52 protein-coding genes and 1 pseudogene (1 of these 53 only partly in view) are annotated in these 56,691 nt (G+C 70.9%); 28 read left to right on the plus strand and 25 right to left on the minus strand.

Going from position 1 to position 56,691, the window contains the following annotated elements:
- From ACIRP2_RS28500 to ACIRP2_RS28510, 3 genes and pseudogenes are all read right to left on the minus strand, one after another.
- Positions 1-81, minus strand: a pseudogene (locus ACIRP2_RS28500) (electron transfer flavoprotein subunit beta); the annotation flags it as partial.
- Positions 82-282: 201 nt separating this feature from the next.
- Positions 283-789: a flavin reductase family protein gene (locus ACIRP2_RS28505; protein ID WP_404255134.1), complete on the minus strand. Its 507-nt coding sequence runs from the start codon at positions 787-789 to the stop codon at positions 283-285.
- Between the two features lie 196 nt (positions 790-985).
- Positions 986-1,312 carry a TlpA family protein disulfide reductase gene (locus tag ACIRP2_RS28510; RefSeq protein WP_404255136.1) on the minus strand — a complete coding sequence of 109 codons (327 nt, stop codon included), beginning with the start codon at positions 1,310-1,312 and terminating at the stop codon, positions 986-988.
- A 218-nt stretch (positions 1,313-1,530) separates the two neighbouring features.
- On the opposite strand from ACIRP2_RS28510, the gene ACIRP2_RS28515 reads away from it, so the two are divergent.
- The gene (locus ACIRP2_RS28515; protein ID WP_404255138.1) at positions 1,531-2,253 is read left to right on the plus strand and encodes a lysophospholipid acyltransferase family protein; all 723 of its coding nucleotides are present in this window, start codon (positions 1,531-1,533) and stop codon (positions 2,251-2,253) included.
- Between the two features lie 232 nt (positions 2,254-2,485).
- Here the strand turns inward: ACIRP2_RS28515 and ACIRP2_RS28520 are convergent, their stop codons facing one another.
- The 4 genes from ACIRP2_RS28520 to ACIRP2_RS28535 all read right to left on the minus strand — a co-directional run bounded on the left by ACIRP2_RS28520 (position 2,486) and on the right by ACIRP2_RS28535 (position 6,408).
- Positions 2,486-3,085 (minus strand): transglutaminase domain-containing protein, encoded by a 600-nt coding sequence (locus ACIRP2_RS28520; RefSeq protein ID WP_404255140.1) that lies wholly within the window; start codon positions 3,083-3,085, stop codon positions 2,486-2,488.
- A gap of 73 nt (positions 3,086-3,158) precedes the next feature.
- Positions 3,159-4,238 carry a threonine aldolase family protein gene (locus tag ACIRP2_RS28525; protein ID WP_404255142.1) on the minus strand — a complete coding sequence of 360 codons (1,080 nt, stop codon included), beginning with the start codon at positions 4,236-4,238 and terminating at the stop codon, positions 3,159-3,161.
- On the minus strand, positions 4,217-4,984 hold the full coding sequence (locus ACIRP2_RS28530; RefSeq protein ID WP_404255144.1) for an SDR family NAD(P)-dependent oxidoreductase: 768 nt from the start codon (positions 4,982-4,984) through the stop codon (positions 4,217-4,219). Before ACIRP2_RS28530 ends, ACIRP2_RS28525 begins: the two co-directional genes overlap by 22 nt.
- A gap of 26 nt (positions 4,985-5,010) precedes the next feature.
- Positions 5,011-6,408, minus strand: coding sequence for a DUF6421 family protein (locus ACIRP2_RS28535; RefSeq protein ID WP_404255146.1), 1,398 nt, complete (start codon positions 6,406-6,408; stop codon positions 5,011-5,013).
- 524 nt (positions 6,409-6,932) lie between these two features.
- Here ACIRP2_RS28535 and ACIRP2_RS28540 point away from each other — a divergent pair.
- Positions 6,933-7,616 carry a glycerophosphodiester phosphodiesterase gene (locus ACIRP2_RS28540; RefSeq protein ID WP_404255148.1) on the plus strand — a complete coding sequence of 228 codons (684 nt, stop codon included), beginning with the start codon at positions 6,933-6,935 and terminating at the stop codon, positions 7,614-7,616.
- Positions 7,617-7,628: 12 nt separating this feature from the next.
- Here ACIRP2_RS28540 and ACIRP2_RS28545 read toward each other — a convergent pair whose 3' ends face one another.
- Positions 7,629-8,177, minus strand: coding sequence for a GNAT family N-acetyltransferase (locus ACIRP2_RS28545; protein ID WP_404255150.1), 549 nt, complete (start codon positions 8,175-8,177; stop codon positions 7,629-7,631).
- Between the two features lie 331 nt (positions 8,178-8,508).
- Here ACIRP2_RS28545 and ACIRP2_RS28550 point away from each other — a divergent pair, with 331 nt between their 5' ends.
- Positions 8,509-8,895, plus strand: coding sequence for a VOC family protein (locus ACIRP2_RS28550; RefSeq protein WP_404255152.1), 387 nt, complete (start codon positions 8,509-8,511; stop codon positions 8,893-8,895).
- Positions 8,896-8,919: 24 nt separating this feature from the next.
- On the opposite strand, the gene ACIRP2_RS28555 is transcribed toward ACIRP2_RS28550, so the two are convergent.
- Positions 8,920-10,338 carry a PLP-dependent aminotransferase family protein gene (locus tag ACIRP2_RS28555; protein WP_404255154.1) on the minus strand — a complete coding sequence of 473 codons (1,419 nt, stop codon included), beginning with the start codon at positions 10,336-10,338 and terminating at the stop codon, positions 8,920-8,922.
- Between the two features lie 104 nt (positions 10,339-10,442).
- Here ACIRP2_RS28555 and ACIRP2_RS28560 point away from each other — a divergent pair, with 104 nt between their 5' ends.
- The 7 genes from ACIRP2_RS28560 (at position 10,443) to ACIRP2_RS28590 (ending at position 16,008) form a co-directional block, all read left to right on the plus strand.
- Complete coding sequence (locus ACIRP2_RS28560) at positions 10,443-11,696, plus strand: Tm-1-like ATP-binding domain-containing protein (protein ID WP_404255156.1); 1,254 nt, start codon at positions 10,443-10,445, stop codon at positions 11,694-11,696.
- Positions 11,697-11,726: 30 nt separating this feature from the next.
- Positions 11,727-12,551, plus strand: coding sequence for a phosphoenolpyruvate hydrolase family protein (locus tag ACIRP2_RS28565; protein WP_404255158.1), 825 nt, complete (start codon positions 11,727-11,729; stop codon positions 12,549-12,551).
- 140 nt (positions 12,552-12,691) lie between these two features.
- Positions 12,692-13,285: a DUF5134 domain-containing protein gene (locus tag ACIRP2_RS28570; protein WP_404255160.1), complete on the plus strand. Its 594-nt coding sequence runs from the start codon at positions 12,692-12,694 to the stop codon at positions 13,283-13,285.
- A gap of 85 nt (positions 13,286-13,370) precedes the next feature.
- Positions 13,371-14,306 carry a M56 family metallopeptidase gene (locus ACIRP2_RS28575; protein ID WP_404255162.1) on the plus strand — a complete coding sequence of 312 codons (936 nt, stop codon included), beginning with the start codon at positions 13,371-13,373 and terminating at the stop codon, positions 14,304-14,306.
- Positions 14,307-14,339: 33 nt separating this feature from the next.
- Positions 14,340-15,038 carry a phosphatase PAP2 family protein gene (locus ACIRP2_RS28580; RefSeq protein WP_404255164.1) on the plus strand — a complete coding sequence of 233 codons (699 nt, stop codon included), beginning with the start codon at positions 14,340-14,342 and terminating at the stop codon, positions 15,036-15,038.
- 19 nt (positions 15,039-15,057) lie between these two features.
- Entirely contained in the window at positions 15,058-15,759 is a 702-nt protein-coding gene (locus ACIRP2_RS28585) for an HAD family hydrolase (RefSeq protein ID WP_404255166.1), read from the plus strand.
- A 69-nt stretch (positions 15,760-15,828) separates the two neighbouring features.
- Positions 15,829-16,008 (plus strand): hypothetical protein, encoded by a 180-nt coding sequence (locus ACIRP2_RS28590; protein ID WP_404255168.1) that lies wholly within the window; start codon positions 15,829-15,831, stop codon positions 16,006-16,008.
- Positions 16,009-16,135: 127 nt separating this feature from the next.
- Here the strand turns inward: ACIRP2_RS28590 and ACIRP2_RS28595 are convergent, their stop codons facing one another.
- Complete coding sequence (locus ACIRP2_RS28595; RefSeq protein ID WP_404255170.1) at positions 16,136-17,626, minus strand: LVIVD repeat-containing protein; 1,491 nt, start codon at positions 17,624-17,626, stop codon at positions 16,136-16,138.
- 158 nt (positions 17,627-17,784) lie between these two features.
- On the opposite strand from ACIRP2_RS28595, the gene ACIRP2_RS28600 reads away from it, so the two are divergent.
- Positions 17,785-18,471 (plus strand): DUF305 domain-containing protein, encoded by a 687-nt coding sequence (locus ACIRP2_RS28600; RefSeq protein ID WP_404255172.1) that lies wholly within the window; start codon positions 17,785-17,787, stop codon positions 18,469-18,471.
- 77 nt (positions 18,472-18,548) lie between these two features.
- Positions 18,549-19,967 carry an FAD-dependent oxidoreductase gene (locus ACIRP2_RS28605; protein WP_404255691.1) on the plus strand — a complete coding sequence of 473 codons (1,419 nt, stop codon included), beginning with the start codon at positions 18,549-18,551 and terminating at the stop codon, positions 19,965-19,967.
- 2 nt (positions 19,968-19,969) lie between these two features.
- Here the strand turns inward: ACIRP2_RS28605 and ACIRP2_RS28610 are convergent, their stop codons facing one another.
- From ACIRP2_RS28610 to ACIRP2_RS28640, 7 genes are all read right to left on the minus strand, one after another.
- Positions 19,970-20,350 (minus strand): ArsR/SmtB family transcription factor, encoded by a 381-nt coding sequence (locus tag ACIRP2_RS28610; protein WP_404255174.1) that lies wholly within the window; start codon positions 20,348-20,350, stop codon positions 19,970-19,972.
- Positions 20,351-20,632: 282 nt separating this feature from the next.
- Positions 20,633-21,049 (minus strand): acyl-CoA thioesterase, encoded by a 417-nt coding sequence (locus tag ACIRP2_RS28615; protein WP_404255176.1) that lies wholly within the window; start codon positions 21,047-21,049, stop codon positions 20,633-20,635.
- A gap of 242 nt (positions 21,050-21,291) precedes the next feature.
- The gene (locus ACIRP2_RS28620; protein ID WP_404255178.1) at positions 21,292-22,353 is read right to left on the minus strand and encodes a LacI family DNA-binding transcriptional regulator; all 1,062 of its coding nucleotides are present in this window, start codon (positions 22,351-22,353) and stop codon (positions 21,292-21,294) included.
- A 93-nt stretch (positions 22,354-22,446) separates the two neighbouring features.
- Positions 22,447-23,508 (minus strand): ABC transporter permease, encoded by a 1,062-nt coding sequence (locus tag ACIRP2_RS28625; RefSeq protein ID WP_404255180.1) that lies wholly within the window; start codon positions 23,506-23,508, stop codon positions 22,447-22,449.
- Positions 23,505-24,476, minus strand: coding sequence for an ABC transporter permease (locus tag ACIRP2_RS28630; protein ID WP_404255182.1), 972 nt, complete (start codon positions 24,474-24,476; stop codon positions 23,505-23,507). Before ACIRP2_RS28630 ends, ACIRP2_RS28625 begins: the two co-directional genes overlap by 4 nt.
- Positions 24,473-26,104 carry a sugar ABC transporter ATP-binding protein gene (locus ACIRP2_RS28635; protein WP_404255184.1) on the minus strand — a complete coding sequence of 544 codons (1,632 nt, stop codon included), beginning with the start codon at positions 26,102-26,104 and terminating at the stop codon, positions 24,473-24,475. Before ACIRP2_RS28635 ends, ACIRP2_RS28630 begins: the two co-directional genes overlap by 4 nt.
- A gap of 131 nt (positions 26,105-26,235) precedes the next feature.
- On the minus strand, positions 26,236-27,321 hold the full coding sequence (locus tag ACIRP2_RS28640; RefSeq protein ID WP_404255186.1) for an ABC transporter substrate-binding protein: 1,086 nt from the start codon (positions 27,319-27,321) through the stop codon (positions 26,236-26,238).
- A 592-nt stretch (positions 27,322-27,913) separates the two neighbouring features.
- On the opposite strand from ACIRP2_RS28640, the gene ACIRP2_RS28645 reads away from it, so the two are divergent.
- Complete coding sequence (locus ACIRP2_RS28645; protein WP_404255188.1) at positions 27,914-28,318, plus strand: hypothetical protein; 405 nt, start codon at positions 27,914-27,916, stop codon at positions 28,316-28,318.
- 78 nt (positions 28,319-28,396) lie between these two features.
- Here the strand turns inward: ACIRP2_RS28645 and ACIRP2_RS28650 are convergent, their stop codons facing one another.
- Both ACIRP2_RS28650 and ACIRP2_RS28655 read right to left on the minus strand, forming a co-directional pair.
- A complete protein-coding gene (locus tag ACIRP2_RS28650) occupies positions 28,397-29,494 on the minus strand; it encodes an NADH:flavin oxidoreductase/NADH oxidase (protein ID WP_404255190.1) in 1,098 nt (365 codons plus the stop codon).
- A gap of 166 nt (positions 29,495-29,660) precedes the next feature.
- Positions 29,661-30,041: a hypothetical protein gene (locus ACIRP2_RS28655; protein ID WP_404255192.1), complete on the minus strand. Its 381-nt coding sequence runs from the start codon at positions 30,039-30,041 to the stop codon at positions 29,661-29,663.
- Between the two features lie 500 nt (positions 30,042-30,541).
- On the opposite strand from ACIRP2_RS28655, the gene ACIRP2_RS28660 reads away from it, so the two are divergent.
- Positions 30,542-31,084 (plus strand): GNAT family N-acetyltransferase, encoded by a 543-nt coding sequence (locus ACIRP2_RS28660; protein WP_404255194.1) that lies wholly within the window; start codon positions 30,542-30,544, stop codon positions 31,082-31,084.
- On the opposite strand, the gene ACIRP2_RS28665 is transcribed toward ACIRP2_RS28660, so the two are convergent.
- Entirely contained in the window at positions 31,072-31,788 is a 717-nt protein-coding gene (locus ACIRP2_RS28665) for a cupin domain-containing protein (protein ID WP_404255196.1), read from the minus strand. The genes ACIRP2_RS28660 and ACIRP2_RS28665 overlap by 13 nt on opposite strands.
- Positions 31,789-31,969: 181 nt before the next feature.
- On the opposite strand from ACIRP2_RS28665, the gene ACIRP2_RS28670 reads away from it, so the two are divergent.
- A complete protein-coding gene (locus tag ACIRP2_RS28670) occupies positions 31,970-33,058 on the plus strand; it encodes a WD40/YVTN/BNR-like repeat-containing protein (protein WP_404255198.1) in 1,089 nt (362 codons plus the stop codon).
- Positions 33,059-33,592: 534 nt separating this feature from the next.
- On the opposite strand, the gene ACIRP2_RS28675 is transcribed toward ACIRP2_RS28670, so the two are convergent.
- The gene (locus ACIRP2_RS28675) at positions 33,593-34,270 is read right to left on the minus strand and encodes a uracil-DNA glycosylase (protein WP_376273633.1); all 678 of its coding nucleotides are present in this window, start codon (positions 34,268-34,270) and stop codon (positions 33,593-33,595) included.
- A gap of 144 nt (positions 34,271-34,414) precedes the next feature.
- Between ACIRP2_RS28675 and ACIRP2_RS28680 the strand changes: the two genes are divergently transcribed.
- Both ACIRP2_RS28680 and ACIRP2_RS28685 read left to right on the plus strand, forming a co-directional pair.
- Positions 34,415-35,512, plus strand: coding sequence for an N-acetylglucosamine kinase (locus ACIRP2_RS28680; protein WP_404255200.1), 1,098 nt, complete (start codon positions 34,415-34,417; stop codon positions 35,510-35,512).
- An 88-nt stretch (positions 35,513-35,600) separates the two neighbouring features.
- A complete protein-coding gene (locus tag ACIRP2_RS28685) occupies positions 35,601-36,524 on the plus strand; it encodes a sirohydrochlorin chelatase (RefSeq protein WP_404255202.1) in 924 nt (307 codons plus the stop codon).
- Positions 36,525-36,649: 125 nt separating this feature from the next.
- Here the strand turns inward: ACIRP2_RS28685 and ACIRP2_RS28690 are convergent, their stop codons facing one another.
- Both ACIRP2_RS28690 and ACIRP2_RS28695 read right to left on the minus strand, forming a co-directional pair.
- Entirely contained in the window at positions 36,650-37,729 is a 1,080-nt protein-coding gene (locus ACIRP2_RS28690) for a lactonase family protein (protein WP_404255204.1), read from the minus strand.
- Between the two features lie 131 nt (positions 37,730-37,860).
- Positions 37,861-39,366 carry an FUSC family protein gene (locus ACIRP2_RS28695; RefSeq protein ID WP_404255206.1) on the minus strand — a complete coding sequence of 502 codons (1,506 nt, stop codon included), beginning with the start codon at positions 39,364-39,366 and terminating at the stop codon, positions 37,861-37,863.
- 382 nt (positions 39,367-39,748) lie between these two features.
- Between ACIRP2_RS28695 and ACIRP2_RS28700 the strand changes: the two genes are divergently transcribed.
- The 4 genes from ACIRP2_RS28700 (at position 39,749) to ACIRP2_RS28715 (ending at position 46,237) form a co-directional block, all read left to right on the plus strand.
- Entirely contained in the window at positions 39,749-40,234 is a 486-nt protein-coding gene (locus ACIRP2_RS28700) for an Lrp/AsnC family transcriptional regulator (RefSeq protein ID WP_404255208.1), read from the plus strand.
- 293 nt (positions 40,235-40,527) lie between these two features.
- The gene (locus ACIRP2_RS28705; protein WP_404255693.1) at positions 40,528-41,838 is read left to right on the plus strand and encodes a serine/threonine-protein kinase; all 1,311 of its coding nucleotides are present in this window, start codon (positions 40,528-40,530) and stop codon (positions 41,836-41,838) included.
- A gap of 104 nt (positions 41,839-41,942) precedes the next feature.
- Positions 41,943-42,506, plus strand: coding sequence for a hypothetical protein (locus ACIRP2_RS28710; protein WP_404255210.1), 564 nt, complete (start codon positions 41,943-41,945; stop codon positions 42,504-42,506).
- 248 nt (positions 42,507-42,754) lie between these two features.
- Positions 42,755-46,237: a M28 family peptidase gene (locus ACIRP2_RS28715; protein ID WP_404255695.1), complete on the plus strand. Its 3,483-nt coding sequence runs from the start codon at positions 42,755-42,757 to the stop codon at positions 46,235-46,237.
- Between the two features lie 59 nt (positions 46,238-46,296).
- Here ACIRP2_RS28715 and ACIRP2_RS28720 read toward each other — a convergent pair whose 3' ends face one another.
- Entirely contained in the window at positions 46,297-47,751 is a 1,455-nt protein-coding gene (locus ACIRP2_RS28720; RefSeq protein WP_404255212.1) for a helix-turn-helix domain-containing protein, read from the minus strand.
- Between the two features lie 718 nt (positions 47,752-48,469).
- Between ACIRP2_RS28720 and ACIRP2_RS28725 the strand changes: the two genes are divergently transcribed.
- From ACIRP2_RS28725 to ACIRP2_RS28740, 4 genes are all read left to right on the plus strand, one after another.
- On the plus strand, positions 48,470-49,162 hold the full coding sequence (locus tag ACIRP2_RS28725) for a DedA family protein (protein WP_404255214.1): 693 nt from the start codon (positions 48,470-48,472) through the stop codon (positions 49,160-49,162).
- A gap of 173 nt (positions 49,163-49,335) precedes the next feature.
- A complete protein-coding gene (locus tag ACIRP2_RS28730) occupies positions 49,336-50,472 on the plus strand; it encodes a sensor histidine kinase (protein WP_404255216.1) in 1,137 nt (378 codons plus the stop codon).
- Entirely contained in the window at positions 50,472-51,107 is a 636-nt protein-coding gene (locus ACIRP2_RS28735) for a response regulator (protein ID WP_404255697.1), read from the plus strand. The genes ACIRP2_RS28730 and ACIRP2_RS28735 overlap by 1 nt, the downstream gene beginning before the upstream one ends.
- Before the next feature lie 472 nt (positions 51,108-51,579).
- Positions 51,580-52,908 carry a geranylgeranyl reductase family protein gene (locus ACIRP2_RS28740; protein WP_404255218.1) on the plus strand — a complete coding sequence of 443 codons (1,329 nt, stop codon included), beginning with the start codon at positions 51,580-51,582 and terminating at the stop codon, positions 52,906-52,908.
- Positions 52,909-53,158: 250 nt separating this feature from the next.
- Here ACIRP2_RS28740 and ACIRP2_RS28745 read toward each other — a convergent pair whose 3' ends face one another.
- Positions 53,159-53,950, minus strand: a complete 792-nt coding sequence (locus tag ACIRP2_RS28745) for a LysR substrate-binding domain-containing protein (protein ID WP_404255220.1) — start codon at positions 53,948-53,950, stop codon at positions 53,159-53,161.
- Positions 53,951-54,008: 58 nt separating this feature from the next.
- On the opposite strand from ACIRP2_RS28745, the gene ACIRP2_RS28750 reads away from it, so the two are divergent.
- From ACIRP2_RS28750 to ACIRP2_RS28760, 3 genes are all read left to right on the plus strand, one after another.
- Positions 54,009-54,413: a DUF5997 family protein gene (locus ACIRP2_RS28750; protein ID WP_404255222.1), complete on the plus strand. Its 405-nt coding sequence runs from the start codon at positions 54,009-54,011 to the stop codon at positions 54,411-54,413.
- 361 nt (positions 54,414-54,774) lie between these two features.
- Positions 54,775-55,308 carry a hypothetical protein gene (locus ACIRP2_RS28755; RefSeq protein WP_404255224.1) on the plus strand — a complete coding sequence of 178 codons (534 nt, stop codon included), beginning with the start codon at positions 54,775-54,777 and terminating at the stop codon, positions 55,306-55,308.
- Between the two features lie 8 nt (positions 55,309-55,316).
- On the plus strand, positions 55,317-56,691 hold the 5' portion of the coding sequence (locus ACIRP2_RS28760; RefSeq protein WP_404255226.1) for a M48 family metalloprotease. It continues 767 nt past the right edge of the window; the window shows 1,375 of its 2,142 coding nt (coding positions 1-1,375); the start codon lies at positions 55,317-55,319; its stop codon lies off the right edge, out of view.

Raw genomic sequence — 56,691 nt, forward strand, 5'->3', positions numbered from 1 at the left:
CACCGTCAGATCATCGGCGAAATGCCGGTCACCCGTGGCGTCGGGCACGTACTTCACACAGACAACGATCCTCAAGCTCACGCCGGCTCTCCTACTGCATCGTCATTTCTGGGCTGCCTTGTTGCACGCAGCATAGGCGCCTGATGGGGCGGTTTCCGGTCGGGTCGACCGGAGCTCCGAGGGAAATATTACTAGCCAGTACACCCAGTGCTTCACCGATGAGCAAGCGCTTGGAACTGTGATCTGGCCAACGTGCCGCACCCATGTGCCGCTTGGGAGTTCTCAGTCCCGCAGGGCGGTGAAACGGCCCTGGTGATAGAGCAGCGGGCGACCGCCTCCGGCCGGATCCCCGACCACGGCCTCCGCGACCACGATCCGATGGTCGCCCGCCGGGATCCGGGCCACCACGCGGCAGACCAGCCACGCCGGCACGCCGTCGAGCACCGGCACACCTTCGGGGCCACTGCGCCAATGGGTGGACGGGCCGAACCGGTCGGCGCCGCTGCGGGCGAACGTGGCGGCCAGGTCCTGCTGGTGCTCACCGAGTATGTGGACGCCGATGTGCTCGGCCTCGGCCACGACCGGCCAACTGGAGGACGAGGTTCCGACCCCGAAGGAGATCAGCGGCGGCTCGGCGGCGACGGAGTTCAAGGAGGTGGCGGTGAAGCCGACCGGTCGGTCACCTGCGGCGGTGATCACTGCGACACCGGCGGCGTGCCGCCGGAAGACCGAGCGGAGGAGTTCGGGGGAAGCCGTACGGGAGGTGCCGAGCTCGGGCGAAGCCGTCATGGAGGTGTCCTTCTGCGGAAGAGGTGTACGGGGCCTTGTTCGTTCAGGCACCCGGACAGCGCGCACTCGCATTGCGGGCGAGATCCACGTGGGCCCGGCCGTAGAGAAGGAGTTCCGGCAGCATAGCGTCAGACTGACGATGCGTGGTGGGTGCAGTCAAGGGCGTTCCGCAATGTGGGAGATGCATCACGGTCCGTCACATCACCTGTCCCAGCGCGGCGACGACATCGACGGTGCGCGGCTGCCCGACGGCCCGACGGACGATCCGGCCGCGGGGGTCGAGGACCAGTACGGTCGGCGTCCGGCTGATCCCCAGCTCGCGCACAAGAGTGAGATGCGCCTCGGCGTCGATCTCGACGTGGGTCACGCCGTCCACCATGCGTGCCACCTCGGAGAGAGTGCGCCGGGTGGCCCGGCACGGCTGACAGAACGCGCTGGAGAACTGCACCAGGGTCGCCTTCTCCCCCAGTTCTGCGCCGAGTCGGGCCGCGTCCAGCGTTCCCCCGTGCGTGTGCCCGTCCACCTGCGGCCTCCTGTCAGAGCTCTTCGCAAGACGTCAGCACCGCCGGGCACCGCGGCATTCCCCGCACCTCCACGTGACGAGAATCTCGCGCCCCGCGCCCCCTGAGACTGGCCACCGCGACGCGCATGGGGCACGATCGGCCCAATGCCGCAAACCTACGGCTGCGTAACTTCCGCCGGGAGAACCCTCCCCAGGCGCTGAAGAAGGGTCTTCCCCAGATGGCAGAACTCGTCTATCGACCGGTCATCGGCGCCGCTCGTACGTTTTTCAAGGCGCTTGACCTGAAGATCGACGCTCAGGGTTCCGAGCACATCCCGAAGACCGGTGGCGCGGTGCTGGTCAGCAATCACATCAGTTATCTGGACTTCATCTTCACCGGGCTCGCGGCGCTGCCGCAGAAGCGCCTCGTCCGCTTCATGGCGAAGGAATCGGTCTTCCGGCACAAGGTCTCCGGTCCCCTGATGCGCGGGATGAAGCACATCCCGGTCGACCGCAAACAGGGCGAGGACGCGTACGCGCACGCGCTCGCCTCGCTGCGGTCGGGAGAGATCGTGGGCGTGTTCCCCGAGGCGACGATCTCGGAGTCGTTCACGCTGAAGAGCTTCAAGTCGGGTGCCGCCCGGCTGGCCCAGGAGGCCGGCGTCCCGCTGATCCCGATGGCGCTGTGGGGGACGCAGCGGTTGTGGACCAAGGGACGGCCGCGCAACTTCAAGCGCAACCACATTCCCGTGACGATCCGGGTCGGCGAGCCGGTGGAGGCACCCACCGACCAGTACGCCGGCGCGATCACCCGACGACTGCGGGAGCGGGTCCAGGAGCTTCTCGAAGCGGCCCAGCGCGCCTATCCCGTACGCCCGAAGGACGCCGGCGACACCTGGTGGGTGCCGGCGCACCTCGGCGGTACGGCTCCGACGGCAGCCGAGGTGCGCGGGGCGAGCTGATCCGGCCGGTTCGCGGCCGTGGCTGAAACGTCACTCCGGAGCGCCGACACGATCCGTGCTCCGGAGTTCGGCTTCTCCGACCACTGGGCGGGTTTGGCACCTGCGGCTTCGAGTTCGCCGATCGTCCGAGCCGGTCGGCCGGTCGGCGGGCGGCCCGTCCGACAGGGCCGGACCTACGGCGCCGAAGGCGGTGCACGTCGGGGGACGACGGCCTTGACCCCGGGACCGGGTCTCAGAGTGTCGTGGGGAGAGTGCGCCACAGCTGCAGGCGGTCCTCCGCAGACCGCAGGCTGTGCAGTACCGCCGGATGTGGTGCCGCATAAAGCACTGGATAGTCCACTTCATTGAACGCCTGCCGTACCGGCCACGCCAGCCGCTCGCCGTCGAGCGAGAAGTGGGCGTCGACGCCGGGCTTGTTGCCGCGAGCGTCCTGACGGTCCCAGCGGTCACGGCCGGGCAGCCTGACCGCGATGAGCCCGTGCAGGGGGCCGGGCTCCCCGTCGTCCTCACGGAGCGCCTGATAGCAGAGCGCTGTCGGGATGCCCGCCGCACGGAGGAGGGCGGCAAGGGCGTGGGACTTGGCGTGGCAGATGCCGTTGCGTGTCGCGAGGACGTCGGAGGCGCGCCAGGCGACCCGCATGTCGCCCGAGTCGACCGAGTGCGGAATCGTGTCGCGCACGAAGGCATAGGCAGCAGCAGCGTATGAGTATGCGTCGACGGTCTTGCCACGGAGAGCGGCGACTGTCTCCCGTACCACGGGGTGCCCGTGATCGATGGCCTCATCCGCTGCAAGGTAGGCGGAAAGTTCCGGGACTTGCTGGATCAGCTCCATGGCCTCGAGCCTAAGTATGCGGTCGACCGGATGTCAATGACTTTCCGATCGACCGCATACTTATTCAGGCTGATTACTTCGCCATCTCGTCCTTCAGCGCAAGAACGAACGCGTCGACATCGTCCTCCGTCGTGTCGAAGGAACACATCCAGCGCACATCACCGGCGGCCTCGTCCCAGAAGTAGAAGCGGAAGCGCTTCTGCAGCCGCTCGCTCACCTCGTGGGGCAGCCGGGCGAAGACGGCGTTGGCCTGGACGGGATGGAGGATCTCCACCCCGTCCACCGCACGCACGCCATCCGCGAGCCGTTGGGCCATGGCGTTGGCGTGCCGGGCATTGCGCAGCCAGAGGTCTCCGGCGAGCAGCGCCTCCAACTGCACCGAGACGAAGCGCATCTTCGAGGCGAGCTGCATCGACAGTTTGCGCAAGTGCTTCATGGCACGCACGGCGTCCGGGTTCAGGACGACCACGGCCTCGCCGAAGATCGCCCCGTTCTTCGTGCCGCCGAAGGAGAGGACGTCGACGCCGACGGTGTTGGTGAACGTCCGCATCGGTACGTCCAGCGACGCAGCCGCGTTGGCTATCCGGGCCCCGTCCAGATGGACCTTCATGCCGTGACCGTGGGCGTGGTCGCAGATCGCGCGAATCTCGTCGGGTGTGTAGACCGTGCCCAGCTCGGTGTTCTGGGCGATCGAGACGACCTGAGGCATGGCCCGGTGCTCGTCGTCCCAGCCGTACGCCTGCCGGTCGATGAGCTCGGGCGTGAGCTTGCCGTCCGGGGTGGGCACGGTGAGCAGCTTGAGACCGCCCACCCGCTCCGGGGCACCGCCCTCGTCGACGTTGATGTGGGCGGACTCCGCACAGATCACCGCGCCCCAGCGGTCGGTCATCGCCTGGAGGGAGACGACGTTGGCGCCGGTTCCGTTGAAGACCGGAAAGGCTTCGGCGGTGGGGCCGAAGTGGCTGTGCATGACGCGCTGGAGGTGTCCGGTGTACTCGTCCTCGCCGTAGGCGATCTGGTGACCGCCGTTGGCGAGGGCTATGGCCGCGAGAATCTCCGGGTGCGTGCCCGCGTAGTTGTCACTGGCGAAACCGCGTACCTGTGGGTCGTGGTGGCGTCGCGCGTCGGTCCTTACGGTTGCGGGGTCAGCCACAGGCGCTTTCCGTTCACTTCCGGGGCGGGCCGGTCCCAGACGCCGACGATGGCGTCGGCCAGGTCCTTGACGTCGGTGAAGCCCGCGAATTTCGCATGGGGGCGCTCGGCGCGCATCGCGTCGTGCACCAGTGCCTTGATGACCAGGATCGCAGCCGCCGTTCTGGGCCCTTCGTCGCCCCCCGCCTTGCGGAAGGCGTCCGCGAGGGCAAGGGTCCAGGCCTCGGCCGCGGCCTTCGACGCGGCGTAGGCCGCGTTTCCCGCGGTGGGCTTGCTCGCCCCCGCCGCGCTGATCAGCACATAACGGCCCCGGTCGCTGCGCTGCAGACCCTCCTGGAAGGCCAGCGAAGTGTGCTGGACCGTGCGGATCAGCAGCTTCTCCAGCAGGTTCCAGTCGGCGAGGTCGGTCTCGCCGAAGGTGGAACTGCCTCGCCAGCCACCGACGAGATGGACCAGGCCGTCGATCCGGCCGAATTCCTTCTCCGTCTTGTCCGCCCAGTCGCGGGTGGCACCGAGATCCAGCAGATCGACCGTGTCGCCCGTGACGGTGGCGCCGCCGTGGGCGTAGCGGGCGGCGTCGACCGCCTCGGCCAGGCGGGTGGCGTCCGCGTCGGAGGCGACGACGGTCGCCCCTGCTTCGGCGAGCCTCAGCAGCGCGGCCCGGCCCGCCGGGCCGGCGGCTCCGGCGACCGCGACCACGGCACCTTCGAGAGCACCGCTCCCGTTGCCCTTGCCGTTTCCGTTCATGGCCACCGCCTCCTCAGGACCGGCGCTCACGCGGCTGCCCGCTCGGCGTCCGCGGCAGTGATCCCCTTGGTCGAGGCGATCACATTCTTCAGCTTCTTGGAGAGCGCCTCATAGAACATGCTCAGCGGAAACTCGTCCGCAAGCACCTCGTCGACGAGCTTGCGCGGCGGCTGCGACACATCGAGCGCGTCCGGGCCCTTGGCCCACCGGGAGCCCGGGTGGGGGGCGAGGTAGGTGGAGACGAGGTCGTACGCGGCGAACCAGTGCACGAGCTTGGGACGGTCGATGCCGTCGCGGTAGAGCTTCTCGATCTCGGCGCAGAGCTGGTTGGTGACCTGCGGGGCACGGTCCCAGTCGATCCGCAGCGTGTTGTCGGTCCAGCGGACGACGTCGTGCTTGTGGAGGTAGGCGAAGAGCAGCTGGCCGCCGAGGCCGTCGTAGTTGCGGACGCGCTCGCCGGTGACGGGGAAGCGGAACATCCGGTCGAACAGCACGGCGTACTGGACGTCGCGACCCTGCGGGAAGCCGTCGGCCTCCAGCTTCACGGCCTCCTTGAAGGCGGTGAGGTCGCAGCGCAGCTCTTCGAGCCCGTACATCCAGAACGGCTGGCGCTGCTTGATCATGAAGGGGTCGAACGGCAGGTCGCCGTGGCTGTGCGTCCGGTCGTGGACCATGTCCCAGAGCACGAAGGCCTGCTCGCAGCGCTGCTGGTCGCCGACCATCTCGCGGATGTCGTCGGGCAGTTCGACGCCGAGCAGCTCGACCGACGCCTCGGTGACCCGGCGGAAGCGGGCGGCCTCGCGGTCGCAGAAGATCCCGCCCCAGCTGAACCGCTCCGGGGCCTCGCGCACGGCGACGGTCTCCGGGAAGAGCACCGCGGAATTGGTGTCGTAACCCGAGGTGAAGTCCTCGAAGGTGATGCCGCAGAACAGCGGGTTGTCGTAGCGGGTGGCTTCGAGTTCCGCCAGCCATTCGGGCCAGACCATCCGCAGCACGACCGCTTCGAGGTTGCGGTCCGGGTTGCCGTTCTGGGTGTACATCGCGAAGAGAACCAGGTGCTGCACCCCGTCGGCGCGGTCCTTGGCCGGCTGGAAGGCGAGCAGCGAGTCGAGGAAGTCCGGCACACCGAAACCGGCCGCGGCCCAGCGGCGCAGGTCCACGACAAGGGCACGGTGGTAGGCGGCGTCGTGCGGAAGCAGCGGGGAGAGATCCTCCACCGCGGCGATCACGCGCTCCAGGGTCGCCTCGGCGACCGCCGGCGACGGCGCGCCCTCGGCGTCGAAGTCGATGGATCCGTCCTTCGACTGCCAGGGGCGGATCTCCTCCACGGCATTCTTGAGCACGGGCCAGGCCGGGTGATCGACCACCCGTTGATCCGTAGCTATGTCACCTGCGGCGACGTCGTGCACAAGAATTTCCGTCATCACACTTCCTCCACGGGAGAACCTCGCGTCAAGCAACCGTATCCATGTGCGGTTCCTTCAGACAAGTGGGACTCAGAAGATTATCCTGCCGACCCCCCATGGTCACCGCGATTCTTCCTGCACAGCACCCACAGGGCGACCACTTCCGTCGACCTGACGCATTCCGGCCACCGCCGACCCGACAGGCCTCGAACACATGCGCGACCAGGTCGGGCGGGACGTGCGCACACGGGTGACACGGCACTGCGGACACGGCCGCGGACCGGCGAGGCGGACGGCGTCCGCCCGTCGCTCCAGCGGTGGGGATCCGCCGCGTGAGCATCCGTGCCGCCCTTGTCGCAACCGTCGTCACCGGGCTCCTGCTCGGTGCCGCTGATGCTTCGGGAACACGGCGCCGCTCCCCCGGCGCCGGGCGGTTCCCTCCCGGCAGCGGGCCGTTAGGCTGCCGAATTGCCGTAATGCCGTGGTGCTTCGTGGGTAGGAGCAGTCCGCGGGGGAGACGCCGTCGACGGAAGCGAGTTGCCTTGTCCTTTCTCACCATCGGTCATCGCGGAGTGATGGGCGTCGAACCGGAGAACACCCTGCGGTCGTTCGTCCACGCGGAACGGGCCGGGATGGACGCCATCGAGCTCGATCTGCACCTGAGCAAGGACGGCGCGCTGGCCGTCATGCACGACGCCGAAGTGGACCGCACGACGGACGGCAGCGGTCCGATCGCCGAGAAGACCCTCTCCGAGCTCCGCGAACTCGATGCCGGGCTGGGCGAGCGGGTGCCGGTCTTCGAGGAGGTGCTCGACGCCGTCCGGTCCCCCGTACAGGCCGAGATCAAGGATGTGGCCGCGGCCCGCGCCCTGGCCGAAGTGATGCTGCGACGCGGCCTCGTCGACCGGGTCGAGGTGTCGTCGTTCCACGACGAGGCGGTCGCCGAGATCGCCCAACTGGTACCGGGGGTACGGACCGTGCTCATCGCCAGCCGATGGCGGAACGACGTGGTGGACCGGGCGAAGGCGGTGGGCGCGGCGACGCTGGCACTGAACATCCGCCGCCTCACCCTGGAAGTGGTCGAGCAGGCACACTCCGAGGGACTGAAGGTCATCGGCTGGGTGGTGAACACCCAGGATCATCTGCGGCTGGTACGCGCCCTGCGGCTGGACGGCGCGACCACCGACTACCCGGAGATCCGCCGCGCCGGCCGCTTCACCGCTTGACCGCCGCCCCGGTCAGACCAGGTCCTTGACCAGGAGTTCGAAGGCGAGATCGTCACGCTGCGGGATGCCGAAGCGCTCGTCGCCGTACGGGAACGGGCTGAGCCTGCCCGTACGACGGTAGCCGCGGCGCTCGTACCAGGCGATCAGGTCCTCGCGTACCGAGATCACGGTCATGTGCATCTCCGTCACCCCCCAGCCGTCCCGGACGGTGCGCTCGGCCTCGGCGATGACCACCTTGCCGAGGCCGGCCCCCTGCAGCTCGGGACGGACCGCGAACATCCCGAAGTAGGCGGCGTCGCCACGGTGTTCGAGCTGGCAGCAGGCGACGAGCGCGCCGTCGCGCTCCACCACGAGCAGTCGGCTGCCGGGCCCTTCGACGACCTTGCGGACGCCGTCCGGGTCGGTCCGCTGCCCCTGCAGGATGTCCGCTTCGGTGGTCCATCCGGCCCGGCTGGAGTCCCCGCGGTAGGCCGACTCGATCAGCGCCACGAGTGCGGGCACATCGGCGTCGGCCGCATCGCGGAAGGTCAGCTGCAAGTCCTGGGCGGGGGCTGTGTCCATGGCGATGGCTCTCCGTTTCTCTGCTGTGGCCGTGCCGCAGCAGCGTAACGCGCGTGTTCCGGCCTCAGGGTCGCTCGTTCGGATCACGCCGGGCTCTCGCGCCCCGGCGCCGAGCCCCACAAGCCGGTCCGGCCCGATGCGAACGAATGAGCCCGAGGGCTCCCGTACTCCCTGGTGGATCAGCGCGCGGCGTCGGACGCGGTGCGTCACGAGGTGGAGAGTGACGTCCGTATACCGGACGTACTCGGACGTACCGCCGCCGCAGCGAGGTGTCGTGACTGTTGTCGTGCGCCCGCCGAGGATCACGGGACAGCCCCTTAGAGTGCGGCGCATGGTTCATGTGCTGAGCAGCCGGATCCTGTTGCGTCCGGTCGATCCCGAGCGATCACGGGTCTTCTACGGGGAGTCCCTCGCCCTGCCTGTCTACAGGGAGTTCGGCACCGGCCCAGAGCGGGGCACGGTCTACTTCCTCGGCGGCGGTTTCCTGGAGGTCTCCGGCCGCGCCGCCGCACCGCCGGTGCCCGGTCTCGAACTCTGGATGCAGGTGGCGGACGTCCGGGCGGCGCACGAGGAGGTGTCGGCCCGCGGCGTCGAGGTGCTGCGGCCGCCGGTGCGCGAGCCGTGGGGGCTCGTCGAGATGTGGATCCGTGACCCGGACGGGCATCGGATCGTCATGGTGGAAGTGCCGGCGGACCATCCGCTGCGCCACCGCCCCTGACGCGGTCGCGTCCGCACCAGGCCGTCAGTGCGGCGCGCGGCTGCGCTCCGCACAGTCGACGAGCACGGGCAGGGCCCTCTCCAGACTGCCGTCGTGGTCGGCGAACGGCAGGCGCAGGTGGTGGCGGAAGCCGTCCACGGCGGAGAAGGCGGGACCGGGCACGATCAGTACGCCCGCACGGCGGGCCAGCTGGGCGGTGGCCTCGGCATCCGCGCCGGGGATCTCCACCCAGAGGGCGGAGCCTCCCGCGGGCCGGTCCCATCGCCATCCGGTCCGCTGGGCGCGCAGGAGCCGTTCGGTCTCCGTCAGGCGTTCACGCAGTCGGGCGCGGCGCGCGGCTCGTGCCTCGGGCAGTTGCCGCAGCAGCTGCACGGCCACCATCTGGTCCACCACCGGGCACGAGAGGTCGACGGACTTCTTGATGCCGGCCAGACGACGGACGACGGTGGCGGAGGCGCGTATCCAGCCCACTCTCAGGCCGCCCCAGAAGAGCTTGGACAGGGTGCCGACGGTGGCGGTGGCGGCGGGCGGCAGCCGGGCGGCCAGGGAGACCGGTGCGGTGTCGTGACACAGGGACAGTTCCGCGTAGGCGTTGTCCTCCACGGTGTACAGGCCCTGTTCGGCCAGCACGGCGGCCCAGGCACGGCGGGTGTGCTCGGCCATGGCGCGTCCGGTGGGGTTGTGGACGGACGGCTGGAGATAGACGAGGCGCGGGCGGATGTGGCCGGCCAGCCGTGCGAGTGCGGCGGTGCTGTCGCCGTGGGCGGCGTCGGCGGGCAGCGGGACCAGCCGGGCGCCGCGGGCCCGCAGCGCTTCGAGGGCACCGCGGTAGGTCGGGTCCTCCACGATGACGGTGTCGCCGGGCTGGACCAGCCCCTGGGTGATCAGCCAGACGGCCTGCTGGGACCCGGCCGTCACCAGGATCTGTTCCGGCGAGGTCGGCAGACCCGCCGAGCGGTGGTACTCGGCGATCCCCTCGCGCAGTTCGGGCAGACCGTACGGCTGGTACCCGTCGCCGGCCAGCGCAGTGGTGAGGTCCCGGGCGGACAGTGCGCCGACCGCCTCCGCCACCGCGGGCAGGCCGTCCAGCGCGCCGCTGGACAGGTCGACGACCCCGTCCCGGGTCCCGAAACTGGCCAGCCGCCCCTCGGTCGCGGGCCCGCCCACCGCACCCGAACCCCGTAGCCTGGAACCGCTCCCCTGCCTGCTGTCGAGCCACCCTTCCGCTTCCAGCAGCCCGTACGCCGCCGTCACCGTGCTGCGGCTGACACCGAGCGCCGCCGCGAGGGCGCGCTGCGAGGGCAGCACCGTACCGGGGGCGACGTCTCCCCGTTGCGCCAGCTCGCGCAGCGCCTCCGCCAGCAGCAGCGGCATCGCACCCGCACCGCCCTTGGACCACCCGGTCAGCAGGCGCGACAGACGGGTGGGAGGAATGCGGTCCATGACCCCATCATCACCCGCCGCAGGCCAATTGCCGCCAAGTGGTCGTTGCCGCTCTCCGGCACCCGACACATGATCGGGAGAACGCCGTTGCAAAGGAGCAGAACATGGCGACCGTGGTGCTCGTCGGGACACTGGACACCAAGGGTGCGGAGTACGCGTGGCTCTCGACGCGCCTGCGCGAATCGGGATGCGACGTCGTTCTCGTCGACGCCGGTGTGATGCCGCCGCCCGTCGGTGCCCCCGCGGGGGACGTCGACGCCGCCGCCGTCGCACTCCGCGCCGGGCATGATCTGGAGGCGCTGCGCGCCGCCGGGGACCGCGGGGCGGCCGTGACCGCGATGGCCGAGGGAGTCGAACTGGTCGTCGGTGATCTGCACCGCGAGGGCCGGCTGCACGCGGTGCTGGCGGTGGCCGGCAGCGGCGGGTCGTTCATCGCCGCGCGTGCCATGCAGGCGCTGCCCGTCGGCGTTCCGAAACTGCTGGTGTCCACCATGGCCGGCGGGGACGTGTCGCCGTACGTGGGCAGCAGCGACATCACCATGATGTACAGCGTGGTCGATGTCGCGGGCATCAACTCGGTGTCGTCCCGGATCCTGGGCAACGCGGTGGCCGCGGCGGCCGGCATGGCCGCCCACCACGAGCGGAGCGTCGACCGTCCGAGCCCCGGCGGAAGGCCGCTGATCGGTGCCAGCATGTTCGGCGTCACCACGCCGGCGGTCGATGCCGCCCGGCGGCGTCTGGGCGAACTGGGATACGAGGTCCTGGTCTTCCACGCCACGGGGGCGGGCGGCCGGGCGCTGGAGAAGCTCGCCGCGGGCGGGTTCCTCGCCGGTGTCCTGGACCTGACCACCACCGAACTCGCGGACGAACTGGTCGGCGGAGTACTGAGCGCCGGACCGGACCGGCTGACCGCGGCCGGCCGGGCGGGCATCGCGCAGGTCGTCGCACCGGGCGCCCTGGACATGGTCAATTTCGGCGCCCGGGAGACGGTTCCGGAGCGTTTCGCCGAACGTCGTCTCCTGGTGCACAACCCCACGGTCACCCTGATGCGCACCACGGCGGCCGAGATGACGGAACTGGGCACCCTCGTGGGGCGGAAGCTGGCCTCGGCACGCGGCCCGGCAGCGGTCCTCTGGCCGCTCGGCGGCGTCTCCGCCGTCGATGTCCCGGACGGTCCCTTCCACGATCCGGAGGCCGACGCGGCGGGGCTGGAGTCCCTGCGCGCGGCTCTCCGGGGCAGCGCCGTCGAGCTGCGCGAGATCGACGCGCAGCTGAACGACCCCTCCTTCGCCGTGGCCGCCGCCGAGCGTCTCCACGAGCTGATCACCGCTCACGACCGTTCGTCCGCGGACGTCTGAGTCGCACACCTACCGAAGAGGAGCCCTTCCGTGAACCGCAACCAAGCCCTGGCACGCCTGACCGACCAGGTCGGCGCGGGCAAGGCAGTCATCGGCGCAGGCGCGGGCACCGGTCTGTCCGCCAAGTGCGCGGAGGCCGGCGGCGTCGACCTGCTGATCATCTACAACTCGGGTCGCTACCGGATGGCCGGCCGGGGCTCGCTGGCGGGCCTGCTGCCCTACGGCGACGCCAACGCGATCGTGCTGGACATGGCCGGCGAGGTCCTCCCGGTGGTGCGGGACGTCCCCGTGCTCGCCGGTGTGTGCGGCACCGACCCGTTCCGAATCATGGGCAACTTCCTTGACCAGCTGAAGGCCGTCGGTTTCACCGGTGTGCAGAACTTCCCCACGGTCGGTCTGTACGACGGCAGGTTCCGCGAGAACCTGGAAGAGACCGGCATGGGTTTCGGTCTGGAGGTCGACATGATCCGCCAGGCACACGAGCGCGACCTGCTCACCGCCCCCTACGTCTTCGACCCCGGGCAGGCCGCGGACATGGCGCGGGCCGGTGCGGACGTGCTCGTACCGCATGTCGGGCTGACCACCAAGGGGTCCATCGGCGCCTCGACCGCGCTCACGCTCGATCAGGCCGCCGCCGCCGTGCAGGACATGCACGACGCCGCCAAGCGCGTCAACCCCGACATCATCGTCCTCTGCCACGGCGGCCCGATCGCCGAGCCCGAGGACGCCCGCTACGTCCTGGAGCACACGTCCGGAATCGCCGGCTTCTTCGGTGCGTCGTCCATGGAACGGCTTCCCACCGAACGCGCCATCACCGACCAGGCGCGTGCCTTCAAGTCCCTCACCCTCGGCTGACCCGGCCGGGTGGGTACGGCGCGCGGCGGGAAACACCCCCTCCGCGCGCTCCCCGTACACCTCAGTGCGCCGCGTACGACGCTCCCGGTCCGGGCATCGACTAGGGGAACCCGTGTCGTACGTCCAGGGGGAGGTGCGCCGTGCACGGACCGGCGATGTCGGGCTGGCTGCTCATGGCGTTGTGCGCGACGACGGGCGCGTACTGCCTGTTGCGCACACGAAGCGAGACCGCGGAGGGGCGCAGGACGGCCCGTGCTGAGGCCTTGATGGGCTTCGGCATGGCGGCCATGGCGATGCCGGCCGCCGTCGTGACACCACCCGAGTGGGGGTGGGCGGTGTACGCGGTGCTGTTCGGCGCGGCCGCCTTGCGCGCGCTGTGGTTCTCCCGGCGCAGCGGGCACCATCTTCACCACCTGGTCGGGTCGGCGGCGATGGTCTACATGGCGTTCACGATGGCGCCCGGCGATGGAGGGGGGCATGGCGGGCACGCGGGCCATGGCGGCATGGCGACGGCCGGGGGCATACCCCTGCTGACCGGACTGCTGCTGGCCTACTACGCGGTGTACGTACTGCGGTCGGGGGCCCGGCTGATACCGGTGGCCGCCACGGCGGGGGGCGGCGGACCGGTCGGGGAAGTGCCGGTCGAGGGCGGCTGGGGCACACGGCCCGAGCTCGCACTCGCCTGCCGGCTGACGATGGGGATCGCCATGTTCGCGATGCTGCTCACTCTGTGAGACAGGGGGACGAGCAAACCGTGGCGTACGTCACTTGCCGCGCACAGCCATACCGTGGCCACCGCGCCGCTCATAGGCTGACGCCATGTTGGTCTCCCTGGCCCTGCTGCTGCTCGGCGCACTGACCGCTGTTGTGACCCCGCGTCTGATGGCGCGGGCGCAGTGGCCGGACCGCGAGCCGGTCGTCGCGCTGTGGTTGTGGCAGTGCGTGGTGGCCGGAGTGCTGGTCTCCTTCGCGCTCTCCATGACCTTCAGCGCGGCAGCGGCCTGGCAGGCGGTGCGCGGGCATGTCTTCGCACCGGCGCCGCGCGCCGTGGTGGAGGCGTATGCGCTGAGCGGGCACGGCCGGTGGTCCGCGGCCATGGCGGTGCTGCTGGCGCTCGGCGGGGTGTGGACGGCGGCGATGCTGACGCGGGAGATCCACCGGGCTCAGGTGCGCCGCAGGCACCGCCGGGCGGAATTGCTGGTGCGTTCCCCGCTGATGCCCGGGGAGGAGCCCGGCAGCGGCCGGCTCGTCGTCCTGGAGGGAGAGCGCCCGGATGCCTGGTGGCTGCCTGGTGCGGCGCCTCAACTGGTCGTCACCACCGCGGCACTCGGTCGGCTGAAGGGCCGTCAACTGGATGCGGTACTGGCCCATGAGCAGGGGCATGCGAAGGCCCGGCACGACTGGTTGCTGCACTGTTCCGGCGCCCTCGCGACCGGTTTTCCGCAGGTGCCGGTGTTCGCCGCCTTCCGTGACGAGATGCACCGGCTGGTCGAACTGGCGGCGGACGATGTGGCGTCGAGGCGCTTCGGACGGTTGACCATCGCCCTGGCCCTGGTGGAACTCAACGAGGACCGGGGCGTGTTCGGCCCGTGCCCGTCGCCGGACGCGCAACTGCCGCGGCGGGTGAACCGGCTGCTGACGCCGGTGGAGCGGCTCACCGCCGGCCGCCGGCTCCGGCTGACCGCGGCGGGCGCCCTGGTACCCGTGGTTCCGCTTCTGGTGGCCTTCCTTCCGGGACTCAGCGCACTGGGATAGCCGGATGCGCGGATCTTCCGGGAAGATCGCCCCATGCCCTCCCCGCCCGTCGCACCACCGGGCCGCACCCGATTCCGCGCCACGCCGTTCGGCACGGCCACGGTCTGCGCCGCCCTCTCCCTGATCCTGCTGATCCTGGTCGCCGTGCGCTGGTCGCCGCTGATGTCGGCCGACCGCACGGTCGCGGAGGCCCTGCACCGCAAGGCGGTCACCGAGCCCGCCCTCGTCCACGTGAACCGGATCCTGACCGACTGGGTGTGGGATCCGTGGACCATGCGCGCGCTGATCGCGGTGGCCGTGGTGGCCGTGTGGTGGCGCGGAGCGCGGACCCTCGCGGTATGGGTGGCGGTGACGAGCGTGGTGTCGGCCCTCCTGCAACAGGGACTGAAGTCCGCGGTCGGCCGGGAGCGGCCGCGGTGGCCGGATCCGGTGGACTCCGCCCACTACGCCGCGTTCCCCTCCGGTCACGCGATGACGGCGACGGTGAGCTGCGCCCTGCTGCTCTGGCTGCTGCGTCGGCACGGCACCGGGCCCCTGGTGTGGCGGACGGCTCTGGTGACGGGTTGGGTGTCGGTGATCGGGGTCGGCGTCACCCGGCTCTATCTGGGGGTGCACTGGCTGAGTGACGTGCTGGGCGGCTGGCTGATGGGGGCGGCCCTGGTCGGGTTCTCCGTCGCCGGCTTCGCCCGGTACGAGGAACGCGGTGGCCCGGCCTTGCGTCGGCGTTCCTGATCCGGGGAGGATCGCGCCCATGCAGATCAAGGGTGTGCTCTTCGACTTCTCCGGGACCCTGTTCCGCATCGAGCCGATCCGGTCCTGGCTGCGGGCCGTCCTCGCCGAGCGAGGGGTGACGGTCGACGGGGCCGACTTCGAGCGGTACGCGCGGGGGCTGGAGGACGCCGGGGCGTTGCCGGGCGGTCCACCTCCCCGGCAGGTGCCCACCCGGCTCGCCTCCTTGTGGGCCACCCGTGACGAGAGCGCGGAACTCCACCGGGCGGCGTACACCGGACTGGCCCGGCAGGTGGTCCTGCCGGATCCGGGACTGTACGACGCGCTGTACGAGCGGCACCGGTCACCGGCTGCCTGGCAGCCGTACCCGGACGCGGCGGAGGTGCTCGGCGCGCTGCGCGACAACGGCACCCGCGTCGGGGTGGTCAGCAACATCGGCTGGGACCTCCGGCCGGTGTTCCGGGCGCACGGGCTGGACACCCTGGTGGACGCCTACGTCCTGTCGTACGAGCACGGCGTCCAGAAGCCGGACGCACGACTCTTCCACAGGGCCTGCACACTCCTCGGACAGGATCCGACCGATGTGGTGATGGTCGGCGACGAACCGCACGCGGACGGCGGGGCGGCAGCACTGGGCTGTGACGTGCGGCTTGTACGGCATCTGCCGGTGGAGGAGAGGCCCGACGGGCTGCGGACGCTCGGACTGCTGCCGGACGTTGCCTGATGGACATGTGAGAGATGTCCCTGACGCGCAATGGGTCCGATTGTCACATCGTGGCCTTAGCCTGTAAGCATGTCCCGCTCTCCATGCTCCTCCGATTCCGTGCGTACCGCCGCCGTGGTGAACAAAGAGATTCGTGACCTGTGGCAGCGCTCCGGCGGCTGCCTGTCCCCCGAGGACGAGGAGCACTACCAGCGACTGCTGGTGGAGTGGGCGGCGGTGACCGGCGGGAGTGCCAGGCCCGCCGCCTGACGCGGCTGTCGGCCCCGAGTGGCTCCCGGACGGGCCGTGCCTCCCGCCGGGCGGGAATCCGCCCGGCGGGAGGCACGGGTGCGCTGCCGGTCCGACCGGCGCAGGTGTGACGGGGTGACCGGCCGGATCAGCGGTCGAAGTACTCCGGCTGCGTCTGCACATTGAGCTCGTCCAGTCGCACCCGCTTCGCCGGGTCGGTCCGCCGGTCGTCGAGCTTCAGGACGTCGAAGCCCTTGGCGATGTCGTTGGAGTAGATGTAGCCGTTGTAGTAGTACGCCGACCAGGAGCCGGCCGTGGTGACCGCGTCGGTGCTGACGGGGCCGCGCTCGAAGTAGCCGATCTCCTTCGGCTTCGAGGAGTCGGTGAAGTCCCAGACCGAGACTCCGCCCTGGTACCAGGCCTGGACCATCACATCGCGGCCCTCGACCGGGACGATCGAGCCGTTGTGGGCGACGCAGACCTCCGTGTCGGCCTGCGGGCGGTCGATCTTGAAGTAGCTGCGGAAGACCAGCTTGCGGTGGTCCCCCTTGCCGACGATGTCGTAGATGCCGTCGGCACCGCGCTTCGGGCCGACCTCCTCGTTGCAGGTGGCCGCGCCGCCGCCGCCGAGTTCATCCGTGAAGACGACCTTGTCGGCCTTCTGGTTGAACGTCGCGGAGTGCCAGAACGCGAAGTTCACGTTGTCCTGCACCTGGTCGATGATCTTCGGGTGCTCCGGGTCCTTGATGGAGAAGAGCAGACCGTCGCCCATGCAGGCTCCGGCGGCCAGATCCTTCGAGGGCAGCACCGTGATGTCGTGGCAGCCGGTGGTCTTGGAGACACCCGGGTTGGTCGGAGCGCCCGGGTTGCCGCCGTCCGGGAAGAGGACCGGGAAGTTCACGACGGCGGCCTTCTCGGGTGCGTTGCGCGGCACCTTGATGACGGAGATCCCGTCGTGCGGCGGCTGGCAGTCGGGGAACGCCTCGCTCGGCGCGTACGAGGAGACGTACACGTACACGTTCTTGCGTTCGGGGACCAGCGTGTGGGTGTGCGATCCGCAGGCGGTCTCGACAGCGGCTACGTACTTCGGGTTCCGCTTGTCGCTGATGTCGAAGACCTTCATGCCCTCCCAGGAGGACTTCTCCGTGGCGGGCTGGGTGGTGCTGGTGCAGGAGTTGTCACTGCGCGAGGAGTCGGTGGACAGGAAGAGCAGGTTTCCCGAGACCGAGATGTCGTTCTGCGAACCGGGGCAGAGGACCTGGGCGACGGTCTTGGGGGACTTGGGATTGCTGATGTCATAGATCCGGAAGCCGTCGTAGTTCCCTGCGAAGGCGTACTTCCCCTGGAAGGCCAGGTCCGTGTTCAGCCCCTTGAGCGCGTCTTTGGGGACGTTGGCCAGATGGGTGATGTTGCCGCTGTGGACGACCTCGTCCACGCCGGGTATCTCACCGCTCCTGATGGCGGCCGTGGCTTCGGCTTCCTGGGCGGCGGAGACATCGGTACGGGCGGCGGCCGCGTCACCGGGGTCGGGCGTCGCGGCCGCGGGACCGGCCAGGAACAGCGTGGCCAGCAGCCCGGCGACCGCTGCGGCGGCCCCGAGGCGTCTGCGCCGCACCGGGCTCGTGTGCAACGAAATCACTGCGTCCTCCCATGTATCCGAACGTAGTTGAACGGTTCACGGACCTCGGCAGTATCGTCCTTCCCATGGCCATCCCAACAGATGGCAACAGAGACGTAATGAAAGTTTCCGATCACTGTCGCGCGGAAGCGTGTCAGGACGGTGGGCAACCACCTCATATGGCAATGGAGGTCCATTTGTTGATCCGCCGTCAGACCATGTGTGTCCGCCGCTTCGTGTTCGTCGCGGCCGTCGTGTCCGTCGCTCTCACCCTGGGCGCATGCGACACGGGGAGCGGTGACAGCCGTACGAAGGCGCAGACGGACGGGGGCCCTTCGGTGGTGGCGCCCGGAAAGCCGGGAGAGCCCGCGCGGACGCTCTCCGCCGAGGAGGCGCTGAAGGCCGCCGGGGACGACACCCCCAACTCCGCGGACTTCCGGTACGTGCAGATGATGATCCAGCACCACGCGCAGGCACTGGAGATGACCGAACTCGTCCCCGGCCGCTCCGGCTCCGCCGCCGTCGAGCGGCTCGCGGAACGCATCACCGCCGGCCAGAAGCCGGAGATCGGCGCCATGCAGGGCTGGCTCAAGCACAACGGCGGAGAAAGGCGCGCGAGCGGCCACGACCACGGGTCGATGCCCGGCATGGCGACGCCGGCGCAGCTCGCAGAGCTGCGGGCGGTGAACGGCACGGCCTTCGACAAGCTCTTCCTGAGGCTGATGACCACCCACCACCAGGGCGCGATCACGATGGCGACCGAAGTGCTCTCGCAGGGGAACAATGTGCAGGTCGAGGAGATGGCCGGGGACGTCGTCGCCCAGCAGACAGTGGAGATCGATCGGATGCGCGCGCTGTCGTCCTGACCACGCCCCGGGCGCGCCTCTCCCCCGTCCCGACCGCCGGTGTCATGCTGGAGGCATCCCGCGGGAAGAGGTGCGCCGTGCTCCGTGTCGCCGTCGTCGGCTCCGGTCCGAGCGGGGTCTACACCGCGCAGGCGCTGGTCGAGCAGGACCGGGTGCCCGGCGTCCGGGTCGATGTGCTGGACCGGCTCCCCTGTCCGTACGGCCTGGTGCGCTACGGTGTGGCCCCCGATCACGAGAAGATCAAATCGCTGCAGAACAGCCTGCGGACCGTCCTGGAGCACGAGCGGATCACCTTCCTCGGCAATGTCGAGGTGGGCGGCGGCGGGATCCCGCCCGAACGCATCGGTGAGCTCTACCAGGCGGTCGTGTACTGCGTCGGGGCCGCGACCGACCGCGGCCTCGCCGTCCCCGGCGAGGACCTGCCCGGCAGCTTTTCCGCGACCGAGTTCGTCTCGTGGTACAGCGCGCACCCGGACGCCGCCGCCAACGGCTTCGCGCTGCGGGCCCGTTCGGTCGTGGTGATCGGTGTCGGCAATGTGGCGGTGGACGTGGCGCGGATTCTCGCGCGCGGCGCGGAGGAGCTGCGCCCCACCGACGTACCGCACGGAGCGCTCGGCGCGCTGGCCGGGAGCCGGGTCCGCGAGGTCCACATGGCCGGCCGGCGGGGGCCCTCGCAGGCCAGGTTCACCACCAAGGAGCTGCGGGAGCTGGGCGGGCTGCCGCATGCCCGGGTGGTGGTGGACGAGGCGGAGCTGGCCCTCGATCCGGCATACGTCGATCCGCCCGCCGGGCCGGCGACGACCGTGTCCTCTCCACCCGACGTGCCGCCCCTGACGGCGGCGGCGCGGCGCAACATCGAGGTGCTGCGCGGATGGGCCTCGGCCGGCGCCGTGGGCGCGGGCCCGGGAGGAGATCCGGCGCGCACCATACACCTGCGGTTCTTTCTGCGGCCCGTCGAACTGCTGGAGCGGGAGGGCCGGGTGGCCGGGGTGCGGTTCGCCCGTACCGAGCCGGACGGCAGCGGAGGGGTACGCGACTCCGGGGCGTACGAGGACATCGGCGCCCAGCTCGTGCTGCGGGCCGTCGGCTACCGGGGACTTCCTCTGCCCGGCCTCCCGTTCGACACGGCGCGCGGGACGGTGCCGCATCTGGCGGGGCGGGTGCTGCGGGACGGCGTGCCGTCGCCCGGGGAGTACGTCGCCGGCTGGATCAAGCGGGGGCCGACCGGGGTGATCGGCTCGAACCGGTCGTGCGCGAAGGAGACGGTGGCGTCCTTGCTGGACGACGCACCGCTGCTCGCCGGGCGTCCGTCCGTGCCCGATCCGGTGACCGCCCTGCGGGCGTGGGGGTTGCGGCCGGTGGAATGGAAGGGCTGGCTGTCCATCGAGCGGGCGGAGGCGGCGCTCGGCCGGTCACTGGGCCGGGGGCCGGTGAAGATCCCGGACTGGGCGGGGCTGCTGGACGCCGCGGAGGATGCCGAGCGGGGTGGATCGTGAGGCTACCGGTCCTCGCCGATGCGCTGCACCTGCCGGTTGGCGGCGTCGAGGACGGTGTCGAGGAGCCCGGGGAACAGTGCTTCCAGATCGTCTCGGCGCAGCCCGTTCATCTTGGCCGTGCCGCGGTAGATCTGCTGGACGATGCCGCTCTCGCGCAGCACCCGGAAGTGGTGCGTGGACGTCGACTTGGACACCGGCAGGTCGAAACGGGAACAGGTGAGCTCGGAGTCGGCGACGGCCAGTTCACGCACCACGCGCAGCCGGATCGGGTCGGAGAGCGCGTGCAGCACCGCCTCGATGCGGATCTCGTCCCGCGCGGGGTGGTCGAGCGCGCGGCCACCGACCGCAGCGGCGCTTTCGACGGGGGCGCTGGCTGGGGTCACGATGGCTCCATTTCCTGGCTTGGTCCGGTCTCCCATAATACGAGACTCGTCGTAGTTTGAGATCCCACCGCACGACGGGTGCGGCCGCGCATCGTCCTTCCCGGCCGCCGTCGACGCCGCCCGCACCACCTGCGGCGACTTCGCCATCGCCGTGCTCGACGAGGTCGACACCCCCGATCACCGCCGCACCCGGATCGGCGTCGAGGAGGCACGACCGAGTCGGCGGGCCGGCCGCAGCGGGCCGGCCCGACCACCGACACCGCACGGCCGCGGCGCGGCCGGTCAGCCGCTGAGCAGGTCCGGGTTCTCCGCGAGTGAGGCGAGATGCCCGGCCGGATCGGCGATCAGCCTGCGGGCCGTCAGATCGAGCAACCCCGCCACGCCCGTGACCTGCGCAGCGACCGTGCCGTCCTCCTTGACGACCTCCTGCGCCACCGCGAACGTCTTCCCCTCGCCGTATTCGAACCGGCAGGTCACCCGAACCCGGTCACCACCCCTCAGTTCGCGCAGGAACTTCACCGTCGTTTCGAGCGCCACCGGCCCGACCCCACTGGCCAGCAGCTTCTCCTGCGGCAGGCCCGCGGCGCGCAGCAGTTCCCAGCGCGCGTGCTCGGCGTACTGCAGGTAGACGGCCTGGTTCAGATGTCCCTGCGTGTCGAGTTCGTAGCCCCGAACGGTCACGTCCACAGAAAAGGTCATGGCCGTCCCAACATCACGACGCATTCCGTCATTCCCCGCACCACCTTCAACCGCCGTTTCCTGCCAGCGATCCAGGAGCGAGTCACCTCGCGGTTCGGCGCCCGGGCGGCGGAGAACTTCTTCGTCTTCGGCGAGGTCGCCGCCTTCGTCAACGACAAGTGGAACCGCGGCTAGGTCAACCATTCGGCGCAGTTCTACACATGGAAGGAACGCAAGGAGGATCGGCGCCGCGGGTCCGTACCTCAGGTGGCGGGGCCGGAGGCGGGGGCCCGGTCCTCTCGTGGAGCGGGCCCTCTCGGCGGCACGGTGGACTCGCGGACGACGAGGGCGTAGCCGGGGCGGGGCCGACGCGGTTCGGGAACCGGGTTGCCGGAGAGCCGTTCGACGAGGCTGTCGACGGCGAGCCGCGCGATGGCTTCCTTGTCGGGGGCGATGGTGGTGAGGGTGGTGGCCCCGTACAGGCTCTCCTCGATGTTGTCGAAGCCGACGACGGCGACGTCCTCGGGAATGCGCAGGCCGCGTGCGGTGAGGGTGCGCATCGCTCCGATGGCGATGAGGTCGTTGTACGCGAAGACCGCGTCGGGTCGCTCTCCCCGGTCCAGGAGTGCGGCCATGGCTGAGGCGCCGTCCTCGCGTCCGTACCCGTCGGTGACGACGACCAGTGACTCGTCGGGCTCGATGCCGGCCGCGGCCAGTTCCTCGCGCCAGCCACGCAGACGCAGGTGGGCGGGCTGCCGTTCGCGTCCGGTGCGGGAGCCGAGGAAGGCGATCCGGCGGTGGCCGCGGTCGATGAGGTGGCGTACGGCGTCACGGGCGGCGGCCACGTTGTCGATGGCGATGTGGTCGTACGGAGCCTCGTACTCCCGCTCGCCGAGAAGGACCAGGGGCGCGGTCTCGGTGCGTGCCATGAGGTCCTCGGTCTCCAGATGGATGGGACTGAGGATGAGGCCGTCGATGACATGGGAGCGGAAGCCCTGGCTGACCAGGAGTTCCTTCTCCCTGAGGCCGGCGGTGTGGTCGACCAGGACGGTGTAGTCGTGCCGGGCGGCCGCGTCGACGACCGCGCCGGCCAGTTCGGCGAAGTACGGGTTGCCGAACTCGGGCACTGCCAGGGCGATGATGCCGGTGCGGCCCTTGCGCAGATGGCGAGCGGTGAGGTTCGGCCGGTAGCCGAGTTCGTCGATGGCCTGTTGCACCTTGGCGCGCATCTGTGGTGTGACGTGCTGATAGTTGTTCACCACGTTGGACACGGTCTTGATGGACACGCCCGCCCGTTGCGCAACGTCCTTGAGGCTGACGCCCACGGCACTCCCTGACTCGGCTCGGTGCGCACCGTTGCGCACTGGATCGGCTCGGCTCGCGCTTCGAGGACCGGGGGTTGCCCCGTCCGGCACGGCTCAGCCGGTTCTGCGGCCGCGCGCAAGCCAGCGCTGGGCCACGACGACAACGATAAGGAACCCTCCGCTGACCACCGACTGGTAGGAGGAGTTCAGCGAACCGATCTGGTTGATGAGGTTCTGGATGACGGCCAGCAGCAGGACGCCCCAGAGGGTGCCGCTGATCGAGCCGGCGCCGCCGACGAGGAGGGTACCGCCGATGACGACGGCGGAGATGGCGTCGAGTTCCATGCCCACACCGACGATCGTGACGCCGGAGGACAGTCTGGCCGCGTTCAGCGCACCGGCGAGTCCGGCGAGCAGCCCGCTGAGCGTGTAGACGAGGAGTTTCGTACGGGCCACGGGCAGGCCCATCAGGGCGGCCGCGTCGCTGCTGCCGCCGACGGCGAAGAGGGACTGGCCGAACGAGGTGCGCTGCAGGAGCAGTCCGCCGGCACCGAACAGCACCAGGGCGATCAGGACCGGGTGTCCGAAACCCCATACGCTCCCCTGGCCCAGTTCGGCGAAGGCGGAACCCTTGGGGACGAGAGGGGTGGTGGCGCCCTCGTCGGTGAGGGCGAGGAGTATGCCGCGGGCGGCCAGCAGGGTGGCGAGGGTGACGATGAAGGGGGGCATCGAGGCACGGGCGATCAGGAGGCCGTTGAGCAGACCGATCGCTCCGCACACCACCAGGGGCACGAGCAGCGCGGGCAGGAAACCCCCTTGCGAGGCCCAGGCGGCGAGCACACCGCCGAGGGCGAAGACGGAGCCTACGGACAGGTCGATGCCGCCGCTGATGACGACCAACGTCATGCCGAGGGCGACCACGGCGAGGAACGACGCCTGCACGGTCACACCGCGGGCGTTGTCCAGCGTCGCGAACGTCGGGTAGACGAACGAGGCGGTGATCACGACGGTCAGCAGGACGGCGAGCACGCCCTGACCCCGCAGGAGGTCGACGAACCGCCGTGCGATCGTCGGCCCGGGGCCGGATGCCGGGCAAGGCTCGCCGTTCCCCGGCGCCTTTTGGCTCCTTCTCGGTGCCGGGGACTGGGCGAGGGCGGCAGGTGTGGATTCGTTCATCGGGACCGACGCTCCCGGGCGACGTAGACGGCGGCGATGATGATGGCCGCCTGGGCGATCTGTGCGGTGGAGTCGGGAAGGTCGTGCTTGACCAGGGTGGCGCGCAGCAGCTGCATCAGCAGGGCGCCCGCGACGGTGCCGAGCACCCGGACGGAACCCCCGCTCAGCGGGGTGCCGCCGACCACGACGGCCGTGATGGCGGAGAGTTCCATGAGGGTGCCGAGCGAGGAGGGATCGCTGGCGGTCAGCCTGGCGGTGGCGAGGATGCCGGCCAGGGCGGCCAGTACGCCGCAGAGCACGTACACGCCGATGAGCACACGCCGTACGGGCAGGCCGGCGAGGGCCGCGGCCGAGCGGTTGCCACCGACGGCGACGATCTGACGGCCGAAGGTGGTGCGCTGCACGAGGAAGGCGACGGCCACGGCGAGGACCGCGGCGATCAGTACGACCAGCGGGACACCGAGGAAGGAGCCGGTGCCGAGCGAGAGCAGATCCGGGTTGACGATCTGCTTGAGCCGGCCGTCGGCCATGACGAGGGCCAGGCCCCGGCCTCCGACGAAGAGCGCGAGCGTGGCGACGATCGGTTGCAGCCCGACGAGCGAGACCAGTGCGCCGTTGACCGCGCCGACGGCGGCGCCGGCCAGCAGCGCCACGACGAGCGCGGGCACGAGCCCGTATCCGAGATAGAGCGGCAGGAGCGCGGTGGCGAGCGCCATCGTCGAGCCGACGGACAGATCGACGCCCTCGGTGCCGATGACCAGGGCCATGCCCAGGGCGACGATGACGACGGGGGCGACCTGGACGAGCTGGGTACGCAGATTGTCGGCGGTCATGAAGTGCTCGGTGAACAGGGCGTTGAAGACGAGCACCACCGCCACGGCGAGGTACACGCCGTACTCCTGGTACCAGACGGGGTCGCGCAGCCGGGCCAGGGGGCGGGCGGAGGTGGCGAGGGCGGCCTGGGTCATCGGGGATCCTCCTGGGCGGTCGGGGCCTTCCCCGCGGGCGCCGGCGCGTGGTCGGCGAGCACTTCGAGCAGATGGCTCTCGGTCACCTCCTCGCCCGTGAGTTCGCCCGCCACCGAGCCGCCGCGCAGGACGACGACGCGGTCGGCGCCCTCGATGAGTTCCTCGACGTCGGAGGAGATGAGCAGGACGGCGAGGCCCTCACGGGCGAGGTCGTCGACGAGGCCCTGGACCTCGGCCTTGGCGCCGACGTCGATGCCCCGGGTCGGTTCGTCGAGCAGCAGCACCCTGGGTTCCAGACAGAGCCAGCGGGCGAGAAGGACCTTCTGCTGGTTGCCTCCGGAGAGTTCGCCGACCTTCTGTTCGGGGCTCGCCGCCTTGATCCTCAGCCGCTTCATGAAGATGTCGACGACGCGGTCCTGCTTGCGGCGGGAGACCACCCCGAATCGGGAGAGCCGGGGCATGGCGGCCAGCACGATGTTCTCGCGCACGGAGAGGCTGGGCACGATGCCGTCGGCCTTGCGGTCCTCGGGCAGCAGACTGATTCCGGAACGGATGGCACCGGCCGTGCCGATCCTGCGCAACTTCTTTCCCCCGATGGCGAGTTCGCCGGAATCCAGGCTCAGTGCACCCGCGAGGGCCCGCGCCGTCTCGCTGCGGCCGGAGCCGAGGAGGCCACCGAGGCCGAGCACCTCGCCGCCGTACAACGCCAGGGATATGTCGTGGAGTTGGTGGCGCCGGTTGAGGCCGGTCGCGGTGAGTACGGGGGTACGTGCCGCGTCGTGTCCCCCGCTGCCGAAACCGGTGAGGCCGGTGCGGCGGACGTCGGACAGATCGCGGCCGAGCATCATGGAGACGAGCCGCATGCGGTCCAGGCCGGCGAGGTCGCCGGTGTGGACGTGGCGGCCGTCGCGCAGCACGGTGACGCGGTCGCAGATCCGGTAGAGCTCGTCCATGCGGTGGCTGACGTAGAGAACGGCGATGCCTCGGCCGCGCAGGTTCTCGACGACCCGGAAGAGGGTCTCCACCTCGCGCGGCTCCAGCGAGGAGGTGGGCTCGTCCATGATGACGACCCGGGCGTCGACCGAGACGGCGCGGGCCAGGGCGACCATCTGCTGCGCGCCGATGCCCAGTGTGCGCAGGGGCGTTCGGGGGTCGACACGTACGCCGAAGCCGTCCAGCAGTGCCGCGGTCTCGCGGTGCATCCGGGAGAAGTCGATGAGGCCGAGGCGGTTCCTGGGCTCACGGCCGAGGAAGATGTTGCGCGCCACGCTCATCAGCGGGACGAGATTCACCTCCTGGTAGATCGTGGAGATCCCGGCCTGTTGTGCCTCGAACGGCCGGGCGAATGCCACGGGGCGTCCGCTCAGCCGCAGTTCGCCCTCGTCGGGGCGGTGAACGCCGGTCAACACCTTGATCAAGGTGGATTTGCCCGCGCCGTTCTCCCCCACCAGGGCGTGGGTCTCCCCGGCGCGCAGGGCGAGGGAGACGCCGTCGAGGGCGACGACGCCCGGGAACCGCTTGCTCACCGAGCGGGCTTCGAGGACGGTGCCGGCGTCGGGAGGAGAGGTGATGTCCGCCGGGTGGACGGCCGGCTCCGGCGCCTGTGGTACTGCTTCGGGTGATGCCATGGGCGGTATCGGCCTTCCGCTGTTCCAGGGGGTGGGCCCGTGCCGCCGCGGCGGGGCAAAGTGCGGCTGCGGCGAAGGGCTTCGCCGCGGCGGTGGACCAGGACGTCGCGGATCCCTGCGGACCGCTGCGGTCAGAACGCGCCGCCGAGCGAGACCTTGGCGTTGGACTCGTCGTACGCCCGGTCGGAGATGATGACGTTCGCCGGGATCTCCTCACCGTTGTAGAACTTCTGAGCGGTCGCGAAGGCGAGCGGCCCGAAGCGCGGGTTCGACTCGATGACAGCGTTGTACTCGCCGTCGACCAGGGCCTGCACGGCATTCCGCGTACCGTCCACGGATACGATCTTGATGTCCTTGCCGGGCTTCTTCCCGGCCGCCTTCAGCGCGGTGACCGCACCGAGCCCCATCTCGTCGTTCTCCGCGTAGACGGCGGTGATGTCGGGCTTGGACTGGATCAGCTGCTCCATCACCTGCTGCCCCTTGTCCCGTGCGAACTCGCCGGTCTGCTGGGCGACGATCTCCAGTCCGGGGGCCTGCGCCTCGAGCTGGTCGACGAAGCCCTTGGTGCGGTCGGTGGTGACGTTGTTGCCCGAGGCGCCGAGGAGGACGGCGACCTTGCCCTTGCCGCCGGTCGCCTTGATCATCGCGTCCGCCGCTCGTTTGCCCTGCTCCACGAAGTCGGAGCCGAGGAAGGCCACATAGTCCTTGCAGGCGGTGGAGTTGACCTTGCGGTCGATGGTCAGGACGGGGACCTTCCTGGCCGCGGCCGCCTTGAACGCCGGTTCCAGTCCGTCGGAGTTCAGCGGGGCGACGATGAGGAACTGGGCACCCTGCGACAGCATGTCCTGGATGTCGCTGATCTGCTTGGAGAGTTGCGACTGCGCGTTGGTGGTGAGCAGCTTCCTCACGCCCACCTTCTCGGCCTCGTCCTTGATGGACCGTGTCTCGGCGATACGGAACGGGTTGGCCTCCTTCTCCGACTGAGAGAAGCCGACCACCGCATCCTTGAGGTCCAGCTTCGGCGCGCCGTAGGCCTGCAGCGAGCACCCCGAACCGGAGCTGCTCTCCGGAGACTTGGCGGTCTGGGCCCCTTGGCCGCTGTCACCTCCGGCGTTGTCCGGGGTTTCCGACTTGGCGCAGCCGGAGGCGGCCGACGTGACAACGGCGAGGAGGAGGCAGGCCACGGCGAGGGGACGGGATCGGCGCTGGATCATCATGCGCGGGACGCTCCTTGGCGAGGTGACGGCACGCTTGGAGGCGTGCCGTCGGGGCATGACCGGACGATGCATCAACCGCCGGGCCACTGATGCCGCCGCATGCCTCACGGTTCCGCTCCGAGCTGCCGAACAGCCGTGGGAACGGTGGTCATGAGCGCCTGCGCGGCCTGTCGGCAGCTCGGTTTACAACGTTATATAGGCGGTGTGGCGCAGGCGGCAAGAGAGCTGCCGGCGCCTTTCCGAAATGCGCCGGTCCCGAAGCGCGATCTGTTCGCGGCCGACCCCCGGATGACGCACAACCACCGGGCAGCGACTCGACTCCGTACCGTCGTGGGGCCATACGGCCGCACGAGGGTCGGGCGGCATGTCACGCCACGCTCCAGGGGGCTGGGCAGCGTCGTGGAGCCCGGACGAACCGCCGGGCTTCGGCCCCGACCGCCGATCGACGCACGACGGAACACCGCGTGCGGCCAACGAAGTTCGCCCCAGGCCGGAAGTCGGCGACGACGCGGACGCGATCGACGCGGTCCCGTGGTCCCGTGGTCCCGTGGTCCACCGTCGCCGTCGTCCCGCATCTGACACAATGGGTCGGATGCGAGGATGGACGGACCGCGCACCGTGGTGGGTGGTCGCGCTCGTCGTGGTGTACGTCGTCGTCATGCTCTTCGTGGGAGCCGCCTCGCACATCGCCGACCTGGCCCGCGACGGCCTGTTCCCCTATCGCTGGGCGCCGGACTGGCTGAACCTGTACTGGTCGTCGCTGGCGGCCTTCGACTCGGTGGCGGCGCTTCTCCTGATCGCCGGGAGGCGGGTCGGCGTGGACCTGATGTGCACCGTCATGGCAACCGACCTGGCGGCCAACTGGTATGCGGTGTACGGAATCCAGCACAGCGATGTGGCAGCGGAGCCGGGGCTGCAGCGCCTCGCCGCCTTCGCTCTCCTCGTGCTCCTGACCGGCCCGTTCGTCCGCGCCCGGCTCAGCCCCGTCGGTCGATGACACGCGGACCCCTCGGGCCCGAGCCTCCTGCGGCACGTCACGGCGTGCCGGACGCCCGGGCCGGCGAGGTCCGAGCGGTCAGACCGCGCGGAGGTACTGGTCCGGCGTGCGGAGTTCGCCGCCCAGTTCACGGGCCGCGTACTGGGCCCAGGAGGGGCTCCGCAGCAGCTCACGCCCGAGGAGGACCGCGTCGGCCCGTCCTTCGGTGATGATCTTCTCGGCCTGCTGCGGTTCCGTGATCAGACCGACGGCCGCCACGGGGAGCGAGGTCTCCGCCTTGACCCGTTCGGCGAAGGGAACCTGGTAGCCGGGCCCGGTCCCGATGCGGGCGCGCGGGGCGTTCCCACCACTGGAGACGTCCAGCAGGTCGACGCCGTGGGCCTGGAGCTCCTTGGCCAGCCGCACGGTCTCGTCGACGGTCCAGCCCTCGCGCTCGTCCTCGTCGTTCTCCGTGAGCCAGTCCGTCGCGGAGATCCTGAAGAGGACGGGCAGTTCCTCCGGCCAGACCTCACGCACGGCGTCGACGACCTGAAGTGCGAAGCGGACGCGGTTCTCGAAGCTGCCGCCGTACTCGTCGTCACGCCGGTTGCTGTGCGGGGAGAGGAACTGCCCGATGAGGTATCCATGGGCTCCGTGCACCTCGGCGACCTCGAAGCCCGCGTCGAGCGCACGGCGGGCGGCCTCACGGAACTGATCGACGACGCCCCGGATCTCGTCCACCGTCAGCTCGTGCGGTACGGGGTGACCGTCGTCGAACGGCAGCGGGCTGGGGGCGACGGGCGTCCAGCCGTGCGCGTCCGGGCCGACGGGGTCGCCGCCCAGCCAGGGGGCCGCCGTCGACGCCTTGCGACCGGCGTGCGCGAGCTGAATGCCGGGAACCGACCCCTGCCCCTTGAGGAAGTCCGTGATCCGGCGGAAGGCGGCCACCTGGGCGTCGTTCCAGATACCGAGGTCCGCCGGGCTGATCCGCCCCTCGGGGCTGACGGCCGTCGCCTCGGTGAGGATGAGCCCCGTTCCGCCGATGGCGCGCGCCGCGAGGTGGGCGAAGTGCCAGTCGGTCGCGACGCCCGCGTTCGGCCCCACCGGTTCGGCGCTGTACTGGCACATGGGCGCCATCCACACCCGGTTGGGAATGACGAGCGACCGCAGGGTGTAGGGCTCGAAGAGGGCACTCACGTCGGACTCCGTTTCGACGGCACGAAAGACTCGCTAGTACGATACCTACCGTACTACGAGACCTGTCAAATTACGACGCCTCTCGTACAAAGGCATGGACGCGCGTGAGGCCCGTTCCCGGCCGGAAACGGGCCTCACGGCACCGCTGGGTGCGCGCGTACGCGATCTATCCGCGACGCCTGAGCGTGATGACCGCGTCCGCGTCATACCCCTGGGTCCAACTGCGTCCGGCGCCCGACTTCCAGGTCACATGGGCGGTGGCTCCGTCGATCCTGACGCCCTCCACCGTCATGGCGCGGTCACCGTCCCGCACGTCTCCCCGGCGCAGCTCGCGCGCCCGGACGGTGACGGGCTCCGCCGACCCCGCACTCTCGGCCCCGTCCGCCGCCAGGGCGAGGGCCGCCGCCAGTTCCCGGGCGCGCTCAGGAGTACAGACCAGCACGGACTCGCCCGTCGGCGCCGCGACCCGGACCTCGACCCCCGAGCCGACGGGGACCACCTCCAGGTCCACACCGCGCCCCTCGCGATCCTCGATCCCACGCGTCATCGCGCCACCTCTCACTTCACTCTTCGCCCGGCGCACCCCTCGACCGGGTGCGGCCGGATGCCCTCCGGCGGACACGGACCACCGAACCCCCGGCCACCGGTGCCGACCGCCGGTCCGCGGCAGCACCGCCGGGGCGGCCTTCCAGAATTCCAGCACACGCGCCTGCCCGCCGAAGGGCAGGTCACCAGCACGCGTGGACAGGCGCGAACGACCACCGGCCGGTCGGAGCGAGACCCCTTCGAAAGTTTCTGAACCTGTCCCCTACGGCCGACGACAGGGACGGCCCTCCACGCGGGATCTCCCGGAGCAGGGAGGCTCCCGGAGGGACGAGGGCGGAGCGCCGGTTCCCGCGCGGGGCCCGCGCAGCCTCCTCGGCCAAGCCGTCCCGGACCGACCGGCGCCGGTGAGGGGTTGCCCCGGCCAAAGAGCACACCGGCCGGCGCCGGGCCGCCCTCCTATTCCGTTGCGGGCCGGACCGGCGCCACGTAGCGTCCCGCCTCATGACGACCCCCACCCTGCACACCGGGCGGCTGAGGCTGGAGCCGTACGTGCCCGCGGACGAGGACGACTTCGTTGCACTCTTCCAGGACAGCCGGGTTTCCCGGTGGATGGGTGACGGACCGCAGACCGAGGCCGAGGACCGCGCCCTGTTCGGGCGGGTCTTCAGCAAGGTGTACGCACAGGGTCTCTTCGACGTGTGGGCCGTACGGCTCGGCGATCGCCTGGTCGGCCACGCGGAGATCAAACCCTCCCCGTCCCCGGAGGTGGACGGCCACGAGATCGTCTACGCCCTGGCTCCGGCCGAGTGGGGGCTGGGTTTCGGTACCGAGATCGCGCGTACGGTGACCTCGTACGGATTCGACACCCTCGGGCTCAGCGAGGTGTACGCGACGGTGGCCGCGGAGAACGCGGCGTCGCTGGCGCTGCTGGGCCGGATCGGCTTCCGGCACGTCGGGGACGCTCGTGAGGACGACGGCCGCACGATCCGGATACTGGCGCGCCCGGCGGGCGGTGACGGCACGGGATCCGGTCAGCCGCGGTAGACGTCCAGACGCCCGCACATACCGAACCTGCCGTGCACGGAGGGGCGTTCGGCGTGCACACAGGCGCCGGCGAGGTATCCGGCGTCGCCGCGCGCCAGGGCGTCGAGCTGGCCGCCGGTCACCTCCGACGCCGCGGCGGCCCCCTTCCGCCAGCGCTCCCGCCAGCCCTCGGTCCTCGGACGCACGAGTGCGGCGGCGGCCCGATGGAAGGCGGCGAGTGGTTCGGGGTCGCCCGCCTCGGTGGCCCGGCGCAGCGCGAGGAACCCCTCGACGGCGAGGTCACGGCGGGCGCGTGCGGCCCGTTCCTGTTCCGCCTCGGATCCGTCGACGGGGAGGGCGACCGCCGCCCGGTAGGCGTCGGAATCCGCCAGGTGGCGGGGCGGCAGGGTGAGGACGGCGTCACCGGCCTCGGGCAGTCCGCTGTTCTCCATGAGGACGACGATGCGCAGCCCGTCCTCGTTGACGAGGCGGTGGATCGTGCCGGGCGTGAACCAGACAAGGGCGCCCGGCGTCAGTGGTGTCCGCCGGAACCCCGACGCGGTGAGGGTCTGCACCGAGCCCTCGCCGGCGACCACCACATACCCCTCGGAGCAGGTGAGATGGACGTGGGGCGTCCCGCCGCGCAGGCCGTCCTCGGTGGGCCAGTCGTACACCCGCAGATGGGAGACGGCGACGGAGCCGGGCAGTCCCTCGAAGGTCGGCACTGGTGCTCCTCGGTCTCTCGGTCACGGCACCGGGCAAGCGCTTTCTACTTCTGCTGCACCGTACTTCACCGGCCGGGGAAGCAACAGGGTCCGGTGTCCGGGGCCGCCCTGCGGGCCTCTGTCAGTGGTGGGGTGCAGACTGGCCCGTATCCGACACAACGGCGTTTCGGGAGGTTCGGCCATGACCGACGTACTGCTCACCGTAGGCACCCGCAAGGGACTCTTCATCGGCCACCGGCGCGGTGGCGCATGGGAGTTCGACGGCCCGCATTTCAATGCCCAGGCGGTCAGTTCCATCGCCATCGACACCCGCAGGCGCGTGCCCCGGCTGCTGGTCGGCGGGGACAGCGCGCACTGGGGCCCCTCGGTGTTCCATTCCGACGATCTGGGCGGCACCTGGGTCGAGCCGCAGCAACCGGCCGTGAAGTTCCCGGGGTTCACCGAGACATCGCTGGAGCGGGTCTGGCAACTGCACCCCGCCGGCCCCGAAGCGCCCGACGTCGTCTACGCCGGGACGGAGCCCGCCGCGTTGTTCCGTTCCCAGGACGGCGGGGCGTCCTTCGAGCTGGTCCGCCCCCTGTGGGAGCATCCGACGCGTTCGAAGTGGGTGCCGGGCGGGGGCGGCGAGGGTCTGCACACCATCCTCACTGACCCGCGGGACGCCCGCGCCGTGACCGTCGCGGTCTCCACGGCCGGGGTGTTCCGCACCAAGGACGGCGGCGCGAGCTGGGCTCCGTCGAACAAGGGGGTGTCGGCGGTCTTTCTCCCCGACCCGGATCCCGAGTTCGGCCAGTGCGTCCACAAGGTGGCCCGGGACGCCGTCGATCCGGACCGGCTCTACCTCCAGAACCACTGGGGGGTGTTCCGGAGCGACGACTCGGGAGACAACTGGACGGACATCGGCCGGGGGCTGCCGTCCGATTTCGGCTTCGCCGCTGCCGCGCACCCGCACCGCGCGGACACGGCGTACGTCTTCCCGATCAATGCCGACATCGACCGCGTTCCGGCCGAGCACCGCTGCCGGGTGTTCCGCACCGGCGACGCGGGCAGCACCTGGGAGCCGTTGTCGGCGGGCCTGCCCGAGGAGACGCATTACGGGACGGTGCTGCGCGACGCGCTCTGTACGGACGACGCCGACCCGGCGGGCGTCTACTTCGGCAATCGCAACGGCGAGGTGTACGCGAGCGCGGACGACGGGGACACCTGGCAGCAGCTCGCCTCGCATCTGCCGGATGTCCTCTGCGTCCGGGCGGCGGTCGTCGGCCCCTGACCATCGGGGCGCTTCGTCGCCGCCATCGGCCGCCCGCGCCGGCTCGTGACGGGTTCCGACCCGGGGCAGGGCCCGACCCGGCGTCCGACGCTCTCCGTCGGCCGCCGACATCGACATGGACTTCGCCGGTCCCGACATCCTGCCGGTCGAGCGCGGGGCGGCGTTGTCCACCCTCGATGTCGAAGAGCGCTGATCGCGCCAGAACTTCGGTGAGTCGTCGCGCCCGGTCCGGCCGCCGTACCGGATGGTGGAGCGTCCCCGACCGGCCGCCGTCGTGGCCGCCGGTCGGCCGCGTGCCGAAGTGAGCGCGCCCGTCGAGGACGCGCTGAGCGGGGCCGAGGAATCGCCGCGGACGCGGCTGATCGCCTATGACCATGTCCGGGAGCGGCACGAAGGACCGGTGGTCGGCGCGGTGGTGCGGGACGCTTCATACGAGCGACGCGCAATGCGTCCGACCGAAGGACGTGGCACCGGACCCGGGAGGGAACCGATGCCACGCCGCATCCGGCGGAACGGCCGTGCGACGGCCCCGGGTTACGGCAGTTGCCAGTCGACCGGCTGGGCCCCCTGGCGGAGCAACGCTTCATTGGTGCGGCTGAACGGGCGCGAGCCGAAGAAGCCGCGGTCCGCCGACATGGGCGAGGGGTGCGCGGACTCGATGGCCGGAAAGCCGTCGAGGAACGGCCGCAGATTGCGCGCGTCACGACCCCACAACACGGACACCAGCGGCTTGCCGCGTGCGGCCAGAGCCCGGATCGCCTGCTCGGTCACTTCCTCCCAGCCCTTGCCGCGATGCGCGCCGGGCTTGCGGGGCGCAGTGGTGAGCGCCCTGTTCAGCAACAGCACGCCCTGTCGTGTCCAGGGCGTCAGATCCCCGTTGGACGGCCGCGGAAGCCCCAAGTCGGTATGCAGTTCGCGGAAGATGTTCTCCAGGCTGCCGGGCAACTGGCGCACCTCGGGGGCCACCGAGAAGCTCAGCCCCATCGCCATCCCGGGCGTCGGATAGGGGTCCTGACCGACGATCAGGACGCGTACGTCGTCGAAGGGCTGCTGGAACGCGCGCAGCACGTTCGCTCCGGACGGCAGGTAGGTGCGACGCGCCGCTACCTCCGCACGCAGGAAATCGCCCATCGCGGCGATCTGTCCGGCCACGGGGGCAAGCGCGTCGGCCCAGCCGGACTCGACTACTTCATTCAACGGTCGTGGTGCCACGAAACATCACTCTACCGGCGTACACGACCGCCTTCCCGCCCCGGAGCCGCCCCATGGAGACCCATCTTCCAAGCCCCCGGTCATGGCTCGCGGTACCGGGGGTAGGCTGCCGCCGTCCTCATCACTTCTTCCTGGAGCCGGTCCATGAGCTCACGCGGGCGTTCGCCGGAGAACCACGCCGTCGGCGCGCGTCGGGACGGGGCGACGGGTCCCTACGTGCTCGGCGTGGACTCGGGCGGCTCGGGGCTGCGGGTGGCGCTGGGCGCCGTCGGTACGTCCGGCCCGTCGGACACGACGGTCTGCGCCGAGCCGGTGCGCACCGGAGCCACGGGGATCGACGCGGGCCATCTGCTCGAACAACTGCTGCCCGCCGCCCGTCGGCTGCTGGAGCGGCACGGCGCGGGCACCGGATCCCGGATCGCCGCCGTGGCGGTCGGAGCCGCCGGTATGGCGACACTCGGTGGACAGCTGCGCGCCGAGCTGCCCTCGGCTCTGGAGCACGCGTTCGGGGTGTGCCGACTGGCTCTCGCAGCCGACGCGGTGACCGCGTACGCGGGTGCGGTCGGTCAGCGCCCGGGGGCGGTCGTCGCGGGTGGCACCGGCATGATCGCGCTGGGCACGGATCTGACCGACTGGCACCGGGCCGACGGCTGGGGGCATCTGCTGGGTGACAGTGGTGGCGGCGCCTGGATCGGGCGGGCCGGCCTCGACGCGGCCATGCGCGCCCATGACGGCCGACGCGGCGGGTCCGCCGCGTTGCTGGCCCGGCTGGAGGCCGTGTTCGGACCGGCACCGGAACTGCCCGGGATGCTCTATCCGCGTACCGACCGCCCTGCCGTGCTGGCCTCGTTCGCGCCCGAGGTCGCCGCGTGCGCCGGGCACGATCCGGTGGCCGCGGGCATTCTGCGCGAAGCCGCGGGGCACATCGCGGAGGCCGCCGCGGCCGTGTGCCCGAAGGCCGGAGCCGACGACGAACGGTACGAAGTGGCCTTGACGGGTGGCCTGTTCCGGATGGGCGATGCGCTGCTCGTACCGCTGCGTGAGGAGCTGTCCCGACAGGTCCCGCAGGCACGGGCGGTCCCCGGTTCGGGTGATCCCTTGACCGGTGCGCTGTCCATCGCCCAGGCGTTGGCCACCGGGGATCTGCGACTGCCGCACCATCCGACGCTGCTCCGCGTACTCGGTGACGATCCTGGGCAGGGCCCGAACAGCCACCGACAGAGCGGGACAGTCGACCAGTAAGCCTCTCATCGGATAAAAGCGGACAGATAACGCCCGACTGGGCCCTCCCCGAACGGAGGCGTACCCAAAACCAGTAGCATGCGGCGCCATGAGCACCCCCACTGGGCCCGCTTCCGGCCTGCCTGTACGAATGCCGCGACCTCGCCAGTCCGGACGGCACCGCCGCCCGGAGCCCGTGGTCGCACCCGAGGGCGCCGCCGCGCTCGTTCTCGCCGTTCCCGGCACCCCCTCCCCGGCCACGCGCGGCCTGGCCGAGGAGGTGATCAGCATCGCCCGTTCCGAGCTGCCCGGCCTCAACGCCCGCATCGGCTATCTCGACGGTGACGACGACGAGTACCCCACGCTCTCGTCCGTGCTCACCCACAGCGCCGCCGAGCGCGTCGCGCGCTTCGAGCAGGCGCAGGCCGCCGGCCGCGAGGTCGCCGAGCCCGAGGGTCCCTCCGCCGTCGTGGTGCCGCTGCTCGCGGGGCCGGACAGCGCCCTGGTCCGGCGGATACGGCAGGCCGTGATGGACAGCGGTACGCAGGTCGAGCTGACCGATGTGCTCGGACCGCACCCCTTGCTCGCCGAGGCGCTCCACGTACGGCTCTCGGAGGCCGGACTGGCCCGCGCCGACCGGGCCAGGCTCTTCACCGTGGCGACGGCCGCCGACGGCATCGTGCTGGCCACGGTGGGTGGCGAGGAGGCCGTGCAGGCCGCCGGGATCACCGGCATGCTGCTGGCGGCCCGGCTCGCGGTACCGGTGATGGCCGCCGCACTCGATGTGGAGGGTTCCGTCGCGTCGATCGCCGACCAGCTGACGAGCTCCGGCTCGGCGCAGCTCGCGCTGGCGCCGTACCTCGTCGGTCCCGAGGTGCCCGAGGGACTGCTGGACGCCGCCGCGAAGGAAGCGGGCTGCGCGACGGCCGAGCCGCTCGGCGCCTATCCCGCGATCGGCAAGCTCGTGCTGTCGATGTACACGACGGCGCTCGGCATCACGCCGACGACGGCGCAGGGTGCTCAGGCACACTGACCCGGCGCCGGGTACGCCCGGCAGGATGTACGTCCCCGATCGCCGGACGGCCCTGGTTTCCCGGGCCCGTCCGGCGATCGCGTCGTACGTGGCGTGGTCTCGTGAAGCCGTGTCGTGCCGTGCTCTCAGGCGAAGATCACGCAGGACGCGGCGGGGACGTCCAGGGAGCCCGCGTGACGCGGAACGCCGGTCACCGGGTCGAGCGTGAACCAGCTGACGTCGCCGGACCGCTCGTTGGCCGCGTAGAGCCGTCGGCCGGTGGGGTCGAGTGCGAGGTCGCGCGGCCAATGCCCGCCGCAGCCCACGGTCGTGACCAGGGACGCCTTCGCGCCCTCCGCGTCGAGCGCGAGGACGGAGATGCTGTCGTGGCCCCGGTTGGCGGTCCAGAGGAACCGTCCGTCCTGCGAGACGACCACCTCGGACGGGTATGTCACCGTGGCCACGTCCCCCGCCGGCCCCTCGGGCAGCACGGACGTCTCACCGACCGGTTCCAGGATCCCGGTGGTCGCGTCCCACACGCACACGGTCACGGTCGGTTCGAGTTCGTTCAGGACGTAGGCGTGACCGCCCGCGGGATGGAAGGCCAGATGACGCGGGCCCGTGCCCGGCCGCAGGGCCGTCTCCCCGTGCAGCCGCAGCTCCCCCGTGGCCGCGTCGAGTGCGCAGATCCGTATGGAGTCGGTCCCGAGGTCCACGCTGAGCACCCAGTTCCCCGCAGGGTCCGGGAGCACCTGGTGGGCGTGCGGGGCCTGTTGGCGATCGGCGTTCGGACCGCTGCCCTCGTGCCTGAGCACGGACGTGGCGGCGCCGAGGGAACCGTCCGCCCGCACGGACAGGGCGGTGACGCTGCCGGAGCCGTAGTTGGCGGTGAGCAGATGTCCGCCCGCGAGCGCGAGATGGGTCGGGCCGTCGCCCTCCACCGACCGGACCCCGCCGATCGGCTCCGGCACCTCACCGGTGATGTCGAGGGCGGCGGCCGCGCCGCGCCCGGTCTCGCTGACGGCGTAGAGCACACGGCCGCCCGGGCCATGACCCAGAGCGAGGTACGAGGGATCGGGAACGGCGTCCGTCGCGCCGACGACGGTCAGCGCCCCCGTCTCCCGGTCCACGGCGGCGACGGTGATCCCCCGCCCGCCCGCCGAGGTGAAGGACCCGATGAACGCCCGCCCCGTGCCGACCTCGCCGCCCGTCGCACCGCTCGTCACCACAACCCCGCCCCTCTCCGCCGACTGACCACGGCCGCTCCCGCCGCCGCGGTCTTCCGGGGCGACGGTAGCAGTCGCCCTCACAGGTCCAGACCAGAGCCCGGTCCCCCGTCGGCTCCGCGGAGGCCGCTTCACACACCGATCGACGGGGCGCGCGGATCGCTGCGCAGCGGTGCGGCGAGTTCGGCGAGCGCCCGCTCCAGACCGTGCAGATGGGCGAGCGCGGGTTCCGCCACGGCCGGATGCGGGGGGACACCCGGCACGCGGGCCCTGCGCTGCGGGTCCGGGCCCGTCAGTGCCTCCACGGCGGCCTCCACCCGCCAGCAGGCGGCCGCGAGGCGCGCGTCGTGGGAGGCTTCCGGGTCCGCCGCGACACCCGCCAGCCCGCGCACCTCCCGTGCGCACGTGTCCAGCAGACCGAGCACCTGTCGGGCACGGGCCTTGCGGGCGCGCAGCGGGCTCAGCGGATGCACCAGCGGAGCCAGGGACAGCCGAACCCGCCCCAGCAACGCCTCCAGCTCGGCGATCCGGGGCGCGGGGTCGGCGGTCGCCGATCCCGCGAGTCGCGCCGCGGCTTCCGCCGTGCAGGCGTGCACGCAGCGCAGGGCCCGCTGGATCCAGGCGTCGGTCGTGGCGTGCGTGGTGACCGGGAGCACCAGGAGCACCGCGAGCATCGCGGCGAGCGCCCCCGCGACGGTCTCCGTGAGCCGCAGCACGAGCAGGGCGGGGTCGAGTACGCCGAGGAGTCCGTAGAGCGCCCCGGCCATGACCGTCACCGAGAACACCATCCAGGTGTACGAGACCGCCGCGGTGTAGAAGATCCCGAAGACGCCCAGTGCGACGAGGACCGCGCTGGGCACGGCCGAACCGTGCAGCGGTACGACGACGGCCAGCCCCACGGGTACGGCGATCAGTGTTCCCAGGATCCTGCGGCAGCCGCGCACCAGCGTCTCGCCGCGCGAGGCGGTGTTCACGAAGACCCACCAGGTGGCACCCACGGCCCAGTACCAGCGCTGCTCGGAAAGAAGCAGTCCCGCGGCCAGGGCCACGGCTCCGCCGACGGTCGCCTGGATCGCCTGGCGCGTGGTCGCGCGGTCCAGCCCCTCACCGGTCGTCGGAACGGGCGGGGCGGCGACAGGCAGCCGTCGCTCGTAGCACCAGAGCCCGAAGCGGACGGTCGACGAGGCGATCAGGGAGAGGGCGACCGCGGAGTACAGCTCCGGCAGTTGTCCGGGCAAAGTGTGGAGGAACTGCGCGGTGAAGAAGGCCATGAACGCGAAGACGCCCAGCGAGTGACCGCGCGGCCCCCATCGCCGGGCGTACACGCCCAGCCCCATGACCGCGAGAAAGGCCGCGTTCCGCGCCGGCGGACAGTCGTGCAGCACCGCGGCGAGGGCGAGCACGGGGAAACCGACGGCGGGCAGCAGCGCGGTGGTGATCGCCTGGTCCCGCACCGTGGTGTCGAGCACCGTGAACAGGGCCAGCAGCGCGGCGAGACCGCCGGTGACGGCCGCGACGAGCGAGTGACCTGCCAGGCCGCACACGGTGACGGCCGAGCCGATGCCGAGGACGGCCCGGACGGCGCTGCGCAGCCGCGATCGGCCCGGGTCCGGGGAAACGAACATCCTCTTCAGCACGGCATGCTCCCGCTTCTGCACACCGGTCCTGCGCACCGGCATGAAAAAGGCGCCGCGGGGATCCGCAGCGCCATCGACGGATCCATCACAACATCTTTGCGACTCATGGCTCAACCGAAAGGTGAACCAGTGAGCCATTGGCCCAGTCAATGCGCGATGGAAGAGGCCACCGTTGGACCAACGGACAGCGATCGGGCCGAACCGGCCCGAACCCCGCCCCGGGGTCACCCGCGCGGAGCCGTCGCGGGCCGCTCCTTCTGTGCCCCCCATGCGCACGGGATACGGGCCGGGCTGTACGGAACCGGTCCGGAAGGGGCCCGTCCCCCCGGCCATTGGTACAGTCGCAGCCCGGATCGGCCTACCAGGAAGCGACCAACGGACCATGGCGGTGGACGCCCTCGACACCCGCATCCTGCGCCTGCTCATCGAGCAGCCGCGTACCAGCGTCCGTGAGTACGCGCGCCTCCTCTCCGTCGCCCGGGGCACCCTCCAGGCCCGTATCGACCGCCTGGAGAGAGACGGTGTGATCACCGGCACGGGGCCGGTCCTCTCCCCTGCCGCCCTGGGCCACCCGGTGCTGGCATTCGTTCATCTGGAAGTCACCCAGGGGCATTTGGACGAGGTCGGCGAGGCGCTCGGCGCGGTGCCGGAGATCGTCGAGGCGTTCTCGACCACGGGTGGCGGCGATCTGCTGGCCCGGGTGGTGGCCCGTGACAACGGGCATCTGGAGGACGTGATCCAGCGGTTGATCCGGTTGCCCGGTGTGGTCAGGACGCGTACCGAGGTGGCGCTGCGCGAGCGGGTGCCGCACCGGTTGCTGCCGCTGGTCGAATCGCTGGGCCGCACGGCCGACGGCGAATCCCGGTGATCCGTGACTCGGCACGCCGGATGTCCTGACTTCCCGGCACATTCCCGCAACCGCCCGGTGAGGAATCCGCGCCGCCTTCTCCCCTGGCCGGCGCCGGTGGACGGCGGGGCGGGTGATCGGCGTGCCATCGAGCTCCGGGGCCCGATATCCTGATCTTGCCGCGCGCCCCCCACCCGTCCCGATCCCGATCGGGTCGCCGCCGTGGCAGTCGAAGCGGCCCACAATTCGAGATTGGTGTACAGGTGCTGGTAGCAGGTCGGTACCGCTTGGTGTCCTCCATCGGCCGAGGCGGCATGGGCGAGGTGTGGCGCGCCACCGACGAAGTGCTCGGCCGGGCGGTGGCCGTGAAGCTGCTGCTGGGCGACCAGGCGGACGAGTCGGCCACGGCCCGATTCCGTCTGGAGGCACAGACCGCGGCCCGCCTGAGCCACCCTCACCTGGTCGCGGTCTTCGACTTCGGGGCCTGGGAGGACCGCTTCTTCCTCGTGATGGAGCTCGTCGAGGGCAGAAGCCTGGGCGATCTGCTGAGGGCCGAGGAACGGCTCGGCGCCGAGCAGGTCGCCAGGATCGCGGGACAGGCCGCCGCGGGACTCGCCGCCGCCCATCGGCAGGGCATCGTGCACCGTGACATCAAGCCCGGGAACCTGATGCTGGATTCCGAAGGGTCCGTCAAGATAGGCGACTTCGGCATCGCCCAGTTCGTCGACGATCCCTCCGCCGCCTTGACCACCGCGGGGCAGATCGTCGGCACCAGTCTCTACCTCGCCCCGGAACGCGCCCTGGGCCATACGGCCGGTGCGGCGTCCGACATGTACTCCCTGGGCTGCGTGATCTACCAACTGCTGCTGGGCGAACCGCCGTTCCGTTCGGACACGGCGACCGCCACGCTCTATCAGCATGTCGATACGGCGCCCGTGCCACTGGGGCAGCGGGGCGTCGACCTCTCCCCGGCCTTCGACTCCTATCTGCTGGGGCTGCTCGCGAAGCAGCCCGAGGACCGGCCCACCGCCCAGCAGGTCGCCGACTGGTTCCAGAGCGACGCGTGGCGAGGACAGCCGGAGCCCCTGCCGCTGTACGCCCCCATGCCGCCCCCTCCCACCTCCGCGGCAGCCGGTGCCCCCTATGCCTCGTCATCCACTCCCGCGTTCAGCCCCACCCCGTCGCCCGCCTCGGCGCCGCAGGCCGACGGTCCGACGACGTACCGCCTGCCGCAGACCGGCGGGCACAGGCGGCGTGCGGCGGAGCGCTCCGCGCCCGTCAGGCGGCGTACCGGCGCCCGCGAGGCGATCAGACGTCGCCCCAGGGTGGCCAGCGCCATAGCCGGCACGGTGGCCTTCCTCGCGGCCGTCTACCTGGGGATGAGCCTGTTCTCGCCGGATTCCAGCTCGGCCGGCACTCCGGACACCGGTGCCACCACGACCACCGGACCCGAAGCACCGGCCCCCGACGGGCCGACGCCGGACAGCGGAAACAGCGAGAACAACGAGAACGACGGAAACCAGGGAAACAACGGGAACGGCCGGAACAACGGGAACAACGGGAACGGCTGGGGCAACGGCAACAACAGGAACCACGGAGACGACGGCGACGACGAACAGGACTGAGGCCCGGCGCCGACCGTCAAGCAGCCGTCAGGACCGGCGGTCGGGGCGTCAGCGGTTCATCAACGAATGCCGACGGGCCGGTCGGCTTGCCTAACGTCGCAGCCATGGATCGACGTATCGTCCGGGCCGCAGCCGGCCGTCGCACCGCTCGGGCACAACCTCCCGGGGACACGACCGCGCACGACCACGGCTGGGCCGGGGACCTGCGATTCGCGGTCCACTGCGCCGTGACGCTCCTCGGGCTGCTGCTGGCCGTCGACGTGGCGGCCGGTCGCTTCACCTGGCCGCGCGCACTGTTGTGGACGAGCCTGGCCGCCCTGCTGTTCGTGGTGCTGGTTCCGCCACTGATCCGTGCGGGTGCGGGGTGGTTCTCCCGCCGGGGCCTGGTGCGCGAACACATCGTGCGCACCGACCGGCTGGTGTCGGTGCACTGGTCGGACGGCGTCTCCCAGCGTCTGGTGCTCCGCGACGCGGACGGCCGTCGAGTCGAACTCGACCCCCAGGTGCTGCTGGACAATCCGGCGCTCTGGCACCAACTGGACGAGGACGCACGCGGCTGCGTGAAGCGCGGAACACTGCGGTGCGGGGTGACGGCGCTGCGGCAGCTGGCCGACCGTATCGACCGCCGGACCGCGCGTACGGTGTTCACGATCTCCGGTCTGGAATAACCATCCCGCCCTCCGCGGCAGTTGTGCGATCCCACCACCGCCGCTTGACCAAACTTGCCAAGTCACCGGCCACCGTTCGCAATTTGTTGACGTGACCATGGCGGCATGTGAGTGTTCGGTCGCTCGATCACGGACGACGAGCGGACGACGGGGCCGGTCCTCCACGGACGAAGCAAAGGTGCCGCCGTATGCCGGCGCCCGTGATCGAGACCCCCCCGACTCAAGGAGTCTCGATGAAACGCAGACCGATGACGGCCGGGACGACCCTGGCCGTCCTCGCCGGAATGCTCGTCGCCACCAGCGGCCAGTCGGCTTCCGCAGAACCGTCCCCGCCCGCCCCGACCGCCCTCTCGGCCGCGGTGTCGGCGGCCGACAGGGCGGCGGCCGGCGGTCTGGACGCCCTGGCCAAGGGGCCCGACGAGCGCTACGAGCGGCAGATGGTGACCCCGTGGGTCAAGGGCATGTACTCCGTCGCCTATCAGCGCACCTACCGCGGCCTGCCGGTCGTCGGCGGTGACGCCGTGGTGGTGGCGGACTCGAAGGGGCGGGTACGCGGCACCCAGTCCGCCGTGTCCCGGCGGATCAACGTGCCGACCACACCGACCGTTTCCGCCAAGGCGGCCGAAACCACCTCTCGCAAGAAGCTCACCTCGGTCAAGCGGGTCGATTCGCACCGCCTGGTGGTCCGCGCCACGGGCAGGACCTCCAGGCTGGCCTGGGAGACGGTACTCACCGGGCGCACCGCCCAGGCGCCCAGCCATCTGCATGTCTTCGTCGACGCGGGCACCGGCAAGGTGCTCGACAGCTACGACGACGTCAAGGCTGGTACCGGAAACAGCCAGTGGAACGGTCCGTCCCCGTTGGCCATCGACACCACCGCCTCGGGCGGCAGCTACTCACTGCGTGACCCGAACCGGCCCGGTCTGAGCTGCGCCGACTACAGCACCGGCAGTGTGTTCAGCAAGTCGAGCGACTCCTGGGGCACGGGCAACGCCTCCAGCAAGGAGACCGGCTGCGTCGACGTCATGTGGGCGGCGCAGCACGAGTGGAACATGCTCAAGGACTGGCTGGGCCGCAACGGACACGACGGCAACGGCCGCAGCTGGCCCGTCAAGGTCGGGCTGAACGACGTCAACGCCTACTGGGACGGCTCCACGGTCTCCATCGGCCACAACAACGCCAACCAGTGGATCGGCGCGATGGACGTGGTGGGCCACGAGTTCGGCCACGGCATCGACCAGTACACGCCGGGCGGCGCGAACAACGAGTCCGGGCTCGGCGAGGCCACCGGCGACATCATGGGTGCCCTCACCGAGGCGTACACCAATGAGCCGGCCCCGTACGACGACCCCGACTACACCGTCGGCGAGAAGATCAACCTGGTCGGCAACGGGCCGATCCGGATCATGTACAACCCGGGACAGATCGGCGACCCGAACTGCTACAGCTCCTCGATACCCAACACCGAGGAGCACGCGGCGGCCGGCCCGCTGAACCACTGGTTCTACCTGCTGGCCGAGGGATCGAACCCGGGCGGCGGCAAGCCGTCCAGCCCGACGTGCAACAGCTCCTCGGTCACCGGCGTCGGCATCCAGAGCGCCGGCAAGGTCTTCTACGGCGGAATGCTGCTCAAGACGAGCGGGATGACCTACAAGCGCTACCGCACGGCCACGCTCACCGCCGCCAAGAACCTCGACTCCAGTTGTGTGCTCTTCGACCGGACCAGGGCCGCGTGGGACGCCATCAGCGTCACCGCCCAGAGCGGCGACCCGACGTGCACATCCGGCGGCACCAACGACTTCACGATGTCCCTGGACCCGGCGTCCGGCTCGGTGAAGCCGGGCAGTTCGGTGACGGCCGCGGTCCGGACCGCGGTCAGCTCCGGGAACGCGCAGACGGTGAACCTGACGGCGAGCGGTCTGCCCAGCGGTGTCGCCACGTCGTTCAGCCCGCCGTCGGTGCAGTCCGGGGCCTCCTCGACGATGACCGTGTCCGCGTCGTCGAACGTCGCGCCCGGCGCGTACACCTTCACGGTGAAGGGTGACGGAACGCAGAGCCACACCGCGCAGTACACCTTGACGGTGGACAACGGCGGCGGCAACCCCGGCGGCGGCGCACCCGACATCAGCGTCGCCGACGTGCAGGCCCACCTGACGCAGCTGAACACCATCGCGACCCAGAACGGCGGCAACCGCCGTGCGGGCAGCGCCGGTTACACGGCCTCGGTCGCCTACGTGAAGGGCAAGCTGCAGGCCGCCGGTTACACGGTCAGCGAGCAGACCTGCACCAGTTGCACCTACCGCGGCAACAACCTGATCGCCGACTGGCCCGGCGGCCCGTCCGACCAGACCGTCATGTTCGGCGCCCATCTGGACGGTGTCGCGGCCGGTCCCGGCATCAACGACAACGGTTCGGGCTCCGCCACCCTGTTGGAGAACGCGCTCGCCCTGGCCCAGCGGAACCCCACGATGACCAAGCACGTCCGCTTCGCCTGGTGGAACGGCGAGGAGCAGGGCCTCCAGGGTTCCCAGTACTACGTCGGCCAGCTCACCGCCGCCCAGCGCGGCACCATCAAGGCGTACTACAACTTCGACATGATCGCCTCGACCAACGCCGGGTACTTCATCAACAACGTCAACTCGGCCGCCTCGGCACCGATGAAGGAGTACTGGGACTCGCTGGACCTCGCGCCGGAGGAGAACGTCGAGGGCCAGGGCCGGTCCGACGACTACTCCTTCCAGCAGGGCGGTATCCCCACGTCGGGTTACGCCACGGGTGCCGGCGACACCAAGTCGTCGGCGCAGGCCGCCAAGTGGGGTGGTACGGCAGGCAGGTCCTACGATTCCTGCTACCACCAGTCCTGCGACACCACGGCCAACATCAACGCGACCGCGCTCGACCGCAGCGCCGACGGTGTCGCCTACACGGTGTGGAAGACCTCCGTCGGCACCACCGCCCCGGCCGATGACTTCTCCGTCGCGGTGAAGCCGGTGTCCGGGAACGTCCAGCCGGGCGGCTCGGTCACCGCGAGCGTGTCGACGGCGACCACCGGCGGTTCCGCGCAGACCGTGAACCTGTCCGCGTCCGGGGCGCCGAGCGGTGTCACGGTCTCGTTCGCCCCGGCCTCCGTGCAGTCGGGTGCGTCGTCGACCATGACCGTCTCCGCCGGGAACGGGACCGCGCCGGGTACGTACACCCTCACGGTGACCGGCACCGGCACAGTCGCCCACACCACCACGTACTCGCTCGTCGTCGGTGGCGGCGGCACCTGCCGGCCCCGACAGGTCGTCGCCAACGGCGGTTTCGAGGAGGGCGTCGCGCCGTGGACCCAGACGGACGGCGTGATCAACAACCGGACGTCGGAGAGGCCGGCGCACGGCGGCGCGTACACGGCCTGGCTCGGCGGCTGGGGATCCACGCACTCCGACACCGTCTCGCAGTCGCTGACCATTCCGGCGGGCTGCTCGGCCTACAAGCTCTCGTTCCACCTGCGCACCGACACCGACGAGTCGGCGGGTGACCCGACCGCGTACGACACGTTCACCGTCAAGCTGGGCACCAAGACGCTCGCGACGTACTCCAACACGGACGCCACGGGCTCCTACGTCCAGAAGACCTTCGACGTCGGTGACCTGGCCGGCCAGACGGTCGGCCTCACGTTCACCAGCAATGAGGACGCCTATCTGCAGACCAGCTTCGTCGTGGACGACGTGACGTTGAACGTCGGCTGATCGGGCATCAGGAACGATCCGGGGCGGGGCGTGTACGCACACGCCCCGCCTCCGGTGTGTCAACGCACGACGGCCGAGAGCCTCCGGGTGAACTCGTCGATCTCCGGCCGTCCGCCGTGCCCGGCCGTCAACCTGGCGTGCAGACCGCGCAGTTCCTGGCCGAGGAGGGTCGACGCGGTCACCTCGGTGGCGTCCAGTACGGGTCCTGCGATGTCGATTGCCGCCTGCGGGTCCCGGGCACAGGCGTGGGCGTCGGCCATCCGCACCAGGAACAGCATCCGTGCCGAGTGCATCCCGGACGGGAGCAGGCCCAGCGCGGTACGGGCCGCCGCGACCGCGCGCAACGCCAGTCGGCGGTCCCCGGTCGCCGCGGCCAGGTCCCGCAGCGCCCCGGCGGCGCCTGATTCCACCCGCAGGCGCACGGAGGCGACGGAAAGCCAGGGTGCCTCCGTCTCGTCCCGCTCGCCGACCCGGTCCATCTGCGACCAGGCGCGGTCGATGTGCCCCAGCGTCCGAGGGGCGTCGCCCCGTACCGCGTGTCCGCGTGCCTGGTAGAGATCGCTCATGGCGCCCGCCCAGTACCGGCCGGCGGCCGCCTGCCGGATCGCGCCGCCGTAGGAGAGGGCGGAGGGTCCGTCGCCCTCCAGCCGCGCCAGTGTGCTCATGTCGCTGAGCGCCGCCACCTCCGTGCCGACATGACCGGCCATGCCGGCCCAGACCAGCGACCGGTCGAGCCAGGCCATCGCTGTGGCGTTACGGCCCCAGAGCAGCCTCAGGCAGCCGGCCGACTGCGCGTACTCGGCCGCCAGCGGGGCAAGTTGGCGTTGGTACGGTGCCGCGGGCAGGGCCATCCAGCGGAGCATCGCGTGCAGGGTGCGCTCGACCACCGCGGTCGCTCCGGGCCAGGCACGCTCCTCGTCGGCCCGCAGGCAGACGGCGAGCAGCGCCGTCAGGGCGTGCACGGTGTCGATGTCCAGCGGCGGGCACGAGACCGTGGCCGGGCCCAGGGCGCAGAAGGCCGAGTGCAGCGCGATGACATCGGCGCGTGCGGGAACGGCGCAGCCGTCGCGGCCGTGCACCGGGCACTCCAGACCGTAGGTGGGCAGGCTCGTGGGCAGGACGGTGTCCGGTGGCAGCGTCGAGAGCAGGGCGCCCCCCGAGGGCTCACCGGGCAGTGGTCCGGTCCGCGAGGTGCTCGGCGCGGGAGGTGCGGTGCCCGGCGCGGGACGTACGACCTCGCCCGTATCGCCCGTTCCGACCAGCCCTTGGGCCTCCGCCGCCTCGCAGGCGTCGACGAGGTCGCCGCCGGCCGCCAGCAGGTTGTCCAGCCTGCGGGCGAGCGGCAGGGGGGTCTTGCGGGTGCCGTGCTCCAGCTTGCTGATGGCGGTGTGGTCGTACCCGACGCGGGTGCCCACCTGGGCCTGGGTGAGCCCGGCGCGCCTGCGCCACTGACGCAACCGGGTCCCGAAGTCTCTCCACGCCTCTGTGGTACGGACATCCGGCGAAGGACGCATAGCCGGGAGGATAGCGAGCACGTGTACGCGCTGTCCCGGTGCGGCGGCAAGATGGCGCCTTCCCGCGCCTCAGCCCGGTCTCCCCCGCCGCGCGCCGTCCGGTCGTCGGCCCCGCCAAGGTCCGGAGCGATGCCCGCGGGTCGCGGAGCGCCGGACGGTCCGTGCCGTCATGTCCGCTCCGACCGCCGCCCCGCTTCGCCACACCTGTGCACGATCGACCGGTCGGACGGAGGGATCCGCATGAAGGAGCGACCCGCCGGGCATATGACGGTTACCCGTCAGGAGGTGGTGCAGTGGGCCGCATCAAGATCGTTCGACGTCCCCAGCTGCCTTCGCGGCCTCCGCCCCTCGATCTGCGCACTCCGTCCGGCCGACCGCTGCCGTACTGAGGGCGCCCTTCAGCGAACACGCACACCGGGCCGCGCTTCGCCTCCGGGCCACCGGGGGCAGGCGTCTCACCCGGCATGCCCGCGCGGTGCGGAGCGGGACACGGCCGCGCATGCACAACACGGGCACGCGGTGCGGTGTTCGGTCGCCGGGCAGGTCATGAAGGCCTCGGGCTCCGGGTCGTTACGGGAAACCGCAGGGTGCCGGGTGCGGAGAACATCATCCGGTTCGAAGGACATCCTCGTACCGGCTCCGGTGGGCGCTTTCTAGCGTTGCCGGTGAGGCGCGACGGACTTCTCGCGTCTCTCCGCCACCGGCCAGGAGCCAGTTCATGGATTTCGTCACTCCGATCCTCCCCCAGGAACCCGCGGGCGGTGTCGCGGGCTGGGCAGCCGACCTCGTCGACACCATGGGGGGTCCGGGCGCCGGCCTCGCCATCGCCCTGGAGAATCTCTTCCCTCCGCTGCCCAGCGAGGTCATTCTCCCGCTGACCGGGTTCGCGGCGGGTCGGGGCGTCATCAGCCTGGCCTCCGCGCTCCTGTGGACCACGCTCGGTTCGGTGGTGGGGGCGGTGGCTCTGTACTGGATCGGGATGCTCTTCGGCCGTGACCGGGTGCATGCGATCTGGGCGAAGCTGCCGCTGGTCAAGACCTCCGATCTGGAGCGCACGGAGCAGTGGTTCGCCAAGCACGGCACCAAGGCCGTCCTCCTCGGCCGCATGGTGCCGATCTTCCGGAGTCTCATCTCCGTGCCGGCCGGTGTGGAGCGCATGCCGCTGCCGCTCTTCCTGGCCCTGACCGCACTGGGCAGTCTGCTGTGGAACTCGGTGCTGGTGATGGCCGGATACTGGCTCGGCGACCGGTGGGACCTGGTGGAGACGTATGTCGGGGTCTTTTCCAAAGCCGTTCTGGCCGTGGTCCTGGCGGCAGTCGCCGTGTATGCGACCCTTCGCTTCCGTTCCCTGAACCGGCCCCGGGCCCGCTCGCGTTCCCGCGGCCGGGCGCAGCACCGCCGTACCTCATGAATCCCTCGCCGCCCCGTACCCCGCCGGTCGTCCCCGCGCGAGCGGAACGATCTTGCCGAGACCGTGGAGCGCGGCTAGCCTCGACATCCGTGCAGGCGGACTCCACAGACAGCGCGGCCGACCGTCCTCCGGAGCCGCCGACCGGCCTGGGGCACGATGCGGGAGGCGCCCCCGTGGCTCATCCGTCCCCGCGTTCCCGCAGGGTGACGGGCGCCCTGCTCAGCTGCTGCACCGGTCTGTTGGGACTGCTGTATTTCGCCGTGCCGGGCACGTTGTCGGGCCCGTTCGTCCTGTGGCCCCGTACCCGGCGGCGTGCCCTGGCCGTGCTGAGCGCCGGAGCCCGTCGGATCACGGAGCTGGAGCGGATCCGCCGGAGTGTCTTCTTCGGTGATGTGTTCCCCGCGCACGACACTTCGGACGGGGAAGTCCTTCGCTACCTGGCCGTCCGCGCCTACGCGGGGACGCTGTTCGGCTTCGTGGTGGCGCTGCTGGGGGTCGGAGTGGTCCTGGCCGGGCTCCTGATGGTGGGGGTGGCCCGTGCCACCACGAGCTGGCAGGAGTTGCTGACCCAAGGGGTGCTCGGCGGTGTCCTGCTCTTCCTCGACCTCCAGGGAATCCTCTCGCTGGGCGCCCTCGACGCACGGTCGGCGCGCGAGCACTTCGGCCCGTCCGAGCGGGAGTTGCTGGAGCGGCGCATCGCGGAACTGGCCGCGAGCCGTGCCGGAGTGCTCCGGGCGGTGGACGTGGAGCGCAGGCGCATCGAGCGGGATCTGCACGACGGCGTGCAGCAGCGGCTCGTCGCGCTGGCGATGCTGCTGGGCCGGGCCCGCCGCAACCGGACGCCCGAGCAGGTCGATCTGCTGCTCCGGCAGGCGCACCAGGAGTCCCAGGAGGTCCTCACCGAGCTGCGCGAAGTGGCCTGGCGCGTCTATCCGTCGGCGCTCGACGACCTGGGGCTGGAGGAGGCGCTCGGCGGCGTGGCCCAGCGTTGCGGCATCCCCCTGCGGGTCGAGTTCGATCTGCCGGTGCGGTTGTCGCGGCCCGTGGAGACGGCCGCCTACTTCGTCGTGTCGGAGGCCGTGACCAACGCGGCCAAGCACTCCGGTGCCACCCACATATCCGTCAGCGTCAAGGGCGACGCGAGAGGGGTTTCCCTGTGTGTCCGGGACAACGGCACCGGTGGCGCGGATCCTTCGGGCAGCGGGCTCGCCGGGCTGCGGGGCCGGGTGGACGCGCTCGACGGACGGCTCCACATCGACAGCCCTTCCGGGGGCCCCACCACCATCATCGCGGAGCTGCTGTGCGCGTAATGCTCGCCGAGGACTCGACCCTGCTCAGGGAGGGACTGGTACGCCTGCTCGCCGAGGAGGGGCACGAGGTCCTCGCGGCGGTGGGTGACGGGACGGCACTCCTCCGGGCGGTCGAGGCGGACCCGCCGGACCTCGTCGTCGTCGACATCCGGATGCCGCCCACCCACACCGACGAGGGGCTGCGGGCCGCGCTGGAGATCCGCGAGCGCTGGCCACTGGTCGGTGTGCTGGTCCTCTCCCAGCACGTGGAGCGCAACTACGCGGTCCGGTTGCTGTCCGCCAACGCCGAGCGGGTCGGATATCTGCTCAAGGACCGGGTGGCCCAGGTCGACGAGTTCCTGGACTCGCTGGAGCGGATCCACGCGGGCGGCGCGTCCATCGACGCCGAAGTCGTACGGCAGTTGGTGATCCGGACCACGCACGTCGACCCCTTGGCCGGGCTGACCCCTCGGGAGCGCGCCGCCCTGCAGGAACTGGCCCAGGGCCGCACCAACGCTGCCATCGCGCAGCAACTGCACATCTCACTGAGTTCGGTCGAGAAGCATCTCAACTCCGTCTTCGAGAAGCTCGATCTGGCACGGGACACGGGCTACAGCAGACGAGTGCTGGCGGTCCTGCGCTATCTGGAGTCCTGAAGCGCCTCGGCCGCTCCCCTGGCTCCCCGGCCCCTCGACCTCGCAGCGCCGCGGCATACCGCCGGACGACGCTCCATCAGAGTGTTCGCTTCACTCGAGCGACGGTCAGCAAGGGTGAATTGTCATCTTTTAAACGCTTTCGCATCCTGAGTCCCGCACGCCACGCATTCCACGGGCCGGGCATCCAGGAGTCCGCGACCGGCCGGGGCGTGACTGGCGCGCGGCCCGGCCGGGTCGCGGCGCGACTGTCCGCCGACGCCCCGTCCGTCCGGGTGAGCCGTCGTCGGGCCGGGGCGTGCGCCCGGCGCCTCCACTGTCGGAGTCGTTTGCCCGCACGGTGATTGACACAGTGTCAGGCAAACGCCGGACACCCGGGGCGGGTTCCGTACCGGCCCTCCTTGATCGATGATGATGCCAGGGCCGCCGTCCTCGGCACGGCGCCGGCTGTCCCAGGAACAGGAAGGGGTTCCCCATGCGGGAAACGACGCCAGACCGGTCTCCGTCGGACGATCGGACCGTCCGCGGCCCGGACGAGGAGGCCCAGGTGATCGTGGTGGGGGCGGGTCCGGCGGGCTCGGCCGCGGCCTTCCATCTCGCCAGGGCGGGCGTCGACGTCCTGCTGCTGGAGAAGTCCCACTTCCCCCGGGAGAAGGTGTGCGGGGACGGCCTGACGCCCCGAGCGGTGCACCAGCTCATCAGAATGGGCGTCGACATCAAGGCTCCCGGATGGACGCGTTCACGCGGAATGCGATGGGTCGCCGGGGACCACCAGGTGCACATCGACTGGCCCGCGCTCGGTCGCTACCCGGATTTCGGGCTCTCTCGGAGTCGGCACGACTTCGACGACATCCTGGCCCGGCACGCCGTCGCCGCCGGAGCCCGGCTGCGCAGCGGGGTGAAGGTGACCGGGCCCGTGACCGACCGCGCCGGCCGCATCACCGGTGTCACCGCCACGACCGGGACGAAGGAGCCGTTGGTCTTCCACGCACCGATCGTCGTCGCCGCCGACGGTGCCTCCGCCCGGCTCGCACTCGCGATGGGCCTGCAGCGGGACACGAGCAGGCAGATCGCGACGGCCGCCCGCCGTTACTACCGCAGCCCGGAGCGTTCGCGGGAGGAGTATCTGGAACTGTGGGCCGATCTCCGCTTCCCGGGCAGTGATCACTACCTGCCCGGATACGGCTGGATCTTCCCCATGGGCGACGGCCGCGTCAACGTCGGTCTGGGTGCGCTGCCCCATCGGCGGCACGGAAAGGCCGATCTGCGCGCCACACTGGACGAATGGCTGGCCCGCACCCCGCACGCGTGGGGGCTGCGCGAGGAGAACGCGGAGGGCCCCGTCCGCAGTGCGGCTCTTCCGCTGGGCTTCAACCGCCATCCCCTCTACACCCGAGGGCTCCTTCTCGTCGGCGACTCCGGCGGCATGATCAGCCCCTGGAACGGCGAGGGGATCGCCCAGGCCATGGAGGCGGGCGAGGTCGCTGCCGAGACCGCCACGCTCGCCCTCGCTCTTCCCCGGGGACCCAGGCGGGAACAGGTGCTGCACCGCTATCCGGTCGAGATGAACCGCCGCTGGGGGCGCCACTACCGTCTCGGCAACGCCGCCGCCGACCTCGTCTTCAGCCGTTCGGGATTCCAGCCGGTCCTCAACCGCTACGTCATGGGGTCGCCGTTCCTGCTCAACACCCTGGCCCGGCTGCTCACCGATCTCACGGACAAGCCCTCGCGCGACCTGGTCGACCACCTGCTCAACGGTGCCGTCCGACTCGTTCCCGCACCGAAGGCGCGACGCAGAGGCTGAGCCCCGGGGCCGGATCGCCCGGATCGGGCGGCAACGATCGCGGCGCGGCGGGTGCCGACCCCCGTCGCGCCCCTGTCACGCCGGGTCCGCGACGCCGGTCGGAAAGGCGAGGAAAGACGCCGGCCGGAGAACGGACTTCTCGTCCCCCGTGAGAGGAAGGCGGCATGCTCTTCCTGTCCCCCGTGAGAGGAGGGCGGCGCGCTCTTCCCGTACCGGAGCCGCTCGGCGCCGCGGGTGACGCGGAGCCCCGTTACGACCGCCGGCGCGGCTTTCCGCGCTTGCCGCCCTTGGTGCCGCCGGAACCGCTCCGCGCGGTGCGGCCGCCGGAACCGCTCCGCGCGCTCTTCCCGGCCGCCTTCTTGGCGGCCGTGGGCTTGCGTCCCGCGCCGCCCGTCCCGGAGCGCTTGCTCTCCGACTGCACCGGGGCCTTCGGACGCCCTCGTGAGCTGTTCACGGTCCGCCCGCGGACGATCCCGATGAAGTCCTCCACCAGGTCGGTGGTCTCGTCCTCCGGCCACGACAGCGCGACACGGGACTCGGGTGCGTCCGAGACCGGTCGGTACGTGAGGTCCTTGCGATGATGCAGGCGGGCGAGCGACTGCGGGACGACGAGGACGCCCACGCCCGCCGCCACCAGCGCGATGGCGTCCGCCGTCGTGGCCGGACGCTCGATCGCGGGGCGTCCCGGCCGGTGCTCCCATTCGAGGGTGTCGTCGAGCGGATGCAGCACGATGTCGTCGGCGAGATCACCGGCGGAGATCTCGTCGACCGCCGCGATGACATGGTCCTTCGGGATCACGACGACCGTGGTCTCGGTGTACAGCGGAATCGCGCTGAGGCCCGTCCGGTCGATGGGCAGCCTCACCAGTCCGGCGTCGGCGCCGCGCTCCCGCAACACGTCGGACGCCTCGGCGGCCGACACCCCGACGAGGGTCAGCGGAACCTCGGGCAGCCGCTCGTTCCAGATCCGCACCCACTTGGTGGGGGTCACCCCCGGTACGTACGCGAGCCGGAACGACGGGGTTTCTTCCGAGCTTGTCACTCCGCCAGGTTACCGGCCCTGGTCAGAGGTGGCGCACACGCTCGATACCCTTGACATCATGACGTCGCACAAGACCACCCAGACAATGAAGCCCGCGACCGCGGCGAAGAAGCTGGGTGTGTACCTAGAGGCCACCCCCGCCGAGTTCCAGGAGGGTGTCGTCTCACGCACCGAGCTGAACGCACTGCAGGCCGATCCGCCCCAGTGGCTGCAGGAGCTGCGACGCAACGGCCCGCACCCCCGGCCGGTGGTCGCGGCGAAGCTGGGTGTCTCCATCTCGGGGCTCGCCCGCGGCGGAGTCACGGACGCCCTCACCACGGAGCAGATCGAAGCACTGAAGAAGGAAAGCCCCGACTGGCTGCAGCAGGAACGCGCCACCCAGGCCGGGGTCCGGAAGGAAGCGGCACGCATCAAGGAGAGGAACGCGGCCCGCGACGATCAGTCCCGCGCACCTCGTTCCTGACCTCCAGGGCCTCTCGCTCGGATCGTGCCGGGCTCGTGTGCCCCGCGTTCCGCTCGGCACCGCTCCTCGCCCCCGCCCTGGTCGGCAGCGTGTACCGGCATGCCGGAGCTGTCGGCGCGGGTGCCGCTCCAGCGCTCCACCGTCAGCCCGGTACGCGCCGGGCATGCCCGAACTCGCCCGGCAGGCAGCCGAGTTCACGGGAAGGCAGGAGAACGGCGGAGTCCTGCCCCACGTACCCGGCCGCACGGTCGGAGACCGGAAAAGGTCTTCGGGCGTGCGGCGATCGCGCCTTAGCCTGGCAAGTGGCAACGGCACCCTGACGGGTGCGACCACCGCGGGCTCGTCGATCGGGGGATTCCGCATGCGGGGGCAGGGGGCGGACAGCGCTGTCGCGACACGGCTGGCCCGTCGTGCGGTGGAAGCGGCGGCGCCACAGGAACTGGCACAGTTCGCGATGACGGCGGAGGCCTTCCACCGCGCCGCCCCGCACGGACGGCTACCCTTCGGTGGGCGTGACGAGCCGTTGGGGCTCGGCGTGGAGGCGGTCGCCGCGCTGCTCAGCACCGCGGCCCTCACCGCGGCGGTCCAGGTCCTGGAACACCTGGCTCAGCAGTCCACCGAGCGCGCCGTCGACACCGTGCGGCGACGTGCGTTCCTGCGGCTGCGACGACGGCGTCCCGAGGTCACGGCCACCGTTGCGGTACCGGAGCGACTGTCGAACGAGCAATTGGCACAGGTACGTCTGATCGCCATGCGGACCGCGGCACGCTTACGGGTCCCCGAGGCACAGGCCTGGACCATCGCGGACGGAATCGTCGCGGAGCTGGCCACCATGGCCCCGGGCGCCTCACCGCCGGGTGAGTCCGAGGAGGGCACACCGGAAGCCGGGCAGTGACCGTGCCCATGGCTGAACGCCCACGAAGCGGGCACACGGACCTCTCGGGCCTGCCCTCGGGGACCACCGTTCGTTTCGTACTGCTCATCGTGGCGGTGGCCACTGCGGCGGCCGTCCTGGGAAACGGCCTCTCGTCCATGATCTTCACCACGGTGGATCTGTCCGACGTGGTGGACTACTACGACTGCGCGGTCCGTGCGACGGAGGAAGCGGCCCGCCGACGGGCCGGGGCATCCGACGTGAGCATCCCGCCGGTATTCGAGTTCGACTGCTCCGATCCGCGTGCCGGGACGAGCTGGACGGTACCCGTGGTCACCTCGGGCTGTCTCCTGCTGGTCGTCCTCGGCGTCTACGCCTCGCTGCCGGCCTGGCGCACCCGGCGGCGCGACTACCGTCCCCTGACCGGCATGCCACAGGTATCGGACTACCTGCAGGATCTGGTGCGCGAGACGGGTGTGCGGCCCAGGGTCACGTTCCTCGCGGAACCCCTCGATCCCCGTATCGCCGCGCTGGCGTTCGGTCGTGTGCGGCAGCGCCGTGTGGTGCTCAGCGGCGGACTGCTCACCTTGTACTCCCTGGACCGCCGGGCGTTTCGCACCGTGGTTCTCCACGAACTCGCCCACATCCGCAACCACGATCTGGACATCGCCTTCCTCACCCTGATCGTGTGGCGCACGGTCGGACCGCCGCTGCTGATCGCGTCGCTCCTCGGCGCGCTGGCCAGTCCCTTCATCGTGGTCGAGATGCCCGCCGTGACGGCGGCCGCCCTCGCCTTCACCGCGGAGGCCGTTCTCCTGGCCGCGCTGGTCACCCTCCTCAAGAACTCGGTGCTGCGCAGCCGGGAGTTGTACGCGGACGCACGTGTGCGCTCGTGGGAAGGGTCAGCGGATCCGCTGCGGCGGCTGTTCGCCGGATACGGACGGCCGTTCGCGCCTCCCGCGCGGGGACGGTTCCCCCTGCTCCGTGTCCATCCGCCGCTCCCTCTGCGCGTCAGGGCACTGGACGACGACCGGGTTCTGACCGGCGTCGGGTTCTGGGACATGTTCGCGGTGGGCGCGGCGGTGGCGTCTCTCCACGGCTTCCTGACCCTGGGGCCGATCGGTGGGGGGACCCAGGCCGGTTCCGCCATCGGTGTGGTGGCGGACGCGGTGGCGACCACGCTGCTGATCGGGGCTGCGGGAGCGGTGCTGTGGCGGGCGGCGGCACGGCCGCCGGACCGTGACTCTCCGGTGCGGGTGGGACGGGCGGGCATCGCTCTCGGCCTCGGCCTGTGTGTGTCGTGCCTGCTCTCGCCGTCCGGGGCGTCCAGCCTGACCTCGCTGAACGGCAAGGGGATCGCGATGGCCTTCCCGTTCGCGGCATTGCTGTGCCTGTGCGGCTGGG

This window comes from Streptomyces sp. NPDC101194 (genome assembly GCF_044767885.1).
GTDB lineage: Bacteria > Actinomycetota > Actinomycetes > Streptomycetales > Streptomycetaceae > Streptomyces.

Bases quoted from the DNA above. Each gene is read 5' to 3' on its own strand.
- ACIRP2_RS28505 (WP_404255134.1), bottom strand. From the start codon at position 789: ATGACGGCTTCGCCCGAGCTCGGCACCTCCCGTACGGCTTCCCCCGAA.
- ACIRP2_RS28515 (WP_404255138.1), top strand. From the start codon at position 1,531: ATGGCAGAACTCGTCTATCGACCGGTCATCGGCGCCGCTCGTACGTTT.
- ACIRP2_RS28520 (WP_404255140.1), bottom strand. From the start codon at position 3,085: ATGGAGCTGATCCAGCAAGTCCCGGAACTTTCCGCCTACCTTGCAGCG.
- ACIRP2_RS28530 (WP_404255144.1), bottom strand. From the start codon at position 4,984: ATGAACGGAAACGGCAAGGGCAACGGGAGCGGTGCTCTCGAAGGTGCC.
- ACIRP2_RS28535 (WP_404255146.1), bottom strand. From the start codon at position 6,408: ATGACGGAAATTCTTGTGCACGACGTCGCCGCAGGTGACATAGCTACG.
- ACIRP2_RS28545 (WP_404255150.1), bottom strand. From the start codon at position 8,177: ATGGACACAGCCCCCGCCCAGGACTTGCAGCTGACCTTCCGCGATGCG.
- ACIRP2_RS28550 (WP_404255152.1), top strand. From the start codon at position 8,509: ATGGTTCATGTGCTGAGCAGCCGGATCCTGTTGCGTCCGGTCGATCCC.
- ACIRP2_RS28555 (WP_404255154.1), bottom strand. From the start codon at position 10,338: ATGGACCGCATTCCTCCCACCCGTCTGTCGCGCCTGCTGACCGGGTGG.
- ACIRP2_RS28560 (WP_404255156.1), top strand. From the start codon at position 10,443: ATGGCGACCGTGGTGCTCGTCGGGACACTGGACACCAAGGGTGCGGAG.
- ACIRP2_RS28575 (WP_404255162.1), top strand. From the start codon at position 13,371: ATGTTGGTCTCCCTGGCCCTGCTGCTGCTCGGCGCACTGACCGCTGTT.
- ACIRP2_RS28580 (WP_404255164.1), top strand. From the start codon at position 14,340: ATGCCCTCCCCGCCCGTCGCACCACCGGGCCGCACCCGATTCCGCGCC.
- ACIRP2_RS28585 (WP_404255166.1), top strand. From the start codon at position 15,058: ATGCAGATCAAGGGTGTGCTCTTCGACTTCTCCGGGACCCTGTTCCGC.
- ACIRP2_RS28590 (WP_404255168.1), top strand. From the start codon at position 15,829: ATGTCCCGCTCTCCATGCTCCTCCGATTCCGTGCGTACCGCCGCCGTG.
- ACIRP2_RS28600 (WP_404255172.1), top strand. From the start codon at position 17,785: ATGGCAATGGAGGTCCATTTGTTGATCCGCCGTCAGACCATGTGTGTC.
- ACIRP2_RS28615 (WP_404255176.1), bottom strand. From the start codon at position 21,049: ATGACCTTTTCTGTGGACGTGACCGTTCGGGGCTACGAACTCGACACG.
- ACIRP2_RS28625 (WP_404255180.1), bottom strand. From the start codon at position 23,508: ATGAACGAATCCACACCTGCCGCCCTCGCCCAGTCCCCGGCACCGAGA.
- ACIRP2_RS28630 (WP_404255182.1), bottom strand. From the start codon at position 24,476: ATGACCCAGGCCGCCCTCGCCACCTCCGCCCGCCCCCTGGCCCGGCTG.
- ACIRP2_RS28635 (WP_404255184.1), bottom strand. From the start codon at position 26,104: ATGGCATCACCCGAAGCAGTACCACAGGCGCCGGAGCCGGCCGTCCAC.
- ACIRP2_RS28640 (WP_404255186.1), bottom strand. From the start codon at position 27,321: ATGATGATCCAGCGCCGATCCCGTCCCCTCGCCGTGGCCTGCCTCCTC.
- ACIRP2_RS28645 (WP_404255188.1), top strand. From the start codon at position 27,914: ATGCGAGGATGGACGGACCGCGCACCGTGGTGGGTGGTCGCGCTCGTC.
- ACIRP2_RS28655 (WP_404255192.1), bottom strand. From the start codon at position 30,041: ATGACGCGTGGGATCGAGGATCGCGAGGGGCGCGGTGTGGACCTGGAG.
- ACIRP2_RS28660 (WP_404255194.1), top strand. From the start codon at position 30,542: ATGACGACCCCCACCCTGCACACCGGGCGGCTGAGGCTGGAGCCGTAC.
- ACIRP2_RS28670 (WP_404255198.1), top strand. From the start codon at position 31,970: ATGACCGACGTACTGCTCACCGTAGGCACCCGCAAGGGACTCTTCATC.
- ACIRP2_RS28680 (WP_404255200.1), top strand. From the start codon at position 34,415: ATGAGCTCACGCGGGCGTTCGCCGGAGAACCACGCCGTCGGCGCGCGT.
- ACIRP2_RS28685 (WP_404255202.1), top strand. From the start codon at position 35,601: ATGAGCACCCCCACTGGGCCCGCTTCCGGCCTGCCTGTACGAATGCCG.
- ACIRP2_RS28700 (WP_404255208.1), top strand. From the start codon at position 39,749: ATGGCGGTGGACGCCCTCGACACCCGCATCCTGCGCCTGCTCATCGAG.
- ACIRP2_RS28705 (WP_404255693.1), top strand. From the start codon at position 40,528: ATGGGCGAGGTGTGGCGCGCCACCGACGAAGTGCTCGGCCGGGCGGTG.
- ACIRP2_RS28710 (WP_404255210.1), top strand. From the start codon at position 41,943: ATGGATCGACGTATCGTCCGGGCCGCAGCCGGCCGTCGCACCGCTCGG.
- ACIRP2_RS28715 (WP_404255695.1), top strand. From the start codon at position 42,755: ATGACGGCCGGGACGACCCTGGCCGTCCTCGCCGGAATGCTCGTCGCC.
- ACIRP2_RS28720 (WP_404255212.1), bottom strand. From the start codon at position 47,751: ATGCGTCCTTCGCCGGATGTCCGTACCACAGAGGCGTGGAGAGACTTC.
- ACIRP2_RS28725 (WP_404255214.1), top strand. From the start codon at position 48,470: ATGGATTTCGTCACTCCGATCCTCCCCCAGGAACCCGCGGGCGGTGTC.
- ACIRP2_RS28735 (WP_404255697.1), top strand. From the start codon at position 50,472: ATGCTCGCCGAGGACTCGACCCTGCTCAGGGAGGGACTGGTACGCCTG.
- ACIRP2_RS28740 (WP_404255218.1), top strand. From the start codon at position 51,580: ATGCGGGAAACGACGCCAGACCGGTCTCCGTCGGACGATCGGACCGTC.
- ACIRP2_RS28750 (WP_404255222.1), top strand. From the start codon at position 54,009: ATGACGTCGCACAAGACCACCCAGACAATGAAGCCCGCGACCGCGGCG.
- ACIRP2_RS28755 (WP_404255224.1), top strand. From the start codon at position 54,775: ATGCGGGGGCAGGGGGCGGACAGCGCTGTCGCGACACGGCTGGCCCGT.